Here is a 56,702-nt window from a genome sequence, read left to right on the forward strand (position 1 = left end):
TCTGGCTCTGGCTCTGGCTCTGGCTCTGGCTCTGGCTCTGGCTCTGGCTCTGGCTCTGGCTCTGGCTCTGGCTCTGGCTCTGGCTCTGGCTCTGGCTCTGGCTCTGGCTCTGGCTCTGGCTCTGGAAGCGGTTCTTCGATCTCAGGTGCTGCGTCAATCACCTCTTCTTCGCCGCCATCCTCGACAATCGCATCCAGCCCCTCTTCGAGCTTGGAAGAGGATTTGAACAGTTTGGATTTGAGTTTGTTGAAGAATGACATCGCGCACCCCGGAAAACCTTCCCCAATCACCTAGTCCACAAGTGCCCCGGATGGAAGGCCACAATCGCCAACTTCGCGTTGCCTGACACGGGTTTGGCGTTATATCTGACCGGATGCAGGACGACAGCCCCCAGAATCACGACCTGACCGCCCGGATCGAGGCGCATGTGCTGACCACGCCGGATCGGGTCAGTAGTTTGGACCTGTCAGGGCAGAAGATCTGGATCAAGCGCGTGGAGCACCACAAACCGATCCGCCGCCTGCAAAAGGGCAACGCGTCTGCGGCGTTTGAACGCGAACGGCAGGCGTTGCACATTCTTGGCGTACACGGGCAGCCGGTGCCACAGATCGTGGCCGAAGGGCGCGACTGGTTTGCCATCGGTGATTGCGGCGTTCCCATCAGCAGGCTCTTGCGCGATCAGACCCTGACCGCCGAGGAGCGGATCGCGATCTTTGCAAAGGCAGGTGTCGCGCTGGCAGATTTGCACCGGGCGGGGTTCAGCCACGGGCGGCCCAATCTGAAAGACATCTGCTGGGATGGCGCGGTGATCCGGTTTCTGGACTTCGAACGTTTCGCCGAACATCGCAATACCCCCAAGGGCCACATGCAGGACCTGTTGATGTTTGTTTTCAACGCGCATGCCCTGGCCAGAAAACCAACACCGGAACTGGCTGCAGCCATAGACGCTTATCGATCTGCGGCCCCAACAGATGTTTGGCGTAGTGCCGTTGATTGGTGCCAAAGATGGCGATGGATCATTCGCCTGACGGCGCCTGTACGGTTGTTGAGCAATACGCGGGAATTTCAAGCAATCCCAATGACTTTCCAGTATTTTCTGTCACGGGACTGACCCGCGACTGGCGCGGAGCTGCAAATTCTGCCACTCTGTTCCCATGTACCGGATTGTCAGTTTGCTGATCCTGATCGCCACCCCGTCGCTTGCCAGTGATCCGATGTCGGGCGCGGCGTTTGACCGCCTGACCCGAGGCAAAACCTATTTCTATGGTGACGGGCAAACCGCCTATGGGGCGGAACAGTACCTGTCAGACCGCCGGGTGATCTGGTCTTGGCTGGATGGCACCTGTCAGTTTGGCCGCTGGTACGAAACCGAACCTGGGATGATCTGTTTCATCTATGAACAGGAGCCAGAACCGCAATGCTGGCAGTTCCGGCAGGAAGGCGACCGGTTGTCAGCAGAATTCCTGAACCAACCGGATCAAGCCCCGCTCTATGAACTGAATCAAAACCACGCGCCGCTGGAATGTTCCGGGCCGAAAATCGGGGTCTGACGGCGCAGGCTTGTCAGTTTCTGCCTGCCGCACCTCTTCCTTTCGCCGCAAATACCTCGGGGTGAATTGGCCCGGCCTGCCGGGTCAAGAGGGGCAGCGCCCTGATTTCAAAACAGACTGCCCTGATCGGGGGGCGGTGTTGTTTTCTTCTGTGACCGCGCCCTAGAAGGACCCCCGGCCTGTACCCGACCATCCTGAAATTCAATTTCCAATGACGGGGCCTTTGCTGCTGCGGATTTAGAGGTGATCAATGTCTCACCCGAACGTACCACTGCGTAGCCCCTACGTAATGTTTCCCGATAGCCCAATGTCTGACGCATCCGTTCCAGTCCAGTCAACCTTTGATCCCACAGACGGATCTGGGTTTGTGCGGCTTTGGACAATCGGTTCAAGACCTGTGACATATCCTGTGACCGTTTACCCAAATCGCGGGCCAATGCATCGGGCCGCAGACGAGCCGAAAGATCGCGAAGCTGATCTCTGGAACGGCTGGCATGTCGCGACAGGGCAACCGGTCGCAGACCCGCGGATGCCTGAGCCAGATCATTGCGTTTTTTCTGGGCCATCAAGCTTAACGCCCGGGGCAGACGCTCGCCCCAGCGATCCAACCGAACCTCGGCCTCTTGCACCAGACGTTCGGGGTTTGGCAGGGCGCGGGCCAGATCGCGCAGACGTTGGCGGCGCAAACTGACGGCTTGTTCGGCGGCGCGGATCAGGCGGGCCTCTTGCTCACCCACCCAGGCCAACAGCTCCATCCGAACCGGCACGGCATGTTCCGCCGCCGCAGTCGGTGTCGGAGCGCGAAGGTCAGAGACAAAATCGATCAAGGTTGTATCGGTTTCATGCCCAACGGCAGAAATCAGTGGGATATCCGAGGCCGCAACCGCACGGGCGACAATCTCTTCGTTAAAGCCCCACAAATCCTCGATCGATCCACCGCCGCGCGCCACGATTAACAGATCAGGCCTGGGCATGGCGCCCCCCGGCGCCAGTTGATTGAACCCTTCAATCGCGCGGGCGACCTCTGGTGCACAGGCCGCGCCTTGCACGGCCACGGGCCAGATCAGCACCTTACGCGGGAAACGATCCCGCAGGCGATGCAGGATATCGCGGATCACCGCACCAGAAGGCGAGGTGATCACGCCGATGACCTCTGGTAAAAACGGGATCGGTTGCTTACGGGCGGGGTCAAACAGCCCCTCTGCCGCCAGCGCTTTCTTGCGTTTTTCCAACATGGCCATCAGCGCGCCCTCACCCGCGATGGCAACATCATCCACATTCAGATTATATTTTGATTGCGCCCCAAAAGTGGTGAGCTTGCCGGTGACGACAACCTCCATCCCCTCTTCCGGTACCACAGACAGTTGACCCACCTGCCCCTTCCACGTCGTACAGGCCAGAACGTTTCGGTCATCCTTGATGTCATAGTAAAGATGCCCGGACCGCGCCTTGAAAACACGCCCGACCTCACCACGCACTCGCACGCGGCCAAAGGATCCCTCAATCGTTTTCTTCACCGCGCCTGAAATTTCGGAAACGGTAAATTCAGGGGCGTTTTCACCGGGGGTGGGATCATCCAGCAGGTCGGACATTTTGCTTCCTTGTCATGTGCTGCCTTGCACCTTAGAACGCCGATCAACAAAGGCCAAGGAGACATCCATGAACATCCTCATTCTGGGCAGCGGCGGGCGTGAACATGCGTTGGCCTGGGCGGTCAAGCAAAACCCGAAATGCGACCGTCTGATTTGCGCGCCCGGCAATGCCGGGATGGCCGCGATCGCTGAATGCGCGACGCTGGATATCATGAACGGCGGCGCGGTGGCCGAATTTGCCTTGGAAAACAGCGTGGATTTCGTGATCGTCGGACCAGAGGCACCCTTGGCCGCGGGTATCGCGGACCGCCTGCGCGATGCGAATATTCTGTGTTTCGGGCCCTCTGCGGCGGCGGCAGAACTTGAAGCCTCCAAATCCTTTACCAAGGCGATTTGTGATGCGTCGGGCGCCCCCACCGCCGCCTATGCCCGGTTTACCAAGGCTGACCCTGCGCGCGCCTATATCCGCGAACAGGGAGCCCCGATCGTGGTCAAGGCGGACGGTCTGGCCGCCGGTAAAGGTGTGATTGTGGCGATGGACGAAGACGAGGCGCTGGCCGCCATCGATGATATGTTCGGTGGCGAATTTGGCGATGCCGGGGCCGAAGTGGTGATCGAAGAGTTTCTGGAGGGTGAAGAGGCCTCTTTCTTCGTCCTGTGCGATGGCAAAACCGCCCTGCCCATCGGCACCGCACAAGACCACAAACGCGCCTTTGACAATGATGAGGGGCCCAATACCGGTGGCATGGGCGCCTATTCCCCGGCACCGGTGATGACGGATGCGATTGTACAGAAAACCATGGACGAAATTGTTAACCCGTCGATCGCGGAAATGGCGCGGCGCGGCACGCCATTTCAGGGGGTTCTCTTTGCCGGATTGATGATCAAGGACGGCCAGCCCAAGCTGATCGAATACAACGTCCGCTTTGGCGATCCGGAATGCCAGACGCTGATGATGCGGCTGGGGGCGCAGGCGCTGGATCTGCTGTTGGCCAGTGCCGAAGGCACACTGGATAAAGCACAGGTCAACTGGGCCGATGACCATGCCCTATCCGTGGTCATGGCCGCAAATGGTTATCCCGGAAGCTATGATAAAGGCAGCGTTATAAGGGGGTTAGATGCCCTGCCTGAGGACAGCAAGAACATGGTCTTTCACGCCGGCACCTCGGAAAAAGGCGGCCAGATTGTTGCGACCGGCGGCCGCGTCCTGAACGTCACCGCCCGGGGCGACAGCCTGCAAGAGGCGCATGACCGCGCCTATGCAATGGTCAGCCAGATCGATTGGCCAGAGGGCTTCTCCCGCTCAGACATCGGCTGGCGGGCGTTGAAATAAGTTTAGGTGTTGGCGGGATGAACCCCCACCCTACGCAGCCGCAAAATCGCAAAGGTTAACGACAAAATCAACATCGGTGTTGCGTCGGTATTTCGGCTGCCCTGCGTCGGTGGGCGTTTCAACGCACCGCTGACGTTAACCACTTGGGATAACAACTAGGTGCCGGGCTGAAGCCCGGCCTACGGACTCAATCCAACTTCCTTTCGCCAAAAATACCTTGGGGAGTTTGAGGGGCAAAGCCCCTCATTCCGCACGCAGTGCCAGAGGGAATGCGCCGCAGGCGCGCCGGTTGGTTAGCCTTGCTTGACTTCCAGTGCCTCGATCCGGGCCTTTAGCGCCTCGTTCTCTTCGCGCGCCTTTTGGGCCATGGCGCGGACCGCGTCGAACTCTTCACGGGTGACGAAATCGCGGTCGGCCATCCAGCGATCGATCCAGCCCTTCATCGCTGTATCCATTTCATCCTTGGCGCCTTGGGCGACGCCCATCGCGTTGGTCATCAGCTGGGAAATGTCGTCGAAAACCTTGTTGCGGCTCTGCATGGTGACCTCCGGTCGCGGCTATAGAAATATTCCGCCTATATGGGCGTTTCGGGCGCGATTCACAAGGTTGACTTCGCCCCCGCCCCGTCGCAGGTATCAGCCATGAATGGCATGATCCCCTTCCCTGATATCGGGCCAGATATCTTTTCGATTGATCTTGGGTTTATCACCCTGACGCTGCGCTGGTATGCGATGGCCTATATCGTCGGCATCCTGATCGGCTGGCGGATTGCTGTGCGGGCCTTGGCGAGCCCCGCGCTATGGCCCAATGATAATCCACCGATGACCAAGACACAGGTTGATGATTTCCTGACCTGGATCATCATCGGCATCGTGCTGGGCGGGCGGCTGGGCTATACGCTTTTTTACCAACCCGCCTATTACCTGCAAAACCCGGCAGAGATCCTGATGGTCTGGCAGGGCGGTATGGCCTTTCACGGCGGACTTTTGGGGGTTGCGCTGGTGGGCCTGTGGTTTTGCAGCCGATACAAACTGCGCGTCCTGTCTGTTGCCGACATGCTGGCCATTGCGACACCGCCGGGGCTGCTGTTGGGGCGGATCGCCAATTTCATCAATAACGAGCTATGGGGCCGCCCGACCGATATGCCGTGGGGTGTCGCCTTCCCCGGTCCGGCGGCGCAGGATTGCCCCGATGTTGTGGGCATTTGTGCCCGCCATCCATCGCAGCTGTATGAGGCCGGGCTGGAGGGTTTGATCCTTGGCGCTGCCCTGTTGGTCCTTGCCTTTGGGCGGGGTTGGCTCAAACGCCCGGGGCAAATCACCGGGCTCTTCATCGCGGGCTATGGGGTGTCGCGTTTCATTGTCGAGCTTTTCCGGCAGGCCGATGCGCAGTTCATCACCATCGGTAATCCGATGGGCTATATCGTACAGTTGGGCAGTACCGGCCTGTCAATGGGACAGCTGTTGTCATTGCCGATGATCCTGATTGGCCTTGGCCTGATCCTATGGGCCCGTCGGCGGGAACGGCAGCGCGCATGACAGCGCTCAGGGACAGGTTGGTGACGCGGATCGGGCGGACCGGTCCGATCTCTGTAGCTGATTACATGACCGAATGCCTGCTCCATCCGAACCTGGGCTATTACACCACCCGCGATCCGTTGGGGGTCAAGGGTGACTTTACCACAGCGCCAGAGATCAGCCAGATGTTTGGCGAATGTCTGGGGCTGGCGCTGGCACAGGCCTGGCTGGATCGCGGCGCGCCTGATGCCTTTGTCCTATGCGAACTGGGCCCCGGGCGCGGTACATTGATGGCGGATCTCCTGCGGGCAACACGGGCTGTGCCGGGATTTCACACAGCAATGCAACTGCATCTAGTTGAGGCCTCGGCTAAACTGACGGCGGCCCAGAAAAACAATCTGCAAGGCTATGCTCCCCACTGGCATGATACGATCGAAACTGTACCGGATGGCCCGCTGTTTCTGATCGCCAACGAATTTTTTGATGCTTTGCCGATCCGGCAATATGTTCGGGTGGGCGACTGCTGGCGCGAGCGTCAGATTGGCGTGGCGGATGGAAAGTTGAGTTTCGGTCTGGGCGGCCCGGTACAGCCGGATGCGCTGATGGACCGTCTGTCTGACACGACGGAGGGGCAGATGGTTGAACTCTGCCTGCCCGCGCAAGCGCTGACCGGTGAGATCGCCCGCCGCATCGCCACCCATGGCGGGGCTGCTGTGATCGTCGATTATGGCGATTGGCGTTCCATCGGGGACACATTGCAAGCGGTGCGCAATCACACACCTGATCCGGTGCTGGATCATCCGGGGGAGGCTGATCTGACCGCTCATGTGGATTTTCAGGCGTTGACGGATTGCGCGACCCAATTTGGCGCCAAATGTTCGGCCATGACCCCGCAAGGCGTTGTCTTGGAACGGCTGGGCATCACCGCGCGGGCGCAACAGCTCGCTGAAAAGTTACAGGCAGAGGCGCTTTCGTCACATATCGCGGCACATAGACGCTTGACGCATCCCGAAGAAATGGGAACGCTTTTCAAAGCCATTGCGATATACCGCGATGGCGATCCTTTACCCCCGGGGTTTGACGCATGACATTGGAAATTCTGACCTCTGACGATTTGGCCCCCTTGCGCCACGGGTTTTTCACCCGCAAGGGTGGGGCCTCCTCTGGTCTGTTTCGGGGGCTGAATTGCGGAACGGGGTCGTCTGACCAGTCTGACAGCGTGGCCATCAACCGCGCACGCGCGGCAGAGGCCATGGGCGTTTCACCCGCGGCATTGATCGCCGTTCATCAATGCCATAGCGCCGATGTGGTGACCGTCGATGCCCCCTTGTCCAAGCCCCTGCCCAAGGCCGATGCGATGGTCACGGCGACGCCGGGGCTGGTGCTGAGTATTCTGACGGCTGATTGCCAGCCGGTCCTTTTTGCCGACCCAGTGGCCCATGTCATCGGGGCCGCGCATGGGGGGTGGCGCGGGGCGCTGGCCGGGGTTTTGGAAAACACCGTCGATGCGATGATCAAATTGGGCGCCCAGCGTGATCGGATTAATGCGGTCATTGGCCCCTGTATCAGTCAGGCCGCTTACGAGGTCGGGCCGGAATTCATGGACGAGATTGTTGCCGACGATCCTGAGAGCACGCGTTTCTTTGCCGGTGGCAAGGGGGACCGTATCCAGTTTGACCTGCCCTCCTACGGGTTGGCCCGGCTGCGGGATGCGGGAATTGGCGGTGCTTCCTGGATTCACCATTGCACCTATCTGGACGAGGAACGGTTTTATTCCTATCGCCGGTCTGTGCATCGGAAAGAGGCCGACTACGGCCGATTGTTGTCTGCAATCAGACTATGACACCCTGGCCGGCTGACTGTTTCCGATTCTGGCACGTAGTGACACAATTCCGCCTCAAATTCATGAACATTCCAGAAACATCTGTGGATAGGTGAAATTTATTCATCTTAAATTTCCTTGCTCCTCAACGGGTTGGGCAATGGCCACTGATTGATCGCAAAAATTGGCGGATTTTTTCCGAAACGCCAAATCCTCGCCGTAATGCACTGCAATTCTTGTCTGGTCCGGCGCGGGACAGTTCAAAAACCGCCCCCGGACACCGGGCAGTATGAGGAGGCACAGGTGAAAAAACGTTGGCTGGAAAATATGATCAAGGCCGCTGCGGAAAAGGACGTTGCCCTTCCCTGGCAACGCGGTGCACTTCGCAGTGAATCGATCCCCAACCGACAGAGCGATACAGAGCAGAAATCCGTATCCGCCTGAACCGCCACAGGCACAAGAGCAGAATCAAATCGGGCCGCATGATGACCATGCGGCCCATTTTTTGCCACAGTCCGTGGAAATCGGGAAACAATGAACGGCGCGCGACCCGGGATTGTCCCTGCGTTAACTTTAAAGTCTCAAATTCTTTGACAATTTGAACTAAACACCACACGATTGCCTGACACGCTGCTTTTGGTGGGGGCCTTGCAGTTGTGGATCGAAAGGTTCGCATCCATGGCCTACACCCCGCCAAACCACCGTGGTGGTTTCCCCGTCCCGACGTTGCCGCATGCGCGCAAACCCGATTTGCCGCCAATGCGCCGCTACAGCGCGACCTATCTGACCCATGAGAACCAGATCGATGATCTGCAACGCGTCGGACCTGCTGTGCCGGAATTTGAAATCGGATTTTCCGCTTTCGCCCGCGGCACTTTGATCGCAACCGAAGAGGGCCAGATCGCCGTTGATGATCTGCTGCCCGGCGCCCGCGTCAAAACCGTCAACAACGGTACCCGCACCCTGCGTTGGATCGGATCGATGATGTATGTCCCCAAACCGGGACAGCGCGCAGATACCGCCAGCCTGACCCGCATTTATGCCGATAGTTTCGGCTTGGGACGTCCGATGCCCGATCTGCTGATCGGCCCCGGGGCGCGTTTGTTCCGAACCAGCCCTCAGGATCGTTGCGCAACCGGCACACCAACGCCAGCCTCTGAACTGGTCGATGGCGACAGCGTGATGCAGGTATCGCCGATTTCTCCGGTAGAGATTTACCACATCGCCTTTGACGCACCGCAGATCATCTGGGCCAATGGCATGGAATGCGAAGCGTTCCACCCCGAAACCATGATCAGCCCGCAATTCGGTGGCGAAATGCGCGCGCTGTTCATGTCGATGTTCCCGTATATCAGCCAGCCAGTGGTCAATCGCGGGATGTATCCCAACATGCGGCCGGGGATTTCGGCGGCTTAAGGTCTGACAATCAGTACCAAAAAACTGCAGTATCAAGGGCCAAATGAACGGCCCTTAATACGTTGCTTCGAGGCGGCTGTTGATCAACACTTCAGCAACAACCGCGTTGTTGGGCAGGCTTAGGGTATAGGCGACCGTTTCGGCGATCACCTCTGGATCAATTTTGAATTGACCCTTTGGTACTTCGTAGTCGGCGACCATGCGAGTATCCACCAGACCCGGGCAAATTGCGGTTGCTCTTACTCCGTCATCCCATCCCTCCTGTCGGGTCGCATGGGTCAACGAAAGTGCCGCGAATTTTGTCGCCGAGTACCCAAGCATCGTGGGATCAAGCAATCGCTTCCCCGCCATTGACACGATGTTTATCGCTCGCCCATGGCCACTGGCACGCAAGGATGGCATGACTGCCCGCATTAACCGAAGTGGCCCCATGAAGTTCACTTGCCACAATGTCTCATAGGCGTCATCGACCGTGTCTTCTAGGGAGGTTGCAATATCCACACCAGCATTCATCACGATGCCATCGACGCGGCCGAAACGTTCTTGGGTCTTGGCAACCCAGTCCTGTGCGGTCTGCATGTCGGTAGCGTCCCAAGATGCAACCAACGCATCATCCCCAAAGTCACCGACATTGATAGAAGCAGGATCACGCACGCCCAGGCTTAGTTTATAGCCACGCCGCGCCAACAATTTACCTGTTGCCAAACCAATGCCCCGGTTGGCGCCGGAAATCATGATCACGCGCCCTTCGGGTGTGAGCATTTGAGATTCTCCTCTTTGTGCGATTTAGGCGATCTCCTCGGTGACCATTGGCACAATGGCCGGAGTCTTAACGCGCCAATTCAATGAGGATTGACAACACGAACCCCGCAGCAGGTCAAGTACGGCAGACGACACAAAAATCCAGGCAATCTGCCACACCAGATGAAAACCACGAAGAAGCAGGTTTCCGGCAATAAACAACGATGAATGAGATCGGCTCAGGTGGCGAAAGTAATCTGGCGCATAACGCACCAGACCTTAGGCGGTCTGGTTCATCCGTTCTTCCAAAACGTCGAAGGGAACGCCGGGCACATCTTTGGCCCCGCGAATGACCAGCGAGGTTTTGACACTGGCCACATTATCCGCAGCGGTCAGTTCCCCGGTCAGAAAGCTTTGAAAGCTGGACAGATCCGGGGCCACGCATTTCAGGATGAAATCGACCTCGCCATTCAGCATGTGACATTCGCGAACCAACGGCCAATTCTGGCAGCGTTCCTCAAAGGCGACAAGGTCGGCTTCCGCCTGTGACACGAGGCCCACCATGGCAAAAACCTGCACCTCGAAATTCAAGGCGCGGGCATTCACATCCGCATGGTAGCCACGGATATAGCCCTGTTCTTCCAGTGACCGCACCCGGCGCAGACAGGGCGGTGCGGAAATCCCGACCCGCTTCGCCAGCTCGACATTGGTCATGCGCCCATCAGCCTGAAGCTCTGCAAGAATCATCCGGTCAATCTCGTCGAGTTTCATGCCAACCATGGGGCCTCCAGTGAAAGAATTTCATATTGTCCAACATTGCGTCCGTTGACGCAATTAAATTTCGTACAGGCGCAACTATCTTACATTATTGGGAAGGTGCAAGCATTTTTCTCGTCACCCTATTGCAGGGTCTTTTAACCCGGACAGTGCGGGTCTATATCCTCGGGGACCGTTTACGACAAGGGGGCCACGATGGCTGAGACACGACACACGAAGGTTCTGATCATTGGCTCGGGTCCGGCCGGATATACGGCAGGCGTTTATGCTAGCCGCGCGATGCTGGAACCCATTCTTGTGCAGGGGATCGAACCCGGCGGCCAGCTGACCACGACCACTGATGTCGAAAACTACCCCGGCTTTACCGAGGTGCAGGGCCCTGATCTGATGATCAAGATGCAGGAACACGCGGCCGCGATGGGCTGCGAGATTATCGGCGATATCATCACCAATCTTGACGTGTCAAAGCGCCCCTTCACCGCGACCGGCGATAGCGGCACAATCTATACCGCCGATGCCGTTATTCTGGCGACAGGCGCCCGGGCCAAATGGCTGGGCCTGCCGTCGGAAGATAAATTCAAGGGCTTTGGTGTGTCGGCCTGCGCCACCTGTGACGGCTTCTTTTACCGTGGACAGGAAATCGTGGTGATCGGTGGCGGCAATACCGCGGTCGAGGAAGCGCTTTTCCTGACCAACTTTGCCTCCAAGGTCACATTGATCCACCGCCGCGATGAGTTGCGGTCCGAAAAAATCCTGCAGGACCGTCTGTTCAAGAACCCCAAAATCGAAACCTTGTGGTTTCACACTTTGGAAGAAGTTGTCGGCACCGACATGCCACTGGGTGTCGAGGGTGTGCGCGTCAAAAACGTCAAGACTGGCGAGATCACGGAAATCCCGGCCAAGGGTGTTTTTGTGGCCATCGGCCACGCGCCTGCCAACGAACTGGTCAAGGATGTGCTGGAAACCCATATGGGCGGCTATGTGGTCACCAAACCGGATTCGACAGAAACCTCGATCCCCGGGGTTTTTGCCGCCGGTGACCTGACCGATCACAAATACCGTCAGGCTGTGACCTCTGCCGGGATGGGCTGTATGGCCGCGCTGGAGGCCGAGCGTTTTCTGGCCGAACAGGAAGATACCGCCGAGGCAGAACCCGAAGCGGCGACGGCCTGATCTGAGTTATCCTCGCATCCGGCTATTGTTCGGGTCAAAGGGCGGGCGTTCCAATACGCTCGCCTTTCGCTTTTGTCCTAATATTTCGATCTGCAACCCGTCCCGGGCGGCGCGATCGCGCAGATAGGCCAGTGCCAAGGTTTTGCCGGTGCGATGGCCGTATGCGGCGGAGGTCACGATCCCCACGCAGCGTTCCCCCTGATAGACGCCGTGGGCGTGGTAGGGATCGATATCGGTGGTCTCAGCCTCCAGCAGGACCATTTCCCACCGGTCATCAGCAGCCATCCGACAGGCCAGTACGTCACGGCCGACAAAATCGTGATCCATTTTGATCAGGTGCCCTGCCCCGGTTTCTGCGGGGGTGCGTTCCGTGGTGAAATCAGCACCCCATGCAGGGTAGCCTTTTTCCAGCCGCATCGCGTTCATTGCATAGGCCCCGAAGAGGCCCAGGCCGTGTGGCTTGCCAGCCTCTTCCAATGTCAAAAACAGGTTGCGCATCTGATGGGCGGCAACGTGCAGTTCCCACCCCAGCTCCCCCACATATGACACGCGCAGGGCGCGAACCGGAACGCCCGCCACGGTGATGTTGCGAACAGAGAGCCAAGTGCCCAGATCATCGTTGGTCAGGCTTTCAAGCACCGCGCGGGACTTTGGCCCCATCAGGCCCAGAATGACGTAATCTTCGGTGACACGGGTTATGGTGACGTCAAAGCCATCGGCGCGGGTGCGCAAGAGGTCATCATCCCGTTCCTCCGCCGCCGCGGCGGAGGTTAGATAGATGTGATCCTCAGCCAATACGGTGACGGTAAATTCAGATTCTGTGCCCCCCGCTGGGCTGAGCGCATGGGTCAGGCCGATGCGGCCCACCTTTGGCGCGCGGTTCGCGCCGATACTTTCGACAAAGGCACGGGCCTCAGGGCCGGCAATGTCGAACTTGGAGAAGACCGACATATCCGCCAGCCCGACAGCGGTGGTGACGGTTTGACATTCCCGGGCGACGGGATCAAACCAGTTGGAACGGCGGAAGCTTGGCACTGCGACTTCACCGGCATTGTCTGAGAACCAATTCGGACGTTCCCAGCCATGGGCGGCGCCCATGACGGCACCCCGCTCCACCATCAGGTCATGAATGGGCGACAGGCGTTTGCCCCGCGCGGCAGGGCGTTCCTCATGCGGGTAATGGACGCCGAATTGCAGGCCGAAACATTCAACGGCTTTTTTGACCCGGTAATCACGATCTGCCCAGGATCCGAACCGGCGGCTGTCCACGGCCAGCGCATCCATCGGCGGCGCGCCATGGGTCATCCAATGGGCCAGAAACCAGCCTGCGCCACCGCCCTCCATCACGCCCATCGACGACCCTGTTAACAACCACGCATTTGGCAGGCCATGGGCCGGGCCGATCAGGGGATTGGCATCTGGGGTAAAGGTGATTGGGCCATTCACGACGGACTTGATACCCCCGGTTTCCAGTGCTGGAATGCGGGTCATGGCCGCCATGATAATATCCTCAACCCGGTCCAGATCGGGGGGCATCAGATCGGCACCAAAATCAGACGGGCAGCCATCGATGGACCAAGGTTGTGCGTCTTTCTCGTAAGGCCCAAGGATCAGACCATCGCGTTCTTGGCGGACATACCAGCTTTCCTCTGGATCGCGGATCATCGGTAGTTCTGGCAAGCCCCGTTTGATACGGCCCGCCACGGCATCGACGGTGTCGGTGACCAGATATTGATGCAGCACCGGGACAGAGGGGATGTTCAGCCCCATCATATGGCCGACCTCCCACCCCCAGGTGCCGGCGGCATTGACGATGTGTTTGGCGCGGATGGTGGTTTTCTCGGTCTGCACGATCCAGACGTCATCCTCCCGCCGGACCGCATGCACCGGGTTATAGCGCAGGATCGTGGCGCCGTTTTCGCGCGCGACCTTGGCCATGGCATTGGTGGCAAGGGATGGGTCCACATGGCCATCATCGGGTTCATAGATGCCTCCCAAAAGGCCATCTGTCCGGGCCAGCGGATGCAGGCGCTCGACATCTTCTGGGGTTAATAGTTGCAGATCATAGCCTGTGAAATAACTGAGCCCCGCCACATGGGCAAATTCATCCATCCGGTCGGGGTTGGAGGTAATGCGCATCGCACCGCATGGGTGAAAACCGCAGGTATCGCCGGTTTCTGCGGGCAGGATATCGCGGTAAAGCCGCACGGATGTGGCGCGCAACTCCTGAATGGTTGGGTTATGGGCGAAATGCGTGCACAGCCCCGCCGCGTGCCAGGTGGAACCATGGGTCAGGTCGTTCTTTTCCGTCAGAACCACATCGGACCATCCGGCTTTGGTTAGGTGATACATCAGCGACACGCCCATCGCACCGCCCCCGATGATCAATACATTCGCGTCGGTCATGCACGCATCCTCGTGTTGTCAGGATCAAAGGGCGGGCGGATCAGGGCCTGCGCCGGATATTTTTTGCCCGCGATTTCAATCTCAAAATTTCGCTGGGCTGTCTGGCTGGACGTTTCGCCCAAGGCGATGTCGATCAGACCGAACGCGAGCGTTTTGCCGGTACGCGCACCCCGCGCGCCGGATGTCGTCAGGCCGATAACGCGACCATCCTCCCATATTGGTTCGTCATGCAGGATCAGCGGGTGATCTGGAAGATCGAACAGTGCCAGACGGCGGGTCAGGCCAGTTGCACGTTGTTTTAAAAGAGCTTCTTTGCCCAGAAAACCCTTGGACCAATCGATTGTGAACCCCAGACCGGCCTGAAGCGGAGAAATCTCTGGCCCCAGATCATGACCCCAATGTTTAAAGCCTTTTTCTATCCGGCAGGCATCCACCGCGTAATGGCCCAAGGGTCGCGCGCCCGCATCATACAGTGTGTCGAAGGCTGCAGCGGCATGAGGCTGGCTGATGTTCAATTCCCATCCTAACTCACCAACAAAACTGACCCGGTTGGCGCGGGCGGGGTGGCCTGCGACATGCACATCACGGGCTGTGGAGAATGGAAAATCATTCCAATCCGTATCGCCAAGGCTTTGCAATAAGGCACGCGAGCCTGCCCCCATCACCCCGATCACGGCCTCGCTTTCGGTGACATCAAAGATCGTCACGTCATGACCACGCGCGTGACGGCGCAGCCAGGCCATGTCTTTCACCCGGGTCGCAGCACCCGAGGTGATGCGAAAGTGATCCGGGGCCAGCCGGGTGATGGTGGTGTCAGCCTCTATCCCGCCTTTGGCGTTCAGAAGCGGGGTATAGACGGCCTGGCCGATCCGCACGTCCAGTTGGCTCGCGGCCAGATATTGCAACAGGGTCAGCGCATCCGGGCCCGTCACGTCGAATTTTCCGAACGGCGACAGGTCTATCAGGGCGGTGCCGGTCGCCATCTGTGCGGCCTCTCGCACCGCGATTGGATACCAGGGCTGATCGCCCGTGGAACAGGGCAGGTTCCGTTCGCTGTCCTGTGCTGCGTACCATAACCCGCGTTCCCAGCCTGCGGTCAGGCCGAACTCTGCCCCCGCTGCGGCCCAACGGTCATGCAACATGGATTTGCGCAGACCGCGCCCGGCCTTGGGCTGTTTGAACGGCCAGTGGAGCGCGAAGGCGTCAGAGACGGCCTCTTTCATGCGTGTTTCGATGTGATCAGCGGCAGCTGTCAGCGGATCGACGCGGGCGATGTCAACCTCCCACAAGTCGATTGGAGGTGCCTCATCGGCCATCCAGTCGGCCAGAACCCGGCCCACACCTGCCGAGGACATGACACCCACAGAATTCATCCCAGCGGCGACATAAAAGCCATCGACCTCTGGCGCTTGGCCGATCAGGGGGCGGGTATCATGGGTGAAGCTTTCCGGCCCGTTCATAAAATGCTGAATGCCGGTCTCTGCCAGCGCCGGGATCAGCGCCAGCGCGCCCTCCATAAAGGGCATGAACTGATCCCAATCCTCTGGCAGTTCCAGAAACGGGCGGTCGCCCTCCGGGCCAAATGCATCCCAGACTTTGGCATCGGGTTCAAACCCGCCGATGACCAGCTTGCCCGCATCACCCTTGACATAAAACCCGCGATCCAGATCGCGCAGCACCGGATAGGGATTGGGCAGGCCCGGCATCGGCTCAGAAACCACATACATATGTTCGACCGCTTGCAAGGGCAGCGCGACGCCTGCCGCATCCGCCAACCGTTTGGACCACGCCCCGGCACAAAGCGCCACCTGATCGGACAGCAATTCAGAGCCATCCGTCAGAGCGACGCCTTTGATGGTACCGTTTTCGACCAGCAGGCGATCCACCGGGGTTTTTTCACGGATCACCGTGCCCTTGGCGCGGGCTGCTTTGGCATAGGCCATGCACAGATCGACCGGGTTGACATTGGCGTCTTCCTCAACCCGCAAGGCACCGACCAGACCGTCAGGGTCCAGACCGGGTACATCGATCTGGTCCGAGGAAACGATACTGGGTGTCAGGCCGAAATGACGGCCCAAAGCGGCAATCCGGTGTAGCTCATCCATCCGCGCCGGGTGGCGGGCCAGCCAATAGCCGCCGGTCTGACGATAGCCGGTAGACGAGCCGGTTTCCTCCTCCAGTTTCGGAAATAATTCGCCCGCATACATCGCCAGCCGGGTCATGTTGGGGGTCGCACGCAACGGCCCAACGATACCTGCCGCGTGCCAACTAGTGCCAGAGGTCAGCTGGTTACGTTCCAGCACTGTCACCCGCGCCCGACCGGCCAGATGATACGCGAGGCTCAGCCCAATGGCACCGCCGCCAATGATGATGACCGACTTTGACATTTGTACCTTCTGCAACCTCGTCTGACGGAAGATTGACCCGCGCCCCTGAAAGTGCAAGGTAATCCCCACATGATAAGAACATCTAATACAGCATAGAAAAAGAAGTGAAGAAACGCAGCGGAGAGATCGAATTTAACCTGTTTCGCGCCATGGAAGTCTTCATGGCCGTGGCAGAAACCCGTCAGGTGACGGCGGCGGCGGCCACTTTGGGGATCACGCAATCGGCAGCATCACAACATTTGCGCAATCTGGAAACCGGGCTGGGCTGCACGCTACTGGATCGCTCAAAGCGCCCGATCAGTCTGACTTTGTCAGGTCAGATCCTTGCCCGCCGGGCCTTTCGCATTCTGAACGAAGTCGAAGATCTGAAATCCGACCTGCGCCACCTACAGTCCAAGACATTGCCGATCCTGCGTGTGGGGCTTTTGGCATCGATTGCCACGTCTTTGACGCCCGGGCTCTATGATTTTGTCGGGCAAGATCTGAACATCCCGGAACTGACGCTGTCGGCAGGGTTGGCCACGGACCACCATGCCGCCCTGAACGCGCGCAAGGTGGATGTGGTTGTGACATCAGAACCCATGTTCGACATGTCAGGTTTCAACAGCATTCCAATCTTGGAAGAGCCATTTTTCCTCGTCTTACCAGAGGGATATGATGGCCCATCGGATGACATTTTCGCCCTGTCGGAACGGCTGTCCCTGGCCCGGTTTAGCGCCGATGCCCCGGTGGGCCGCAAGGTCGATCAGCATTTGCAACGCTGCCGGATCGACCTGCCCCGCACGATGGAGGCGGATCGCGCATCGATGGTGGTTGCGGGTGTGGTGACGGAAAAATGCTTTGCCATCCTGACCCCCAGCCTGCTGATCGACGCGGTGGCCGAAGGCATGGCCCTGCGCATCGCGCCCCTGCCCTTTCCCAGTTTTCGCCGTTCGATCATGGCAGTAGCACGGGAAAACGAATTGGGCAATATCCCCGAACAGATCGCGGCGATCTCTGCCGGGCTATTGCGCGAACAGTTTGAAACCCGGTTCCCTGCACTGCCGGAACCTGTGATCTACCACCACTAATCAGAACTATTAGTAATTTCGATACTGTGTATCCGAACTTTCATTTCACCCCGACCTGATCCTAATCTTTACCGACGGCCTATGCGCCGGTTCAGGAAACGAGGACAGGATGGCCCGACGCTCTGGCCGCAAAGACAGGATGGCAACGCGCAAGGCCCTGCAGGGCCTGAGTGCGCCCTACACGTTGCGCCGGATCGGTCTGGTCAGCCTGATCGATGACGAGGCTGTCGATATCATTGAACGCAATGCCGACCGTATCCTCGATGAGATCGGTATGGAGTTTCGCGGCGATCCAGAAACGCTGGCCCTGTTCAAGGCCCACGGCGCGCGCGTTGACGGTGAACGGGTGCGTTTTGATCCCGGCTGGTGCAGGGAAAAGATAAAAACTGCACCGCGGGTCTTTACCCAACACGCCCGCAACCCGGCCCGATCCATCCAAATCGGCGGCAACGCGCAGGTTTATGCACCCAGTTTCGGCCCGCCCTTTGTTCATGACATGGATAACGGGCGCCGTTACGCGACGCTTGAGGACTTCAAGAACATCACCAAGATGCATCACCAATTGGGCGCGGTGAACCATTCCGGCGGCGTGGTAGTGGAACCGGTCGACGTCCCCGTCCCCTTGCGCCATCTGCACATGGCGCACACCCATCTGACCATGAATGATAAGCCGTTCATGGGCGCCGTCACCGCCCCCGAACGCGCTCGCGACACGATCGACATGTGCCGTCTGGCCATGGGGCGCGATTTTGTCGATCAGAACTGTGTGCTCTATTCCGTCGTGAACACCAACGCGCCGCTGGTTCTGGATGAAACCATGCTTTGGGCATTGAAAGAATACGCCCGCGCCGGGCAATGCACGGTGGTGTCGCCCTTTGTTCTGGGCGGCGCGATGTCGCCCGTTTCGGTCGCAGCCACGCTGGCGCAGGTCTTGGCAGAGGTGATGGCCTCTGTCGCGCTGATCCAATTGATCCGCCCCGGTGCGCCCGCGGCCTTTGGCACTTTTTTTTCGCCCATCAGCCTGAAAACCGGTGCGCCGACCTTTGGCACACCCGAAGGCACACAGTTTCAGATGTGCGCAAAGACGTTGGCGGATCGGTTGGGCCTGCCGTTTCATTCTGTCGGCGGGCTGACGGCATCGAAAGTACCGGACGCGCAGGCCGGATATGAATCACAGGCGCAATTGATGGGGGCGACATTGGCGGGGGTAAATTTCATCATCCACGCGACCGGCTGTCTGGAGGGGTTGTTGACCACCGGGTATGAAAAAATCGTCATGGATGCCGATCGCTGTTCGGCCATGCAACGGTTTACCCAAGGGGTCGATTTTTCTGAGGCCGCCCAGGCGATGGACGCGTTTTTCGAGGTCGAGCCCGGTGGGCATTTTCTGGGCGCGACCCATACGCGGGAAAACTTTGAATCCGCCTTCTGGATGGGTGAAATGTCGGACAACGGCACCTATGAACAATGGTCGGCCGAAGGGGCAGACTGGCAACATAAACGCGCGACCAAGCGCGTTAAACAACTAATTTCTGAATATGATCCCCCGGCCATCGACGAGGCCATCCGCGAAAGCCTGGATGATTTCGTCGCCCGCCGGACGAGAGAGCTAGAGGGTGACACCCAATGACCTTGCATACTGACTGGACCCTTCAAGATACAGCCCGACGTCGGGATAATTTCTATGCCGCGAGCCAGCGCAAATTCGTGCCGTTCAAAGACCCAATGGTCTTTAAAAAAGGCTCGATGCAATACTTGTGGGACGTAGAAGGTAAGAAATACACCGACCTTTTAGGGATGAACGTCTGCATTTCCGTGGGCCATAGCCACCCCAAGGTCGTTGCCGCGGCGATGGAGCAGGCGCAGGAACTGACGCATTGCACGACAATGTTCTATCACCCGGTTCCCGCCCATTTCGCCGAGGAACTGGCCGCCACCATGCCCAACCCCGATGGCGATATAGACTGGGTGGTGCATTTCACCAATTCCGGGTCCGAGGCTGTTGATCTGGCCCTGACCATGGCGCGGGAATATACCGGCAATCTGGATATTCTGGCGCTGCGTACCGCCTATCACGGGCCCACGGCGGCGGCGCAATCGGTGACGGGGATTTCCGGGTGGCGTCATCCGGGGATGCCCGGCAATGTGGCCTTTGTTGCTGAACCCAACCAGTATCGAGGGATCTTTGGTGAAAATGCCGGATCCGATCCGTATCTGGACGAGATTGAGCGCACCATTCACACCGCCACCACCGGACGCGTCGCCGGGATGATCATGGAAAGCGTGCAGGGCTATGGCGGGATCATCGAAATGCCCGTGGGCTACATGTCTGGTGCGGCGGAACGGGTCCGCGCCGCCGGGGGCTTGTTGATCGCTGATGAGGTCCAGGCAGGGTTTGGACGCACCGGCGATCATATGTGGGGTTTCGAACGTGATGGCGTGATCCCTGACATCGTGGTTTTGGCCAAAGGAATCGGCAATGGCTTTCCATTAGGCGCTGTGGTCGCGCGCAAACATATCGCATCCCCCATGGCCGATAAGTTCATGTTCCACACCTATGGGGCCAACCCGACCTCTTGCGCCGCCGGTCGCGCGGTATTGCAGGTGATCCGAGAGGACCGCGTGCAGGATAATGCCCGCCTTGTGGGGGCAGCACTTTTGAAACGTCTGCACGAACTGAAACGCCGTCACAGCGCCATTGGCGATGTGCGCGGTCGTGGGCTGATGCTGGCGATTGAGATGGTGAAGGATTACAAAACCAAGGAACCCGATCCGGTCACAACCGCCGCCGTGTTCGAGGCCACCCGCCAAAGCGGCGTGATCCTGTCAAAATCCGGGGCCTATCAATCCTGCCTACGCATGGTGCCGCCGCTGTGCCTGTCGATGGAAGACGTGGATCAGGTGTATGAGGGGCTCGATCAAGCCTTCACCAACGCGACCTGAGACCATCCGTTTTGAAATTCAGGGCGAAGCAGGCAGACGATCCACCGCTTCGCCCTGTTTTGCGATTTAATCCCAAATTTCCCTGAACTGCCGGGAAAGCAGACGTAATTGTGTCGCAGCTGCCGATTTGGGCTTTCATTTCGAACCGAAATATACGATATGTTCATTTGTGAACAAACATTACCCCACGTCGATACATGCCCGAGACCAAGCCAACCCTACAGGAAGAGGATCAGCTCTTCCGCCTGCTGCGCCAGATCGATCTGGCGCCAGAGGCGTCGCAACGTGCGACGGCCGGGGCACTGGGTATCTCGCTGGGTCACCTAAATGCCCAATTGCGCAACGCCGTGCAGGCCGGGTTCATCAATATTGGCAAACGCAGCAGCGGCGACAAACGCCAACGCTTTGCCTATTCCCTGACCACCAAAGGGGCCGCTGAAAAGCTGCGCCTGACCGACCAGTTTCTGGCCCGCAAATTCGAAGAATATGACGCTCTGCATGCAGAGCTGACCGGAACCACCAGCGGTTTTGCACCGCTCAAACACAGGACAAAACTCGTGCAGAACAATCTTGCCCCGATCCCCGAACTCTATGTCTCTTACGACTCTGCTCAAAAGCTGAAGGTTGAGGCCGCTGACCTGATCAGCCACGATCTGACCCCGCGCCAGATCTGCGATCTGGAACTGTTGATGAATGGCGGCTTTAACCCGCTGAAGGGGTTCTTGTCCGAGGCCGATTATGACAGCGTTGTTGATGGTATGCGTCTGGCCGATGGCACGCTGTGGCCAATGCCGATCAACTTGGATGTGTCCGAGACCTTTGCCGACAGTATCGAACTGGGCCAGGACATTGCACTGCGCGACCAAGAAGGCGTGATCCTTGCCACGATGACCGTCACCGACCGCTGGACCCCGAACAAATCGGTCGAGGCCGAAAAAGTGTTTGGCGCCGATGATCAGGCCCATCCGGCAGTGAATTACCTGCACAACGTCGCGGGCAAGGTCTATCTGGGTGGCCCTGTCACCGGCATCCAGCAACCCGTGCACTATGATTTCCGCGCCCGCCGCGACACGCCCAATGAACTTCGCGCCTATTTCCGCAAGGTGGGCTGGCGCAAGGTTGTGGCGTTTCAAACCCGCAACCCGCTGCACCGCGCGCATCAGGAACTCACCTTCCGCGCCGCGAAAGAGGCCCAAGCCAACCTGTTGATCCACCCGGTGGTCGGCATGACCAAACCGGGCGATGTCGATCACTTCACCCGCGTGCGTTGCTACGAGGCGGTGTTGGATCAATACCCGTCCTCCACCACCACGATGAGCCTGTTGAACCTGGCCATGCGCATGGGTGGCCCGCGCGAGGCCGTCTGGCACGGGCTGATCCGCAAGAACCACGGCTGCACCCATTTCATCGTTGGCCGCGACCATGCGGGCCCCGGCAAAAACAGCGCGGGCGAGGATTTTTACGGCCCCTATGACGCACAGGAACTGTTCCGCAAATACCAGGACGAGATCGGCATCGAAATGCTGGATTTCAAACACATGGTCTATGTGCAGGAACGCGCCCAGTATGAGCCGATGGATGAAATCACCGACAAGGACAGCGTCACCATCCTGAACATTTCCGGCACCGAGTTGCGCCGCCGCCTGCAAGAAGGTCTGGAAATCCCTGAATGGTTCAGCTTTCCGCAAGTTGTTTCCGAATTGCGCCGCACCCGCCCACCACGGGCCAAGCAGGGCTTTACGGTTTTCTTCACCGGCTTTTCCGGCTCCGGCAAATCAACCATCGCCAATGCGCTGATGGTCAAACTGATGGAAATGGGCGGGCGCCCGGTCACGCTTCTGGATGGCGACATCGTGCGGAAAAACCTCAGCTCTGAACTGGGTTTTTCCAAAGAACACCGCGATCTGAACATCCGCCGCATCGGTTATGTCGCGTCGGAGATTACCAAAAACGGCGGCATTGCCATCTGTGCCCCGATCGCTCCCTACGCCACAACCCGCCGGGCTGTCCGCCAGGATGTCGAGGAGTTTGGCGCCTTCATCGAAATTCACGTCGCCACCTCGATCGAGGAATGTGAACGCCGGGATCGCAAGGGGCTCTACAAACTCGCCCGTGAAGGCAAGATCAAGGAATTCACTGGCATTTCAGATCCTTACGATGTGCCCGAAAACCCGGAACTCAGCGTCGAAACCGAAAATGTCGATGTCGACAACTGCGCCCATCAGGTCATCCTGAAACTCGAAAGCATGGGATTGATTGCCGGATAAGCATCGCAAGAATCACAAAAGCCCCGCCAATCGCGGGGCTTTTTTCATTTTGGCACCCAACCCACCATTTCCTTTCGCCAAAAATACCTCGGGGTGAATTGGCCAAAGGCCAAGAGGGGCAGCGCCCCTGAAACCCACCAAAGACAACGTGGCGCAGCCACTCCGCCGGGTTAATGCGGCCTCACAGGTGCAAATCACCCGACATCAGCACACAGCCCCTGCCGCCGACTTTAACACCGGTCGGGGCGTCGCGCGGGCCCAGAACTTCGACCTGCGCCTGTCCTGGACGGCCCATCCAATGGCCTTGCTCGGCAATAAAAGACGGGCTGTCGATCAGATTGTGATGCCACAGATAGGCCGCCATGCAGCCAGTGGCCGACCCGGTAAACGGATCTTCTGGTCGGCTTGGCGGGGCCAATAACAGCCTCGAAAACGTATCGCCTGCATCGGTTTCACCGCCCAGCGTCACCAAGAAAGGCTCCATCAGATCCGCACGGCTGGTGCCACTGTCAGCGCGGAATGCATCCAGTTTTTCATAGTTCATCTGGGCGCGCCGAAGCGCCATTTTATCCCTCAGAATCGTAACGCAAAACGGGGTGCCCGTGGACACGACTTGAGGTGTCCCAACGATGTCAGACGCGTCCAATCCATATATATCCGAAATCACTTCCGGTTCGAACATATTGCCAAATATCGGGGTGGCCTGGGTCATGGTGATCACCGGGCCATGATCTGTGGCTGCGATTTCAATCGGCAGCACACCTGCGCCAACTTCCAGCGTGAAACTTGCCCGCCCGGACGACATATCCACCAGCCCGCGATGCAACAACGACGTTACCGTCGCAATGGTTGGATGCCCCGCCAACGGGATTTCTTTGTCGGCGAGGTAATAGCGTGCGCCAAAATCGGCATTGTCGGACGGAACCAGATAAGCGCATTCGGCTAGGGATGTTTCGCGCACCAGCGCGAGGCGCTGATCAATCGTCAATGCCTCTGCGTCGTGAACAACAACACAGCCGTTGCCACCAAAGGGCTGGGTGCTGAACGCATCAACCCAGTCGAACTTGTATCCCATTAATGGACCGACACAGGCGCGAAATCGTTTTGCCGGGCCAGGATAAAGGCCAGATCGCGGCTGCCGGCCAGGGCCAGTCGTTCGCCATCTTCGCTGCACAGCGCATAAACGCTTTCAGCACCCATGGCCTGTTCCTGCAATTCATCGGGCAAATCGGCCACGTCCACACGACGGACATAGACCTTACGTTCGCCCAGCAATTTGCCAAATTCGTAACGTGTTTCCATGCTCTGCCTCCTTATGCCTTGTTGATCCGGATGGTCTGCACGATCTTATCGGGCACCGCCCGTTTCAGATCCACATGCAACAATCCGTTTTCCATGCTTGCATCGCCAACCTCGACCCCTTCGGCCAGAACGAAGGCGCGTTGAAATTGACGCGCGGCGATACCACGGTGCAAAAACACCCGGCCATCGCTGTCATCGGTCTGACGACCCCGGATAACCAACTGCCGGTCCTCGACCGTGATTGACAGGTCGTCCTCGGCAAATCCGGCCACGGCCAGCGTGATGCGGAAACTGTTGTCGCTGGTCTGCTCGATATTGAAGGGCGGGTAGCCTTCGTTCCCGGATTTGGCAGTGCGTTCCACCAGCCGTTCCAGCTGATCAAATCCCAAAAGAAACGGGTGCGATCCAAGAGATAGCTTCGTCATCGGTGTGTCCTGTTTGCAGCGACGTATGCAAGGCCCCGCATCGGCGACCTTCCTGCCATTAATATGGGGGCAGGTTTCGATAGGTGCAAGCCATGAACATCATGATCACAGGGCTTTTCGCGCGGCGTGAAACGGGCTAGAATTCGCCCTGAGGCAAGGATCAGATATCATTCATGACCAATACCCCACCTGAAATGAACCACGAAGAGGTGCTTCGCGTTCGTCTGGAAGTGCTGAAAAGCGAACATCGCGATCTGGATGAGGCAATCCATGCGCTGCAGGAAAAGGCCACCAGCGATACGCTGACGCTAAAACGCCTGAAAAAACAAAAGCTTGCTCTGAAAGACAGGATACGGCTCATCGAAGATGAGCTTTTACCCGATATCATTGCGTAATCCGGGCGAATCCGTATAGTGCCGCTTCCTTGTGAGGGAGGCGTGAAATGGCCGAAATCAGGGTCGGAATTATCATGGGCAGCCAGTCGGATTGGCCCACCATGCGCGAGGCCGCAGCCATTCTGGATGAGCTGGGCGTGGCCTATGAGACGCGAATCGTCTCTGCCCACCGCACCCCTGACCGTCTGTGGGATTATGGCAAAACTGCTGCGGGCCGTGGATTGCAGGTGATTATCGCTGGCGCCGGCGGTGCTGCACATCTGCCCGGCATGATGGCGTCGAAAACCCGTGTGCCGGTCGTTGGCGTCCCGATCCAGACCAAGGCGCTGTCAGGTGTCGACAGCCTCTATTCCATCGTCCAGATGCCAAAGGGCTTCCCCGTCGCCACTATGGCCATTGGCAGCGCCGGTGGGGCCAATGCAGGCCTGATGGCTGCGCAGATATTGGCCCTGCAGGATGCAGAGCTGGCGGTACGTCTGGACGCGTGGCGCAACGACTTGTCGGCCTCCATCCCCGAGGTGCCAGGTGATGACTAACCCCCTGCCCACCGGGGCGACGATTGGAATATTGGGCGGTGGACAACTGGGCCGGATGCTGTCGGTTGCAGCATCGCGCTTGGGCTTCAAGACCCATATCTTTGAACCCGGTTCAAACCCGCCCGCAGGTCAGGTTGCCGATCAGGTAACCACAGCCGCCTATGAGGATGAGGCCGCACTGACCCGATTTGCCGACGGTGTTGATGTCATCACCTATGAATTTGAGAACATTCCGACATCCGCGCTGGATATGCTAGAGGCTCGCCGCCCGATCCGCCCGAACCGCAAAACGCTTGCCGTCAGTCAGGACCGGTTGACGGAAAAGACATTCCTGCGCGATCTGGGTCTGCAAACCGCGCCCTTCGCCGACATCACCGGTCCGGATGATATGGCCCGCGCCGTGGCAGAGATTGGCGTCCCTGCGATTCTAAAAACCCGCCGTTTTGGCTATGACGGCAAGGGGCAGGCACGGATCAGATCCGCAGATGATGCGGATCTGGCCTTGGCCGCGATGAACTGGGCACCGTCAATCTATGAGGGCTTTGTCGATTTCACCCACGAGATATCGGTCATCGGCGCGCGGGCGGTGGATGGCTCTGTCTCCTGTTTTGATCCGGGCGAAAATGTGCATCGCGACGGCATCCTGCACACCACCACCGTTCCGGCCCGGCTGAGCAATGCCCAGCGCACCGATGCGGTATTGCTGACCGGCAAAATCCTGAATGCACTGGATTATGTCGGTGTCATGGGGGTAGAGTTGTTCGTGACGCCCCAGGGCCTGATCGTCAATGAAATCGCCCCGCGTGTGCATAACTCAGGCCACTGGACACAAAATGGCTGCGCCATCGATCAGTTCGAACAACATATCCGCGCTGTCACCGGATGGCCTTTGGGCGATGGGCAGCGACATTCGGATGTGGTGATGGAAAACCTGATCGGGGATGACATGGACCGGGTGCCAGAGATTTCTGCAGAACCCACATCGGCACTGCATCTTTACGGCAAAGCCGAAACCAAGCCCGGGCGCAAAATGGGGCATGTGAACCGGATCACCGGCTAGAACTTAGTCGGCCAGTTCCCCTAACATCCTCTCTGTCGCCTCGGAGTAACGCATCCCTGGCCGGAAACGGCCAGTTTCCAGAAATTCCAGCGTCTGAGCAATCACCATCGGGTTGTTCATCATGAAGGTATGGGTCACCGCCAGAACGATGTGATCATTCATGCCGGGCACCCGGGTCGCTTCCACCGCGACCTTGCCATCGTCGGGCCCATCGATCAGCGCCGAATAGACCGGGTTTAATGACCGATCGCCAGCGATCACACCCAGTTCGAATTTTGGGCGTTCCAGACTGTTCGGGGTACTGTCGGGATCGGTGCCCAGTTCCAACCCTGCGGGGCCATTGATCCAGCGAAACGGTTCCAGCGTTTCAAAGGCATCGACCAGCTCTGATCCCTGATTGGGCGGTCCCATCATGACCACACGCCCCATGTTGTCCGGCCGATGTTCCGTCAACCAGGCGCGCAACAGTATCCCGCCCATGGAATGGGTTACGAAATGGGTGCGCTCTGCCCCGCAGGCCTTTACCGCCGGGGGGATGGCCTGTTCGACCAGATCGACAATCGGGGCCTTGGTCGACGGATAGCCCTGGTTGACGACTTTATAGCCGTTCAGTTCTAACGCTTCTGCCGCCATCGCCATCGACGCCGGATGGCGCGCCAGCCCATGCAAGAGCACGACACAATCGGCAAACGCCACACCGGGAGTCAAAAACATCAAAGTAAGAAGAACCATACGCATGTCCTGAATATAAGGCCCCCAACCGCGACTGTGTAGATCAACCCTTGCGCGACCCGACGTCACAAGGCAGGGTCAGGGCATGACTGACCCCTTTCCCCGTCTGGCGGCCCGTGCCCTGATCGTGCAAAATGATCGGCTTTTGATCGTCAATGCTTGGCCTGATGGCAAAAGCGATCTGTGGTGCGCCCCCGGCGGAGGTGTCGAGCGCGGACAATCCCTGCCCGACAATCTGATCCGCGAAGTCTATGAGGAAACCGGCCTAACTATACAGGTCGATGCCCCGGCACTTGTGAATGAATTTCACGATCCAAATGGCAGCTTTCATCAGGTCGATATTTATTTTCGGTGCCGGATCACCGGTGGGAAACTGAACAACGACTGGCGCGACCCCGAAGGCATCGTAACGCAACGACGCTGGGTGACGCGGGACGAATTGATGGGGCTCCGGTTTAAACCCGACAGCCTGCCCCGGGCCGCATGGCCCACCAGCCCGATCCCGATCTATGACCCTTTGGAACCGATCATCCGCTGACGCGCCGGCATGACGGAAATCGCAACACCGCCCAGGATCAGCAAGGCCGACAGGACAAAGCGCAGGGTCAGGGGCTCGGCCAGCAGGATCATACCCCCGGCAACGGCGACAATCGGGGCCGTCAACTGTGCCACCCCGGCGCGCATGGCCCCCAGTTCCGGCAAAACCGCATACCACAGCGCATAACCCAGACCAGAGGTCACCACCCCGGACAGCACCGCCAGACCAATACCAAATCCCCCGGCCGAGGTGACATCAGGAAGCGCCAGCAAAGCCAACACGCAAAAGGGGGTCGCCATGGCGAAATTCATCGCTGTCGCCGCCAATGGATTTTTGACGCCACGGCCGTTCAGGGAATAAACGCCCCAGCCCAAAGCAGCCGCAGCCATCAGGAACGCACCCAGAGGATCAACAACACCCACCTCTGACGGCCACATCAGCCAGACCAACCCGGCAAAGGCGACCACGGCCCCGACCCAGCGGTTGGCGCTGGCAGATTCCCGGCTGATCAAGCCGCCGGCAAACATGGTGATCTGAACACCGCCGAACAGGATCAGCGCACCGATCCCGGTGGGCAAGGTGGCATAAGCAAAGGAAAAGCCGAGGATATACAAAAGCAAACTGCCCGCCCCCAGCCAACTGACGCGCGCAAACTGGCGATCCCGCAGGTACACCATCAGCGACAGGGCCACGGCGCCCGAAAACAGCCGGATCGCCGCAAAGGCCGACGGGCCGATATAGTCGCCCTCCAGCGCTACGCGGTTGAGAATGGAGTTCGAGCCAAAGGCGAACATCGCCAGCGCGGTCAACAGCAACAGACGCATATTTCGCCTTTCTTACTTCTGATCAGGCGAGCTGATCCTTTACCAACGGCCCAACCCGGCCAAAATCCATCTGGCCGGTATATTTGGACTTTAAAATGCCCATCACCTTGCCCATGTCACGGATGGATTCCGCCCCGGCGTCGCTGATCGCTTTTTGGACCGCCGCACGGGTTTCATCATCGTTTAGCTGCCGTGGCAAAAACTCTTCGATGATCAAAATCTCTGATTGTTCCTGTTCGGCCAGTTCCAGGCGTCCACCCTCTTCATACGCGCGGGCGCTTTCCTGCCGTTGCTTGACCATCTTGCCCAGAATGCCAAGGATATCATCGTCAGAGACGATTTTGTCTTCTTCGCAGCCCCTGAGAGAGATTTCCCGATCCTTGATCGCGGCATTGATCAGCCGCAATGTCGACAGGCGGGCGCTGTCTTTGGCCTTCATCGCCTCTTTCAAGGCTGTGTTGATACGGCTTCGCATATCCATAGTGTTACCTCATCCCCAAGGCGTCACGATTGTTCAGAACTCTGACCATACGCGCTGCTCACGGATGTTACAAGCTTGCAACAATAGCTGATGTGCCGGGTCAATTTTCTTGTGTCAATTTCGGCGCAGCAATGCGCTCTGTCCTTGACGGCTGGGCACCCTGCGCATAGGGTCCCGCCGATTTGTACCCCGGAGAGTCGCCCCATGTCCGCTGCCAGTCCCGCTGTCGCTGCACCCGAAACTGCAACCCGGCCCACGGCCTGTCTGGCGCTTGCGGATGGTTCGATATTCTACGGGATGGGGTTTGGCGCAACCGGAACCGCACAGGCGGAACTGTGTTTCAACACTGCCATGACCGGCTATCAGGAGATCATGACCGACCCGTCCTATGCCGGGCAGATCGTGACCTTTACCTTCCCCCATATCGGCAATACCGGCGTCACCACCGAAGATGACGAAACCCGCGATCCGGTGGCCGCTGGCATGGTGGTAAAGTGGGACCCGACCACACCGTCCAACTGGCGCTCGGTTGAGGGGCTGTCAAAGTGGCTGGCCGCCCGGGGCCGGATCGGTATCGGGGGCATTGACACCCGCCGCCTGACCCGCGCCATCCGTAATCAAGGCGCCCCGCATGTGGCGATTTCCCATGATCCAGAGGGCAATTTCGATATCGGGGCACTGGTGGCAGAGGCGCGCGCCTTTACCGGGCTGGAAGGTCTGGATCTGGCCAAGGATGTGACCTGCGCACAAAGCTATCGCTGGGACGAAATGCGCTGGGCCTGGCCAGAGGGTTATACCCGTCAGGAAGCACCCAAACACAAGGTTGTCGCCATCGACTATGGCGCAAAACGCAACATCCTGCGCTGTCTGGCCTCTGCCGGGTGTGATGTGACCGTTCTGCCCGCCACGGCCACGGCAGAGGATATTCTGGTCCACAATCCCGATGGGTTGTTCCTGTCCAACGGCCCCGGCGATCCGGCGGCGACGGGCGCATATGCCGTACCGATGATCCAGACCATTTTAAGCGACACCGGCCTGCCGATCTTTGGCATTTGTCTGGGCCATCAAATGCTGGCACTGGCGTTGGGTGGCAAAACGATCAAGATGAACCACGGCCACCACGGCGCCAACCACCCGGTCAAGGATGTGGAAACGGGCAAGGTCGAGATTACGTCCATGAACCACGGTTTTGCGGTCGACAGCCAGACCCTGCCTAAGGGCGTGGTTGAAACCCATGTTTCACTGTTTGACGGGTCGAACTGCGGCATCCGCATGGCTAATCGTCCGGTCTTTTCCGTACAGCACCACCCAGAGGCCAGCCCAGGCCCGATGGATTCAATCTATCTGTTTGATCGTTTTACGTCGGCGATGGCGGAACGCGCCCTTTAACCCGCTGTTAACCATATTCCGATGAACTGACCCCGGATTTTCCGGGGTTTTTCATGTCTGCACGGACGCATCAGGGCACGATTTCAACTCGACGCACGCCGCGCCTGATCCACAGCGCCGATCGCCCGTTGTTGGGCCGGGTGCTGGTGGAACAAGGCGCGCTGAGTCGCGCGGACCTGAACCGCGCCCTGGTGTTGCGCGAACGTTATGACTGTTTGCTGACCGATATTCTGCTGAACCGCGGTTGGGTCACCAAGCCACAGCTGTCGCGCGCCTTGGCCACGCAATGGGGGTGCGCGCTGGCAGATTTTGACGCAACCCCGCCCGATCCAGCCCTGTTTTCGGTTCTGCCACCAGAGGTGTGGTTGCAATTGAACGCAGTGCCGTGGCGTGACGGGCCAGAGGGGATAGAGATCGCCACCGCCCGCCCCGATCAATTCGCCCAAGTTCGCGCCGCCCTGCCCAAAGGCATTGGCCCCATACGCATGGTTCTGGCCCAGAGGGAGGAGATACATGCCGCGATCCTGTCTCTGCCCTTGCCGACGCTGACCCGACAGGCCGAGGCCCGCGTGGCAGAAGAGGAAAGTTGCAGAAACTGGGACACCAACCGCTTTCGCCGTGGCCTATTGGTCGTTGTTGCATTTGCCGTCATCTTGGGCGTATTGGCCCCGAATATGCTGTTGACGGGAATCTGTCTGTGGGTGGCAATATCGTTGATCGGCACCACGTTGATGAAGTTAACTGCAGCGCTCTTTTCCCTGCGCCATGTCCGGTCGCATAGGCGCGCGCAGGAAAATCCTGATCCCTTGCCACCCGCGTTGCCAAGCGTGTCGATCCTTGTTCCGCTCTACCAGGAAAAGGAAATCGCCCGCCACCTGATCCGACGACTGCAGAACCTGACCTATCCCAAAGAGCTGTTGGATATCTGTCTGGTGATCGAGGCCGATGATCAGACGACACAGGATGTCATTGCCCAGACCGATCTGCCCCGATGGCTACGGGTGATCACGGTGCCAGAGGGGGGCGTGCGTACCAAACCCCGGGCGATGAATTTCGCACTGGATTTTTGCCGGGGTGAGATCATCGGGATTTATGATGCCGAGGACGCTCCCGACCCTGATCAGATCACCCGCGTTGTCAGCCGTTTTCACCAGCGCGGACCGCAAGTAGCCTGTTTGCAGGGAATTTTAGACTATTACAACTCTACCACCAATTGGATGGCGCAGTGTTTCACCATCGAATATGCCATGTGGTTTCGCGTGGTGTTGCCGGGGTTGCAACGGATGGGGCTGATCCTGCCCTTGGGGGGCACAACGCTGTTTGTCCGCAGACCTGCACTGGAAAAACTCGGGGGGTGGGATGCCCATAACGTGACCGAAGATGCCGATCTGGGCATCCGGCTGGCCCGTCATGGCTACCGCACTGAATTTATTGAAAGCGTGACTGAGGAGGAGGCCAATTGCCGTTTGTGGCCGTGGATCAGGCAACGGTCACGCTGGTTGAAGGGGTTCGCCATGACCTGGGCTGTGCATATGCGCGACCCTGGTGTGCTAATCCGGCAGGTTGGATGGTGGCGCTTTGTCGGGCTGCAATTACTGCTACCGTGCGCCCTAAGTCAGGTGCTGCTGGCCCCGCTTCTGTGGTCGCTTTGGCTGATCCCTCTGGGGATCGGGCACCCGATTGAGGCGTTACTGCCATCCTGGGCGCTGCTTTGGGTCGCGCTTTTGTTTATCGGGGCCGAAATCGTCACAATGTTGGTCAATCTGTTGGGCGTGGCGTCACCGAAACATCGACACTTGCGCCTATGGGTGCCGGTCATGCATTTTTACTTCCCGCTAGGGGCATTTGCGGCCTACAAGGCGCTTTACGAACTGCTGGACCGGCCCTTTTACTGGGACAAGACCGGCCACGGCGTGTTCACCCCCACCAAAACGGAAAGCGCCTTACCCTGACCTTACTTGGTCTGTTGGGCATCCAGTTTCAATCGGGTCTCAAATGCCTTGGAAATATGGGCCCGCAGCGCGTCAAATGCGGCGTCCCCTTCGCCATTTTCTATGGCTGTTACGATCGCATCATGTTCGGCCAATGCATCCTCGCCACGCCCATCAACCGCCAGCGAGGTCGAGGCCAGCAAGGCCATGGACCGGTGCACCAGATCCAGTTGTTGGACCAGATAGCGGTTATGGCTGGCCAGGTGAATTTGCTTGTGAAACCGCCGGTTGGCCCGCGACATGGCCTGTGGGTCGCCAATCAGGGCCTGATCGGTCTCCAACATTTCGCGCAGGACGGTGATCTCCTCTGGCGTTGCGTGGCGCGCGGCCAATCGGGCGGCCAGACCTTCCAGTTCGGCCCGAACCACGTAGAGCTCTGCCAACTGATTGTGATCCAATGAGGCCACGATCAGACTGCGCCCATCGCGGGTCAGCAAGGATTGCGTTTCCAGCCGTTGCAAGGCCTCGCGGATCGGGGTGCGCGAGACACCAAACTTTTCCGCCAGGTCACTTTCAACCAGACGATCACCCGGTTTGTAATCGCCATGATCAATGGCCTCCAGGATCAACTGATAGGCGTCCTTATTGGGTTGGCTGGCCTCTGTCATTCATGCACTCCTGTCCCGTTCGCGCGACACTAGGCGCTCCCCCCAATGCGATCAAGTCGCATTGCATCTGATCCATGACAGGAGTAGCGTCCGCGCCATGATAAGACAGCATTTCAATCATGTCGAAACCTGGGTTTTTGATTTGGACAACACGCTCTACCCGCCAGAGGTGGCCCTGTTTGACCAGATTGAAATACGCATGACCGCCTGGGTGATGGAGGCGCTGAATGTCGATCGGCAACAGGCTGATCACCTGCGCAGCCATTACTGGCGCACCCATGGCACCACACTGGCCGGGCTGATGCGCGAACATGACATCGATCCGCTGCCTTATCTGACCGATGTGCATGATATCGACTTTTCTGATCTGAGCCCCGATCCCGACCTGGCGGCCCGGATCAACGCCTTGCCCGGGCGGCGGATCGTGTACACCAATGGCTGCGAACCCTATGCCCGCCGTGTGCTACAGGCGCGTGGGCTGGAGGCCTGTTTTGACGCGGTTTACGGGGTCGAACATGCTGATTTCCACCCGAAACCAGACCGCGCCGCCTTTGACACGGTTTTTGGCAAGGATGGGCTGGACAGCACCCGCGCCGCCATGTTCGAGGATGACGCCCGCAATCTGGCCCAACCCCATGGCATGGGAATGCGCACCATTCATGTCGCGGCGGAGCTCGATCAGGATCACGCGGCCTTTATCCATCACCACACAAACGATTTGACCGCCTTTTTAGGCGCGTTGGCGGGCTGAAGGATCACAGCCAATGGCAGAACAGGTTGATATTCTGATTTCCGGCGGCGGGGTCGCTGGCTTGACCGCCGCAGCGGCCTTTGGCGCGGCAGGGTTTTCGGTGATCTGCACCGACCCGGCACCGCCCGTGACCGATGGCGCTGCCGCAGGGGCAGACTTGCGTACCACGGCGTTCTTGCAACCGGCACAAGCATTGCTGGAACAATGCGGTCTGTGGGCGCGGTTTGAACCCTATGCCGCGCCCCTGCAGATCATGCGGATCGTCGATGCCGGGGGCCGTGATCCCGAGCCCCGGATCATCAAGGATTTCAACGCCGCCGATATTTCCGACGCACCCTTTGGCTGGAACCTGCCCAATTGGCTGTTGCGCCGCGAAATCGTTGCCCATCTGGCAGACCTGCCCAATGTCGATTTCCGCCCCGGCACCGGCACTGCCCGGGTTCTGAGACGAGAGGCAGAGGCGCGGGTGGCCCTATCGGACGGGGTGCAGGTTTCTGCCCGTCTGCTGATCGCCGCAGACGGGCGCAATTCGCCGGTGCGCGCGGCGGTCGGAATTGATGCCAAAACCACGCGTTATGGGCAAAAGGCTCTGGCCTTTGCCGTCACGCATCCGAAACCGCACAACAATGTCTCGACCGAGGTGCACCGCTCCGGCGGGCCATTCACTCTGGTGCCCCTGCCCGATCACGACGGACAGAACTGTTCTGCCATTGTCTGGATGGAAACCGGGCCAGAGGTCATGCGCTTGGCAGATCTGCCCGAGGCCGAATTTGAGGCCGACATGAACCGCCGCTCCTGCGAAATTCTTGGCCCCCTGACACTGGCCAGCCGTCGGACCGTCTGGCCCATCATCAGCCAGATCGCGGATCGCATGTTTGCCCAGCGTACAGCCCTGATTGCCGAGGCCGCCCATGTCGTGCCACCCATCGGCGCGCAAGGTTTGAACATGAGCCTTGGCGATTTGCGGGTCCTGCTGGAACTGGCGACACAGGCACCCGACGATCTAGGATCCGAGAAAATGCTAACCACCTATCACCGCCGCCGCCATCCAGAGGTGCGCTTGCGTGTCACGGGCATCGATGCGCTGAACCGCGCTTCCATGGTGGGCGCACAGGGCCTGCGCAACATGCGGGCCGCGGCACTGGATGCGCTTTATTCTGTGGCCCCGGTGCGCAAAACGCTGATGAAGGCGGGTTTGGGTACAAAATAAGGGCGGCCCGTTGGACCGCCCCTGAAACTTCTTCGGTGAATCACCAAATCAGAATACTTGATCCAGCGCCTCCTCCAAGCGCGCAAGCGACGCATCGACATCGTAGAGTTTGTCGAGACCAAAGAGGCCAAGGCGGAAGCTCTTATACTCCGGTCCCTCATCGCACATCAGCGGCACGCCGGCGGCAATCTGCATGCCCAGCGCTGCGAATTTCTTGCCCGCCTGCACCTCTGGATCGCTGGTATAGGCCACAACCACACCCGGCGCAGCAAAGCCATCGGCAGCCACGGATTTGATCCCGCGCTTGGCCAGCGCCTCACGTACCCGGTTGCCCTGTTCCCATTGCGCATCGCGCAGCTTGTCAAAGCCGTAATCGCGGGTTTCCAGCATCGTATCGCGGAAGGCACGCAGTGCATCGGTGGGCATGGTGGCGTGATAGGCGTGACCGCCACCCTCGTAGGCCTCCATGATCGCCAGCCACTTGCCCAGATCGGCGGCAAAGCTGGTGGATTTCGCAGCCTTCACCGCGGCAACGGCCGTATCGTTCATCATCACCAGACCGGCGCAGGGTTGGGCCGACCAGCCCTTTTGCGGGGCAGAGATCAGAACATCGACACCGGTGGCTTTCATATCTACCCAAGCACAGCCCGATGCGATGCAATCCAGCACGAAGAGGCCACCATGGGCATGCACAGCATCGGCCACTTGACGGATATAGTCATCGGGCAGGATCATGCCCGACGCGGTTTCCACATGCGGGGCGAAAACAACATCCGGCTTTTCCGCCGCGATCCGGGCCACGACCTCGTCAATCGGGGCCGGGGCAAAGGGGGCATCCGGGGCATTGCCGGTGCGCCGCGCCATCATCACGGTTTCATCCGATGGGATCGCACCAAATTCGAAAATCTGGCTCCAACGGAAGGAGAAAAACCCGTTGCGGATGACCATCGCCTTTTTATCGGTTGCCAGTTGGCGGGCCACGGCCTCCATCCCATAAGTACCGCCGCCAGGGATCACAGCGACCGCGTCGGCGTTATAGACCTCTTTCAGCATCGAGGAGATATCGCGCATCACCCCCTGAAAGGCAGCGGACATGTGGTTCAGGGAGCGGTCGGTAAAGACCACTGAGAATTCCAGCAACCCATCTGGGTCGATATCAGGCAGCAAGGCGCTCATAGTTTCCTCCGACATAAAGTTTCGCAAGCCCTAACTCAGGCGACATGATTTGCCTAGGGCGGATCGCGGCATATCACCCCCAATCGGCGTTATCCTGAATGGCAGAGGCGACAGAAAGCGCCATTTCTGCGACAGCCGGTTCGGTAGTCTCTGCCAAGGCCAACCGTTCCATACGATCATAGAGCGCGCGGGAGGTATAAAAATTAAACGCCTCGGTGTTTCCGCCGCCCTCCCAAAAGGCGGTGATCCAGATATCTGGCCGCCCGATGCACCAGTCGGAATAAAACTGTAGACACAGCGCCTCGTCCGAATGGGCCGCGACCTGATCCATCAAATCGGCCACCCGCCAGCCTGCCAGCCCAAACATACAAATCATGTCATCCAGATAGGCTTTCCTCCCTTTGATCCACTGCGCCAGATACAGCCGCTGAAACCGATCCAGAACATCCCATTCCGCCGCTGACCATTGGTCGCGATCCCCGGTTGGAAACCGGTTCAGGCTGACCTCCAGACCAACATTGGCGGGGTCATCTTCGCCCACTGCCAGAACCTCCAGCACCCGGGGCAGCAGATAACCCCATAAGTGTTTCGATATCGGCGGCTCATAGGCCGCAAAGTACCAGTCTTGCATATAATGGAGTGGCATTTCATCAATCGGTGGGGTGAAAAAATCGAACTCGATCTCTGCATGCATACAACAGCCCTTGCACACCTCGGTATCCGTCGGTGTGTCGTATTGAAACACACGGTACGCATCCTGGATGATCTCATAGAATGAATTATCCGGTGTAACCTTGGCCTTCAGGGGTTTGGTGTATTTTCTAGGCATCACAATGGGTCGCTTAAATCTCTGGTCAGGTTACCACCAAATCCAGACAAATCCAGACAAAGCCGGTATTCCTTTCGCCCCAAAAAACCTCGGGGGTGAGCAGGCAACGCCTGCGAGGGGTCTGGCCCCCTTACCCCAACGGGCCCAACCGCCGCTCTTCGCTCAAGAGCACATTGGATTCCACATTACCCACACCGGGCAGCGTCATGATCCGGCGGCGCAGGACACGTTCGAAATCGGCAATGTCGCGGGCCACCACACGCACCCGGTAATCATAAAGCCCCAGAACATGATCGACGGTCTGCACCTCGGGAATGGCGGTGATCGCGCGCTCAAAGTCCTCCAGACTGACACGGCCCTTGGTGGCGAGTTTAATTCCCAGAAAGACCGTCACGCCAAAACCCAGCGCCTCTGCATTCAGATCAACCCGTCGCCCCGACAGAATACCGACGTCATACAGACGCTTTATCCGTCGCCAGGTGGCGGGTTGTGACAGGCTCAGCTGCCGCCCTAACGCCCCGGCACTTTGCGTGGCATCCTGTGACAGGGCACGAAGAATTTTCCAGTCGATGTCATCCAGATCGGTCACAGCGGCAGACCCCCGCTGGTCTTGATCTGTGCTACCTGCATCAGCGCCTCGATATCTGCGATATGGGGCAGGGTCAGGATTTTTGTGCGATACAGATCCTGATAATGCCCCATGTCGCGGGCCAGAACCGACAGGCGCACATCCACGCGACCGAGGAAGGTTTGAATTTCAATGACCTCAGGTATCTCGCGCGCCTGCTCGATAAACTCATCAAAGGCGCGGGCTTGGGTCTTGTCGAGCGTCACCCGCAAACTGACCTCGACCTTATAGCCCAGCGCCGCCCAGTCGATGACGGCCTGCACACCACCATACACCCCGCTACCGCGCATCCGCTCCAACCGCCGCGACAGGCGTGACGCCGTTAGTCCCAGTCGATCGGCCAAATCGGGGATGGCAAAATCAGGCTGCGCCTGTATCTGGCGTAAAATACGGCGATCAAGGTCATCTAACATGATTTACACATTATATTATCAATAGGCGAATTAAAACATCAATATTGGCAGAGTTTGTTGATGAAATAATCTCGAAAAACCCTGAAAAACTTATAGTCTTTGCCCAAATTCTCAGCAAAAGGACCGCCACCATGCGCGTTTATTATGATCGTGATTGCGATGTTAACCTGATCAAGGAAAAGAAAGTTGCCATTCTTGGCTATGGCTCCCAAGGCCACGCCCACGCGCTGAACCTGCGTGACTCTGGCGCCAAGAACGTGGTTGTTGCCCTGCGTGAAGGCTCTGCCTCTGCCAAGAAGGCCGAGGGCGAAGGCCTGCAGGTTATGGGCATTGCCGAAGCAGCAGCCTGGTGTGACGTGATCATGTTCACCATGCCCGATGAACTGCAAGCAGAGACCTACAAGAAATACGTCCATGACAATATCCGCGAAGGTGCCGCCATCGCATTCGCCCACGGTCTGAACGTGCATTTCGGCCTGATCGAGCCAAAAGAAGGCGTTGACGTGATCATGATGGCCCCCAAAGGCCCAGGCCACACCGTGCGCGGCGAATACACCAAAGGCGGCGGCGTGCCGTGCCTGGTTGCCGTTGACAAAGATGCGTCCGGCAAGGCGCTGGAAGTTGGCCTGTCCTATTGCTCCGCCATCGGCGGCGGACGTTCCGGCATCATCGAAACCAACTTCCGCGAAGAATGTGAAACCGACCTGTTCGGCGAGCAAGCTGTTCTGTGTGGCGGTCTGGTTGAACTGATCCGTTGCGGTTTCGAAACCTTGGTCGAAGCAGGTTACGCACCAGAAATGGCCTATTTCGAATGTCTGCACGAGGTCAAACTGATCGTGGACCTGATCTATGAAGGCGGCATTGCCAACATGGATTACTCGATCTCCAACACGGCTGAATACGGTCAGTATGTCACCGGCCCGCGCATCCTGAAATACGACGAAACCAAAGCCCGCATGAAGGCCGTTCTGGAAGACATCCAGCAAGGCAAGTTCGTGCGTGATTTCATGCTGGAAAATGCCGTTGGCCAGCCGACCATCAAAGCCTCCCGCCGTGCCAATGACGAGCACATGATTGAGGAAACCGGTGCCAAGCTGCGGGGCATGATGCCCTGGATTTCCGCCGGGAAAATGGTGGACAAAGAAAAGAACTAAGATCACAAGGAAGGGCGCCAGATCGGCGCCCTTCTTCTTTCAGAGGCCCCAAATGTCCGACGCCCCCGGCCTGAACAACTGGATCAAGCTGATCATGCTGGGCATGATCTGGGGCGGATCATTCATGTTTGTGACGATCGCGCTGGATGGGTTTGGTCCGATGACCATCGCGGCCAGCCGGATCACTCTGGGCGCGATATTGCTTTATCTGATCCTGCGCCTGCGCGGTGGGCATCTACCAAAAATACACAGCGAAAATGGCGGCAAAATCTGGGTTGCGGCGATCGCCATCGGATTATTCTCAAACGTTCTGCCATTTTCCCTGCTCAGCTGGGCGCAAACCTATGTCGCCTCTGGCTTTGCCGGGGTCTGCATGGCGGTTGTGCCGTTATTCGTCCTGCCGCTTGCGCATTTTCTGGTCCCGGGAGAGTCATTGAACCCGCGCAAGGCTTTGGGATTTATCGTGGGATTTATTGGGGTCGTCATCCTGATCGGTTTTGACGCGCTTTCCTCCCTGGGCAGCAATCTGGAACCCTATGCCCGGTTGGCCTGTATCGCTGCGGCGTCCTGCTATGCGATCAGTTCCATCGTCGCCCGCCTTTGCCCACAGGTTGATCTGGTTTCCTTGTCTGCAGCATCGTTGCTGGCTGGTTCTGCCATGATCGCGCCTTTTGCATTGTGGCAAGAGGGACTGCCGGACGCCCCGGAATTGTTGCCGCTGCTGTCGATCCTCTATCTGGGCGTTCTACCCACCGCCGTTTCCCAGTTGTTGCTGGTACAGGTTATTAAGTCTGCCGGTCCCAGCTTTATGTCACTGGTGAATTATCAGGTGCCAGTGTGGTCCGTTATCTTTGGCGCATTGCTGCTGAACGAAACCCTGCCACCGCAATTGGTAATTTCTCTCGCGATGATCCTCGCCGGGCTTGCACTCAGCAAGCGCCGTCGTCCGTCACAGCCTGTCCGATAATGCACAGGCCTGGTTCATCAGCGCACCATACGTGATGTTGTAACACTTTCCCGCCCTGCATAGCTGCAGCTGATGACTTACCACACATTGCCAGACAGGACCGGCCTGCCCTCGGACATGCAGGTTCTGCTTCGAGATTATCCGCGCGATGCATGGCCGGATCACCCGAACTTCGCCCGCTCTATCCAGAATTGGATGGGTGCCCATCAGATGTTTCGCCAATTGGCGGAAATGAACCAGACTGAAACAGAGCTTTACCTGCAAAACGCCCGCGACCCGCAGGAATTTGCCGGGCGATTGTCCTTTTATGGCGATCTTCTGGTGCGGAACTTGCATGGGCACCACACATGGGAAGATCGGGACTATTTCCCGGAACTGCAGGCGGCAGATCCGCGATTTTCGCATGGGTTGGACATGTTAGAAGGCGACCACCTGCAGATGGACGAAGTTCTGGATGGGTTTACCCGTCAGGCCAACCGGGTGGTGCAGCTGATCCAGCTGGATGAGGCACAAGCACGGGAAGAGGCCAGAAAACTACATGATGTCACCACCGACATTCGTGCCTTTCTGTCTCGCCACTTGGAGGATGAGGAGGATCTGATCGTTCCGATCCTGTTGCACCACAAGCTTCGCGGTTAGCCCCGCCTATGGGCGTCAACCCGCGCATTTATGCACAGACCAAGGCCCGCATTGCCAAATCCGGCACTGCGGGCCGATAATCATGCGCGTGTATATTGTAATGATGAAGGCCGGTTCCAATGCCCAGACAAATTCACCTAACCCTTGTCACGATTGCTGCCCTTCTGTGCACACCCGTAGTGGCCAAAGATGCAGCACTAATCATCAACAACTCAGAATATGAGACCCTGAAAGATTCCCGCAGCTTGCGACGCGACGACGCCCTTGTGCGGATGTTGCGCGATGCCGGATTTAACGTCACGGCGGGCCGCGATCAGTGGGCGGATGAACAGTTTGATCTGGTAGACGCATTTCGAAATGCCGCAGAAGACGCCGACCGTATCTTGATCCTGTTGCGCGGACATTTCGCCCATTCGGGTCACGAAACATGGCTGATCGGCAGCAATGGGGATGGGCTGAACGCGTTCAACATCGGGGCGCAGGCCCTGCCAGTTGGCGCGATCCTAGATATGGTGGGCGCCTTTCCCGGGGGCGCGGTCGTCCTTTTGGCCCCTTCTAATGATACACCGGGTGATCTGCCCAGATTGGCCCCGGGCCTTGGCATGCTCGACATTCCCCAAGGCGTCAGCATTGTCACCGGGCCCGCCGATCAGGTCGCGCGTCTGATCACAGGGCCGCTGTTGGAGCCGGGCCTGTCTGTGCGCAGCGCCGTTGATCAGGTTGGGCGCGAATTGGTCCTGTCCGGTTTTGCCCCTGATCGCATCCCATATATGCCGTCAGAGGGCGGGTCACTGGTGGATGAGGAAGCCGTGCATTGGCGCGTGGTTCGTTCCATGGGCAGCACCGAGGCTTATGAAAGCTATTTGCGTGCCTATCCGCGCGGTCGCTTTCAGGCAGAGGCAGAGCGCGAAATTCAGGATCTGCGCGACGCCCCATTGCGTGAGGCCGAAGCGGCTGAGCAGGCATTGGCGCTGGACCGCGAGGCGCGCAAGGAGATTCAGCGCAATCTGGCCTTGCTGGAATTTGATCCGCGCGGCATTGATGGCATCTTTGGCCGCGGCACCCGCGCCGCCATTACCCGCTGGCAATCGGCCAACGGGTATGAGGCAAACAGCTATCTTTCTCGCGAACAGATCACCCGTTTGGCGGCTGATGCCCGGACCCGCGCAGCGGAATTGGAAGAAGAGGCACGCCAACGTCGGTTGGAACAGGAACGCGAGGATCGCGATTACTGGCGCGCCACGGGGCAAAGCGGTGCAGAAACTGACCTGCGTGCCTATCTCGTCCGCTACCCGGATGGGCTCTATTCCGATATCGCGCGCGACCAGCTATCGGTGTTTGACGCCCAACGCCGGGCCGAGGCCGAGGCCGAAGAACGCGCCTATTGGGACGATATCGCCGAGGCAGACACCCCAACAGCCTATCGAGATTATCTGGAACGATACCCGGACGGCGCCTTCGTCGAGGCCGCAAATGGGCGCCTGCAAGAGCTCGAAGGGTCCGGAGTGTCTGAAGCGGAAATAGAGGCTGCGAAGCGAGAGGAAGAAACGGTCGCCCGCATCGGCGTTACCCGCGTTCTGGCCGAACGGCGACTGCGGGCGCTTGGCTTTGACCCGGGAGAGGCCGACGGGAAGCTGACGGATAAATCCCGCCAGGCGATCAGGCGCTTCCAACGGGAACAAGATCTGCCACCCACGGGGTATCTGACCCAGGACACGATGGTGCGGCTGTTGGTGAACTGACGATCAGGCCGATGATTTTTCGGCCACATGCGGGAAATCACCTGTGGCGATATAGGCCTTTTCCTCTGGGCTGGAAACGCGGCCATAGATCGGATTGCGATGCGGGTGGCGACCAAAGCGTTCGATCACCCCGCGCACGCGCTTGTTCTGTGCCCTGATCTCATCGCCCGCATAGTCAAGCGCCTCTGGCAGTTCTGAAATCAACTCTTCGCTGATCGTTTCAATCAGATCAAAGCGTTGCAGATGATCCGGCCCTTCGCAATGGCCCAACGCAATAATATAGAACAGCTTTTCCCACGATTTCAGCGCTGCGAAATGGCCATTGTTGATGCCTTCAATCACCAGCAGGTTGGCCTTGATATCCTGTGCAAAAGCACCCGGGGTATCGCGCCACAAGGACCGGGGAAATTGATCCAGAACGATCAACAGGGCCAGCCGCCCGCGCGGTGTATCCGCCCATTGGTCCAACAGCCCTTGGGCCGCTGCCTTGGTAAGCTCTGCGAAATGCGCGCAAATGTGGTCATCCACACCACCCTGCATCCGATGATTGATCCAGTCCCCAAATCGTTCCCGGTTTTCCCAAAACCCATCCTCCGGGAACCAGAAATCCAGAACTTCCTGTGGATCATAATCAGACATTCGGCCCCTCCCTTGCGCGGCAGAGTGGCCGAAGACGTATCTTACCACAAGATCGGTGTTAGGCGTCCCGCTGGGCAATCCAGTCGTGATCTGGATCATTCTTAAACCGCCATTTGCGCAGTGGGCCAGCCATGACGTTCAGATAATACATCTCGTATCCATAGGGTGCGCCGCAAGGGTGGTGGCCTTTGGGGACCAGCACCACATCGCCGTCTTTCACCGCCATGGTTTCATCCAACGCACCATCCTCGGTATACACCCGCTGAATGCCGAACCCTTGGCCCGGGTTTAGCCGGTGATAATAGGTTTCTTCCAGATAGGTCATGTTGGGAAAGTCATCTTCGTCATGACGATGGCTAGGATAGGACGACCAGTTGCCATCTGGCGTGAACACCTCTGTCACCAGCAGGCTGTCGGCCACATCGCGCCCTTCCATAGCGATATTGTTGATGTAGCGGGTGTTTTGCCCCTTTCCCCGCGGGGTCAGTTCGATTCCCTCAGGCCCTAAACGGGTGGCGGGATAGTTGCCCTTTCCGGGGGCAGAACAGACCGCCAGCACGCATTTTGTGGTGGCCGTTGCCGACCAGCTATTGTCATTCGGTACATAGGCACAATGCGGGGGCGATTTTTCAAACACGCTCATCCGGTCGCCCATTTCACCGAAATCCAGCGTGTCACAAGACAGCTGCGCCCTCCCCTCGACCAGCACCAGAATGACCTCCCGTTCACCGGTTGTCTCTGACACGGTTTCCCCCGCTTCCAAATGATAGAGGCCAAAGCCGACATAGGCCCAGTTCGGGCTTTGCGGGCCCCGGGCGGTATCCGGTCTGATATCGTGGACCTTTCCATGTGTCCCGACAGGTTGTCGCAATAAATCCGTCATCAATTCATCCTGTCTGTATGCAGTTTCTGGCGCAACACATCACGCCGCCCGACGGGCCGCCTGATCATCTAACGCAGCGTTCATCTGATCCACCGACATCCCTGACTGCAATCCGCCAAGGATCAGCCCCGCCTGTGATTGCGGGGCCAGCCCACCCACCGGCGGATCCCGATCCAAATTCGTAGGGAAGGAGTACCCTTCGGCACAGGCCCCGATGGTCGCATTGATTTCAGATGGTGTCATATCCTGACTGACAACCAGCAGTGCTTGATACAAAGCCTTGCACATGGTCAGCCGATCCACGCTTTCCATCGCCCGACCAAAGGCAGATGAGACCTGCAACAGGTTTGCCATCCGGTGAATGTCATCGCTTGTATTGGCCCCTGCCGCATGAAACAGAGCGGGGTTGAAAAAGACCGCATCGCCCTTGGCCAATGGCAGTTGAACGTAGGTCTGTTCAAAATAGGCACGGAAGTCGTCATGCCGCCACGCCACATAGCCGGGCCGGTAGAGCTGTGAGAACGGCAAGAGTTTTGTCGGGCCGCTTTCTATCGGCATATCAGTATGCGCCACTGCCCCTTGCAAGGTCAGGGCCGCGGACAGGTCATGCATATGCGCGGGATAGTCTTCGGCAATTTCTGCCGATTGGAACCCAAGATGATAGTCCCGATGCGCCTGCTGTGCCGCCCCGCCCGGACGTACCTGATTGATCTGCGCGGTCATCTGGTAATTCGGGCCCAACCACGCCTCACACACCGCAGCAATCGCCGTATTGCCGAAATAGCGGGCAAAAACGGCCGCGTCCTTCAGGCACAACTTTTGCAGGGAATTCCAGATCCGATCATTGGCCCCGGCCGTGGCAAAATGATCGGCCCCGCCACCTGATGCCTCGCGTTCTTCCGCGATGATTTGAGTGTAGATTTTCGAGGCTGCATCTATGGGCGTTGTATCGGTATAGGCTGATTTTAAAACCAACACCCCGGCCGATTGCCCCAGAACCCGGGCCCATTCCGTCAGGATCGCACGGCGTTCGTCGGGATCATCCAGTTTGGCGTGCAACGTTGGTATGTCATAGATCGGAATGTTCTTTTGCACATCTGCAGCAAATGGCACAGCACCCTGTGTCAGGCTTTGCGACGTCAACACCTTGAATTCATCCAGATCGCAGGATTCGTGATCAAAATACCCTATATATTCAAGTTGTTGATCCACCATGTGGTATCCTTCTTCGATGGAGGTTTTCTACACGCCGTGCGTTTGTATTTTTTAAATCATCCCAGCCCTATTTGGGCGGCCGAAGCCTTAAGTGATCGAAGACCCATTGTCTGGTATTTCAGCGGATTGTGTTGGACCGGATCTTGCTCTGCCTCGATCACGATCCAGCCGTCATAGTCGTGGCTCTTCAGGATTGACAACAATGGGTCGAAATCAATCCCGCCTTCGGGATCGCCCGGCACGGTAAATACGCCCGCGCGCACGCCGTCCATGAAGGTCAACCCATTGTCACGCACATTTCGCATCACATCGGGGCGTACGTTTTTGGCGTGAAAATGCACCACGCGATCGGCATATTTTTGCAGCATCGGGGCGGGGTCTTGCCCGTTCGATCCAAAATAGTAATGCCCACTGTCAAACAGCATCTTTGTTGCCGGGCCGGTCGCCGCCATGAAGGCATCGATTTCGTCAGGCGTTTCGACGACGGTGCCAACATGGTGATGAAACGCCAGCGTGATCCCCTGATCCGCGCAGTATGTGGCGATCTCTTCCACTTTTGCGCCAAGATCAGCCATCTCCGCAGGCGACAATACCGCCTTATCATTCACGGGCACATCCAGACCTTGGACAGAATTCGAGGTCTCGCAGGCAATGCACACCTTGCATCCATTGTGTTTCAGCTTGTCCAACTGCGGCTGGATCGCAGCCTTTTCATGCTCGACCGAGTTCACAAGCAGGTTCAGCGAATGCCAGCCAGAAATGTATTTCAGCCCATAGCCCGCCAGAAGGGCGCGCAAGGCCTCTGGATCATCCTGCGGCCAGCGATGACCGTTTTCGATCCCGTCAAAACCGATATCACGTGTCTCGCTCAGGATCTGTTCGGTCGGGATATGGGCGCCCAGGGTCTGATCATCGTCATTGGCCCAGGCGATGGGATTGGCACCATACAAAATCATTTGTCGTTACGTTCCTTCAATGCAGCCTCGTATGCGGCACGTTTTTCGCGCACCTCGGCGCGCTCTGACACCTCGGGTACGGCGACCTCCCACCAACTGCCGCCGGCTTCGGTCGATGGGTAGGGGTCTGTGTCAACGACGATCACCTCAACACCTTTGCCGGTGCGATTTGCCAAGGCTGTTTCCAGCTCTGCAATAGTGGAAACTTTCTGCGACTTCGCCCCCATCGATTCAGAGTGTTTGACGAAATCAATGGCCGAGGCCTGTTCATGCACCGCATGATCCAGAAGATTGTTAAATTCCGCCCCGCCCGTGCCCATCTGCAACCGGTTGATACAGCCAAACCCGCGATTGTCTGTCACGATAATGGTGAAATCGATCCCCATCATCACCGCCGTGGCCAGTTCGGAATTGGCCATCATATAGGTGCCATCGCCGGTGAAACAGATCACATCGCGGTCGGGCTGGGCCATCTTGATGCCCATGGCGCCTGCGATTTCATACCCCATGCAGGAAAACCCATATTCCATGTGATAGGCGCCGGGGCCGGAGGCCTTCCACAGTTTGTGCAACTCGCCGGGCATGGTGCCCGCAGCACACATCACCACGGTTTTGTCTGTCGCCGCGCGCTGCACGGCCCCGACCACCTGCATATCAGTGGGCAAGGCGTTGCCCTCTCCCGGGGTTGTTGTCACGGCATCGACTGCGGCGTACCAGTCGGGCTTTAGATCTGCATTGATCGCATGGCCGCGATACCCCTCCAAACCCGCATTCAGGGCCTTCAACCCTTCGCGCGCATCGGCCACCAGTGACAAGGCGCCGTGTTTGATACTGTCATAGGGCTGGATGTTCAGGGCCACGATCTGTCGATCAGGATGCTTGAACAGTGACCACGACCCGGTGGTAAAGTCCTGAAAACGCGTCCCAATTCCGATCACAATATCTGCGTCACCGCAGAGCGCATTGGCGCTGCTGGATCCTGTCACGCCGACTGGGCCATAAGCCATCGGGTGATCCCATGCCAGTGCCCCCTTGCCAGCCTGCGTTTCGACCACCGGAATGTTATGGGTGCTGGCAAATTCTGCCAGCTGATCGCAGGCGTCCGAATAGAGCACCCCGCCGCCCGCCACGATCACTGGGTTTTTCGCAGCTTTAATCGCCGCCAATACCCGTGCCAGTTCACCCGTATCCGGGGCCGGACGGCGTGTGATCCAGGTGCGCGGCTCAAACAGGCTGGCAGGATAATCATAAGCCTCCGCCTGCGTATCCTGACAGAAGGCCAGCGTCACCGGCCCACAATCCGCCGGGTCGGTCAGGGTGCGAAAGGCCCGCGGCAAAGCGGTGATCAGATGTTCGGGCCGCGATATCCTGTCAAAATACCGGCTGACCGGGCGGAATGTGTCATTGGCACTGATGGTGCCATCGGCAAAAACTTCGGGTTGTTGCAAAACCGGGTCAGGTCCGCGACTGGCGAAGACATCACCGGGGATCAGTAAAACCGGCAACCGGTTCACATGGGCCAATGCCGCTGCGGTGACCATATTGGTGGCCCCGGGACCGATAGAGGATGTCACCGCCATCGCCCGTTTGCGCCGCATCTGTTTGGCATAGGCAATCGCACAATGGGCCATGGTTTGTTCATTGTGGCCGCGATAGGTGGGCAGGCGGTCCTTGGCATGCCACAGCGCCTCCCCCAGCCCGGCGACATTGCCGTGCCCGAAAATTGCCCAGACCCCTTCGATGATCCGGTCGCCATCTTCGTTGAACTGGTTCTCAATAAAACGCACCGACGCCTGTGCGGCGGTCAATCGTATGGTTTTCTCAGCACTCATCATTCACCCCCAGATATCTCTGACATTTGCACTGTCCGCCCTTCGGCCACAGATTTCAACGCCGCCTCAGCCAAGGCCAGCGCCTGCAACCCGTCCGCGCCTGTCGGAGAAATCTTTGCCCCGTCCCGGATGGCCGCGACAAAGGCACTGACCTCTGCGGCATAGGCCTCTGTATAACGGGTCATGAAAAAATCGTGCAGGGGCGGGCGGGTATAACCTTGCGCATTTGCCACCTCGATCGAAACCGGTCGCTGATTTTCCGCGGCAATCATGCCGTCTGAACCGTGCACCTCGATCCGTTGGTCATAGCCATAGGTGGCCCGGCGTGAATTCAGGATCGTACATTGCTTGCCGCTGGCGGTGGTCAGCATCACGGTGGCAGTGTCAAAGTCATTGTGTTCCGCGACCTTTGGATCAACCAGCACAGATGCGGTGGCCTGAACTGTTGCGATCTCTTCCCCCAACAAAAACCGGGCCATGTCAAAGTCATGGATCGTCATATCCCGAAAGATCCCACCAGATACATCGATATAGTCAAATGGCGGCAGCCCGGGATCACGAGAGGTAATGGTGATTTGTTCAACAGCACCAATCTGGCCCTGGGCAATTGCATCGCGGACTGCTGCAAAATGCGGGTCAAAGCGACGATTGAACCCCAGCATCAGCCGGGCATCTGTCTGTTGAACCATGGACAAGCAGGATTTTACCCGCATCATATCCAGATCAATCGGTTTTTCGCAAAAGATCGCCTTACCCGCCCGGGCAAAACGTTCGATCAGATCGGCATGGGTGTTGGTCGGTGTGCAAATGATCACCGCGTCAACTTCATCCGATGCCTCGACATGGTTAAGGTCGCGGATGGTACAGTCATATTGATCGGCAATCCCCTGTGCGGCCGCGTCAAATGCATCGGTGACTGACACCAACTCTGCATCAGGATTGGCGACGATTGCAGCGGCGTGCACCTTCCCGATCCGCCCTGCCCCTAACAAAGCCATTCTGATCTTGGTCATTTCGATCCCCAAATATTTGCAACCGCCCAGACATTCCAATGCCTCCGTATTCAGGCACAGTGTCTTATCCTTGGTGGCAGACAGAAGGGGAGGTATTCAATCTGAATTCTTAAGCAATCACATCAACCCTGATGCAATCCAACGGGGAATCATGATGTAATTACATCAAACTACAGAGACTCTGGAACATACAGCTCCGGTTGCAGGAAAATCTGACGGTTTTCACTGCGCCCCGTCGTCTCTGCCGCCTTCATCATTAATTGCACCGCCGCATCACACAGGGCAGAGACAGGTGTGTTGTTGATCACAGAGACATACCCATCCTGCAAAGCCCGGCCGGACACATCTGTCAGCTCATTCACCACCATGGCCACATCACCCGGGGCTCGGGCTTCTCGCAAGGCCTCAATCGCACCCTCCATGCCGCCACCGGCGACAAATATACCGCGCAGATCGCTGTGGCGCTGCAACAGATCCAGAGTCGCCTCATATGTCACATTACGGGTTTCCAGGTTCACCAGTGTTTCCAACAGTTCAAACTCGGGTGCTTGTTCGCGAAAATAGCTCCGGAATCCAGTTTCCCGCAGTTCGTGACCGTGCCAGCGGCTGCCCCCGACAAAGACTGCAACCTTGCCTGTGGAGCGGGCCAGGTTGCAAATCGCCCATCCCGCCATACGCCCAATCTTCATATTATTCAGGCCGATATAGCTGTTGCGCACGCCTTGCGCAAAATCGTTCATCAGGGCAAAGACGGGCACCCCTCGATCCGCCAAAGTACTGACCGCGCGCGTCGTTTCATGATGATTGACCGTGGTCGCCGCAACCACGTGATTGCGCCGCCCCAATTCCATCAACAAACGCGCTTGTTCCTCTGGGTCCTGAGACCGGGCAAAGACAATCTCTGCCCGCCCCCGCGCGTTGGGATATGCGTTGACACTGACTTCGAACACCCGGGCGAGACGCTGATAAAATTCCTGATTTTCCTTTTGCAAAAGCAATCCCAACCGTCGCTCTGGCAGGTCTGATCTCAACCGCTCCCGGATCAGGGCGGCGGCGTGATATCCCACCTTTTCGGCGGCGCCATAGACCTTTTGTGCCGTGGCGGCCTGCACATTACCGCGCCCGTTTAGAACCCGGTCAACGGTCGCGGTTCCAACCCCGGCAGTGCGGGCAATATCTGCGATTGTGGCACGGTGGGCCATGGGGCACCCAATGATCTGATGATGTAATTCACATCATCCTCCACGATGGATGGCAATGTCAATCCAGCTGTCTGAACTGTTCGGTTATCCGCCAACCATATAGGGCATCAGTACAATTTCCTGATCTTCGCGCACCGGGGTGAACCACGCATCGCGATAGATCACCCCATCTACGGCAAAGGACACGCCGCGCTTGATCTGCGGGGCAAGTCCAGGGTGTCGGGCGGCCAAGCCGTCTAACACCTCTTTCAGATTGCGCGCCTCAAGCTCTACCATCTCGTCACCACCCGCGAGCGAGCGCAAAGAACCCCAGAGCTTGACCCGAACCATTAGCCCTTGATCGCCTTCAGAACCTTGGGCGGCGACATCGGCAGTTCGAAAAGTCGCTTGCCAATCGCCCGCGACACGGCGTTTGACAGGGCCGCCAATGGTGGCACGATTGGGGTTTCGCCAACACCACGCACCCCGTAAGGGTGGCCTGGATTGGGAATTTCCAAGATGACCGTATCGATCATCGGCAGGTCAGAGGCGACAGGAACCCGGTAATCCAGGAAAATCGGGTTTTGCAGGCGCCCGTCCTTCCCATAGATATATTCCTCGTTCAGAGCCCAGCCGATCCCCTGAACCGCTCCGCCCTGCATCTGCCCCTCGACATAGTCGGGATGCACGGCTTTGCCCGCGTCCTGGAACACTGTGTAGCGCACAACTTTGGTGTATCCCGTTTCAGGGTCCACCTCTGCATCGGCGATATGGACACCAAAGCTGACACCGGCGCCATCAGCGTTGCATTCGAAATGCCCGGCAATCGGCCCGCCCGTGTTGTGGGAAATCGCAGCAACGTCCGCCAGCGCCATTGGATCATGCTGCCCGGCATTGGGGCCAGCCGGATGCACGGCACCGTCTTTCCACTCAACGGCCTCTTCCTCCAACCCCCAGATATTCGCAACCCGGCGGCACATTTCACGCTTGGCGGCGCGGGCGGCTTCTATCGTGGCCAGACCAACGGCAAAGGTTACCCGGCTGCCATCGGTGGTGTCGTTATAGCCCAGCGAATTGGTGTCGGTCACAACCGTGCGCACCTTTTCATATGGGATTTCCAACTCTTCCGCCGCCATCATCGAAATCGAGGCGCGGGAGCCGCCAATATCCGGGTTGCCCTCCGTGACACCCACGGTGCCATCGGTGTTCAGGTTCAGAGTGACACAGGTGTTGCCGCCAAAGTTGAACCAGAAACCACAGGAAATCCCCCGGCCCTGATTTTCACCCAAGGGGGCGGAATAATGCGGATGCTCTTTCGCGGCCTCCAGTGTGGCTACCAACCCGATATCGGGGAAGGTCGGCCCGTAAGAGGACAGCGTCCCAGCGCGGGCCGCGTTTTTCAGGCGCACATCCAGCGGATCAAGGCTCAGTTCTTGACACAACTCATCCACCACGCTTTCGACCGCATAAATCGCCATTGGTGCCCCGGGGGCGCGATAGGCGGCCTCTTTCGGGCGGTTGGTCATGACGCTCAAGCCATGGGTGCGCACGGCCTCCAGATCATAGGCGGCAAAGGCGGCTTGCGCGCCAAATTGCACAGTCCCATTTGGAAACGCCCCGGCCTGATAGCGCAATGTTGCATCCGCCGCAGTGATCCGGCCATCCTTGGTCATGCCGATTTTCACATCGGTGGCCGAAGATACGGTTGGTCCTGTGGCACGGAACACCTCTGACCGGGTCATGACCAGTTTCACCGGACGCCCGGATTTCTTGGCCAAGGCCAAAGCAACAGGTTCCGCCCATACGGTCGTCTTGCCACCAAATCCACCACCGATTTCAGAGGCGGTGACCCGCAACTGACTTGCCTCCATCCCCAAAATTTCGGCGCAAAGTTCACGAATATAAAACTGCCCCTGCGTGCACAGCCACAGCTCCCCCTTACCATCGGCATTCATCGACGCCAGACAGGCATGAGGTTCGATGTAACCCTGATGGGTCGCGGCGGTTTCAAAGCTGCGTTCGATAACGATGTCGGCCTTGGCAAAACCCGCGTCCAGATCGCCGTGACCAAATTCATAGAACCGGCACACGTTTTCAGAAAACCCGGCAGGGACATTTTCATCTGCGCGGCCAGACAGAACCACCGGGGCGTCGGGCGCCATTGCCGCGTCAACATCGGTGACATGAGGTAAAAGTTCGTATTCCACCTCGATCAGTTTGACAGCAGCTTTTGCCACCTCTGTCGTAGTGGCAGCCACGCCGGCAATGGCGTGACCGTCATAAAGCACCTTGTCACGTGCCAGCACATTGTCACGCACATCGCAGACGGACTCATCCTCGATCGCATCGGAAAAATCGGCATTGGTGACAATCGCCTTCACCCCGGGCAGAGCCTCTGCCTTGGAGGTATCGATACTGACAATACGGGCATGGGGATGTGGGCTGCGCAGGATTTGCGCATGCAACATGCCGGGGGCAAAGGCATCCGCGCCATAAAGCGCCTTGCCGGTGACCTTATCGATGCCTTCGGGGCGGCGTGGTCGGGTGCCTACGACCTTGAACTCTCGCTTCGGCTGATGATCAAGCGCCATGGGATTCACCTCTCATCTCTGCGGCCGCGTGCTGGACGGCTCTGATAATCTTGTCATATCCGGTGCAACGGCACAGATTGCCCGCCAGCCAATACCGAAGTTCCTCATCGGTCGGGTCTGGATTTTCATCCAGCAAAGCCTTGGCCGCCACCAAAATGCCGGGCGTACAGATCCCGCATTGCAGCGCGGCCTTGTCCAGAAACGCCTCTTGCAGCGGATGCAGGGCGTCGGCGTCTGCCATGCCCTCGATCGTGGTAATCTCTGCACCTTCTGTCTCGGCGCCCAGCACCAGGCAGGAACAGACCAGTCGGCCATTCATCGTTACGCTGCAGGCGCCGCAATCGCCGGTTCCGCAGCCCTCTTTGGCGCCGGTCAGGCCCAGACGGTTGCGCAAAACGTCCAGCAAGGTTTCCCCGGCGCCGCAGATAAATTCATGCGTGTCGCCGTTGATTGTTGTTGTCACTACATGTCTGCTCATGCTGCATCTCCTGCGCGCTGATAGGCGATCTTTGCCGCGCGTTTGGCCATGACCCCGGCCACCTGGGTGCGGAACTCTATCGTACCGCGTTTGTCATCAATTGGGTTGCACGCTGCCTCGCAGGCCGAGGCCAGCGCCGCAAGCGCTGTATCGTCCAACTTGCTGCCTATGATCGCGTCTGCCGCCTCTGGCACCAAAACCACGGTCGGGGCCACGGCACCCAGCGACACGCGCGCGACAGCGACTGTGCCATCGGCATCCAAAGTCAGGCTAACCCCGGCAGAAGCCACGGCGATATCCATTTCAGTTCTTGGGATGAAGCGCAGATAAGCATCGCCAGACCGTTCGGGGCGCGCAGGGAGAAAGACAGAGCTGATGAACTCGCCCTTGGCCAATGAATTGCGGCCCGGCCCAACGGGGATATCCATCACCGAACAATCGCGGGCACCCTCGGGGCCCTCGACCCGCACCACTGCATCGGCAGCCACCAAGGCCGGTACGCTGTCAGCGGCGGGGGAGCCATTACATAGGTTGCCCACCATGGTGCAGCGGCCCTGCACTTGGGTCGATCCGATCAGCTGTGTCGCCTCGACTACGCCAGGCCAGGCAGCGGCCAGACCAGCATGTTCGCTTAGCGCGGCCCCAGGGACAGTTGCGCCAACGCGCAGGCCACCGTTTTCTTCGGTGATTTCACCGATTCCGGGGATCGATTTGATATCCACCACCAAATCAGGTGACAGAATATCCGATTTCATCTGCACCAGCAGATCCGTTCCACCCGCCAAAACATACGCGCGGCCAGACGCATCAGCGAGCCGCTGCGACGCTTCTGCGGCGGTCGTAACTTGCACAAATTCCAAGATTATTCTCCTCGTTTTGCGGATCGTGACGGGATGATTCCCTCCGGCACGGCGCTCCACATTTTGGGCGCACTATTGCACTGGAAACTGAGTCGCTAAACCCCCAATTTTCGCACGATTCGACATCCGACTCGTGAAATGATGCACCCTGCCCCAGGTTTGGCGCATTCCATCAGGATTTGCCCGAATTGAGACACTGTTTGCGGCGGACAGATCGATTGTCGCCACAAACAAGTTCAATTTGACCCGAAACTGATACCAAAAGACAACTGGTTCCAAAGCACCTCATGCCTTAAATTTTAAGAGTAAGTTAAGTAAATGGTTCACAACGTAACAAGTACCCGTAACCAGTGCCCCGCGTATCGGACCATCTGATCGAGTGAATGTGTGTGAGTTGATCAGAACAGCCCCCAGCCGGAAACGGCGGGGGCTTTCCTTTTCCAACGCTTGCCAGATTTTCATAACTCCGCTATGGCCGCGACATGCTCGATCATCTTGACGATATCCATCCGCTGTTTCATGGCGCACCTTCGACGACAGAGTTCAAGAAGCTGCGCAAGCGCATCGTTCGCGAAGTGCGTGAGGCAATTGAACAATACGGGATGATCGAACGCGGTGCCCGGTGGCTGGTTTGCTTATCCGGCGGCAAAGACAGCTATACTTTGCTGGCCGTGCTCTATGAACTAAAATGGCGCGGGCTTTTGCCCATCGATCTGCTGGCCTGCAATCTGGATCAGGGTCAACCGGGGTTCCCGGCAACTGTTCTGCCCGAATTTCTGGAACGGATGCAGGTGCCGCACCGGATCGAATACCAAGATACCTATTCCATCGTTGTCGATAAGATCCCGCAGGGTCGCACCTATTGCGCGCTGTGTTCACGACTACGACGCGGCAACCTCTATCGCATTGCGCGGGAGGAAGGCTGCTCTGCCGTAGTCCTGGGCCATCACCGCGACGACATACTGGAAACGTTTTTCATGAACCTCTTTCACGGTGGTCGCTTGGCGACAATGCCACCGAAACTGGTGAATGAAGAGGGCGATCTGTTCGTCTATCGCCCGCTGGCCCATGTGGCAGAGGCCGATTGTGAAAAATTCGCCGCCGCCATGAACTACCCGATTATTCCTTGTGATCTGTGCGGGTCTCAGGACGGGTTGCAACGTCAGCAGGTCAAACAAATCTTGGACGGATGGGAAAAAAACTCTCCCGGTCGCCGTCAGGTTATGTTCCGCGCCCTGATGAATGCGCGCCCCAGTCATTTGCTCGACCCGAAACTCTTTGATTTCGCGGGTCTGCAACGTGGGTCTGACGCAGATTAAAGGCCGTCTTGATTAAGAATATGGTGACACTGTCCGCCTAACCTTCCCGAGTGATTAAATTTCCAGGGGCGGAGGCAGACAGAATGGCAAACCTTGCAATTCGCGGCAAAGAGCTTTTTGCCCTGATCACGTCACCCCCGCAGGTGTTCACCTTTCTGCCCGCGGCCTTTCTGGCGGCCTTCTGGTTGGGCGGGGAACCTATACTGATCCTTTTGGCCTTCGCGACCAGCCTGTTTGGCACGCTGAATTCCTATCCAGCAGTCGCCAAACGCAGATTGTATGAAATCGACCCGATGACCGGGCTGCAAAATCGGCAGTATCTTATCGATAAGACGTCAAAATATCTGAAATTGGCCCAGGCAGAACAGCTGAACACTGCAACCTTTCAGATTGAGGTTGAGGATTTTGATCGTCTTTGTGATCGTTTTGGACACGGAACCGCGGGTCAGGTCATGTCGCAATTGGCTGGGCGGTTTTCTGAACGATTGCGCGCAGGCGACATTCTGGCGCGGCTAGAGGGGCCGCGATTTGGCCTGACATTGTCGCCGGTATCAGAACTAGAGCTGGACAACCTTCTGCAGATATCGGCACGGCTTCAGACAGTTTTGGCAGAACCCTTCCAAATCGAGGGGGCATCGGCCTATCTGACCGCCAATATCGGGTTTTCGTCTATGAATCAGTCTGATGGACCCAACGAACCTGATCTGCTCGAAGCGTCAGAAAACGCACTGATCGTCGCCAAACGCCATGGTCGCGGCGCTGTGCGGGCCTTTTCACCCGATATGAACCGGTTGGTGTTTTCCCAACGCGGCCTGGCCAAAGAAATCGAAAAGGCGATGGATACCAATCAAATTCGCCCATGGTTTCAACCGCAAATCAGGCTGGCGGACGGGCAGGTAACCGGATTTGAAGCCCTGGCGCGATGGGATCACCCGGAACATGGCACAATCC

Annotated in this window: 55 protein-coding genes and 1 pseudogene (1 of these 56 running past the window's edge); 27 read left to right on the forward strand and 29 right to left on the reverse strand. The window is 58.2% G+C overall.

The genetic code is table 11. From position 1 onward, the window contains the following. Positions 1-260 (reverse strand): annotated as a pseudogene (locus AC2D8P_RS11540) (signal recognition particle-docking protein FtsY); the annotation flags it as partial. A 113-nt stretch (positions 261-373) separates the two neighbouring features. Between AC2D8P_RS11540 and AC2D8P_RS11545 the strand changes: the two are divergent. Next, entirely contained in the window at positions 374-1,111 is a 738-nt protein-coding gene (locus AC2D8P_RS11545) for a hypothetical protein (protein ID WP_484702859.1), read from the forward strand. 61 nt (positions 1,112-1,172) lie between these two features. Next, positions 1,173-1,550: a hypothetical protein gene (locus AC2D8P_RS11550; protein WP_484702860.1), complete on the forward strand. Its 378-nt coding sequence runs from the start codon at positions 1,173-1,175 to the stop codon at positions 1,548-1,550. A 107-nt stretch (positions 1,551-1,657) separates the two neighbouring features. Here the strand turns inward: AC2D8P_RS11550 and xseA are convergent, their stop codons facing one another. Further along, a complete protein-coding gene (xseA, locus tag AC2D8P_RS11555) occupies positions 1,658-3,142 on the reverse strand; it encodes an exodeoxyribonuclease VII large subunit (protein ID WP_484702861.1) in 1,485 nt (494 codons plus the stop codon). Positions 3,143-3,209: 67 nt separating this feature from the next. Here xseA and purD point away from each other — a divergent pair, with 67 nt between their 5' ends. Further along, positions 3,210-4,475 (forward strand): phosphoribosylamine--glycine ligase, encoded by a 1,266-nt coding sequence (gene purD, locus AC2D8P_RS11560; protein WP_484702863.1) that lies wholly within the window; start codon positions 3,210-3,212, stop codon positions 4,473-4,475. Between the two features lie 293 nt (positions 4,476-4,768). Here the strand turns inward: purD and AC2D8P_RS11565 are convergent, their stop codons facing one another. After that, a complete protein-coding gene (locus tag AC2D8P_RS11565; RefSeq protein ID WP_484702865.1) occupies positions 4,769-5,014 on the reverse strand; it encodes an accessory factor UbiK family protein in 246 nt (81 codons plus the stop codon). A gap of 102 nt (positions 5,015-5,116) precedes the next feature. On the opposite strand from AC2D8P_RS11565, the gene lgt reads away from it, so the two are divergent. From lgt to AC2D8P_RS11590, 5 genes are all read left to right on the forward strand, one after another. Further along, on the forward strand, positions 5,117-6,013 hold the full coding sequence (lgt, locus tag AC2D8P_RS11570; RefSeq protein ID WP_484702866.1) for a prolipoprotein diacylglyceryl transferase: 897 nt from the start codon (positions 5,117-5,119) through the stop codon (positions 6,011-6,013). After that, the gene (locus AC2D8P_RS11575) at positions 6,010-7,080 is read left to right on the forward strand and encodes a class I SAM-dependent methyltransferase (RefSeq protein ID WP_484702867.1); all 1,071 of its coding nucleotides are present in this window, start codon (positions 6,010-6,012) and stop codon (positions 7,078-7,080) included. The genes lgt and AC2D8P_RS11575 overlap by 4 nt, the downstream gene beginning before the upstream one ends. Further along, a complete protein-coding gene (gene pgeF / locus AC2D8P_RS11580; RefSeq protein WP_484702868.1) occupies positions 7,077-7,835 on the forward strand; it encodes a peptidoglycan editing factor PgeF in 759 nt (252 codons plus the stop codon). Before AC2D8P_RS11575 ends, pgeF begins: the two co-directional genes overlap by 4 nt. A 282-nt stretch (positions 7,836-8,117) precedes the next feature. Beyond that, positions 8,118-8,258 carry a hypothetical protein gene (locus AC2D8P_RS11585; protein ID WP_484702869.1) on the forward strand — a complete coding sequence of 47 codons (141 nt, stop codon included), beginning with the start codon at positions 8,118-8,120 and terminating at the stop codon, positions 8,256-8,258. A gap of 234 nt (positions 8,259-8,492) precedes the next feature. Further along, positions 8,493-9,230, forward strand: coding sequence for a Hint domain-containing protein (locus AC2D8P_RS11590; RefSeq protein WP_484702870.1), 738 nt, complete (start codon positions 8,493-8,495; stop codon positions 9,228-9,230). A 54-nt stretch (positions 9,231-9,284) separates the two neighbouring features. Here the strand turns inward: AC2D8P_RS11590 and AC2D8P_RS11595 are convergent, their stop codons facing one another. Together AC2D8P_RS11595 and AC2D8P_RS11600 are read right to left on the reverse strand one after the other, a co-directional pair. Then, a complete protein-coding gene (locus AC2D8P_RS11595; protein ID WP_484702872.1) occupies positions 9,285-9,992 on the reverse strand; it encodes an SDR family oxidoreductase in 708 nt (235 codons plus the stop codon). Positions 9,993-10,250: 258 nt separating this feature from the next. Further along, positions 10,251-10,751: an Lrp/AsnC family transcriptional regulator gene (locus tag AC2D8P_RS11600; protein ID WP_484702873.1), complete on the reverse strand. Its 501-nt coding sequence runs from the start codon at positions 10,749-10,751 to the stop codon at positions 10,251-10,253. Between the two features lie 192 nt (positions 10,752-10,943). Between AC2D8P_RS11600 and trxB the strand changes: the two genes are divergently transcribed. After that, a complete protein-coding gene (trxB, locus tag AC2D8P_RS11605; RefSeq protein ID WP_484702875.1) occupies positions 10,944-11,921 on the forward strand; it encodes a thioredoxin-disulfide reductase in 978 nt (325 codons plus the stop codon). Positions 11,922-11,927: 6 nt separating this feature from the next. Here trxB and AC2D8P_RS11610 read toward each other — a convergent pair whose 3' ends face one another. Beyond that, positions 11,928-14,327 (reverse strand): GcvT family protein, encoded by a 2,400-nt coding sequence (locus tag AC2D8P_RS11610; protein WP_484702876.1) that lies wholly within the window; start codon positions 14,325-14,327, stop codon positions 11,928-11,930. Next, positions 14,324-16,714: a GcvT family protein gene (locus AC2D8P_RS11615; RefSeq protein WP_484702877.1), complete on the reverse strand. Its 2,391-nt coding sequence runs from the start codon at positions 16,712-16,714 to the stop codon at positions 14,324-14,326. Before AC2D8P_RS11615 ends, AC2D8P_RS11610 begins: the two co-directional genes overlap by 4 nt. A 104-nt stretch (positions 16,715-16,818) precedes the next feature. Between AC2D8P_RS11615 and AC2D8P_RS11620 the strand changes: the two genes are divergently transcribed. The 4 genes from AC2D8P_RS11620 (at position 16,819) to AC2D8P_RS11635 (ending at position 22,994) form a co-directional block, all read left to right on the forward strand. Then, positions 16,819-17,784, forward strand: coding sequence for a LysR family transcriptional regulator (locus AC2D8P_RS11620; protein ID WP_484702879.1), 966 nt, complete (start codon positions 16,819-16,821; stop codon positions 17,782-17,784). A 109-nt stretch (positions 17,785-17,893) separates the two neighbouring features. Then, the gene (locus AC2D8P_RS11625; RefSeq protein WP_484702881.1) at positions 17,894-19,414 is read left to right on the forward strand and encodes a trimethylamine methyltransferase family protein; all 1,521 of its coding nucleotides are present in this window, start codon (positions 17,894-17,896) and stop codon (positions 19,412-19,414) included. Then, a complete protein-coding gene (locus AC2D8P_RS11630) occupies positions 19,411-20,727 on the forward strand; it encodes an aspartate aminotransferase family protein (protein ID WP_484702882.1) in 1,317 nt (438 codons plus the stop codon). The genes AC2D8P_RS11625 and AC2D8P_RS11630 overlap by 4 nt, the downstream gene beginning before the upstream one ends. 197 nt (positions 20,728-20,924) lie before the next feature. After that, the gene (locus tag AC2D8P_RS11635; protein WP_484702884.1) at positions 20,925-22,994 is read left to right on the forward strand and encodes a bifunctional sulfate adenylyltransferase/adenylylsulfate kinase; all 2,070 of its coding nucleotides are present in this window, start codon (positions 20,925-20,927) and stop codon (positions 22,992-22,994) included. A gap of 181 nt (positions 22,995-23,175) precedes the next feature. Here AC2D8P_RS11635 and AC2D8P_RS11640 read toward each other — a convergent pair whose 3' ends face one another. From AC2D8P_RS11640 to AC2D8P_RS11650, 3 genes are read right to left on the reverse strand one after another with little or no spacing between them, the layout of a single operon-like run. Further along, complete coding sequence (locus AC2D8P_RS11640; protein WP_484702886.1) at positions 23,176-24,069, reverse strand: PhzF family phenazine biosynthesis protein; 894 nt, start codon at positions 24,067-24,069, stop codon at positions 23,176-23,178. Beyond that, entirely contained in the window at positions 24,069-24,296 is a 228-nt protein-coding gene (locus AC2D8P_RS11645) for a DUF1150 family protein (RefSeq protein ID WP_484702888.1), read from the reverse strand. Before AC2D8P_RS11645 ends, AC2D8P_RS11640 begins: the two co-directional genes overlap by 1 nt. An 11-nt stretch (positions 24,297-24,307) precedes the next feature. After that, positions 24,308-24,721: an Hsp20 family protein gene (locus tag AC2D8P_RS11650; protein WP_484702890.1), complete on the reverse strand. Its 414-nt coding sequence runs from the start codon at positions 24,719-24,721 to the stop codon at positions 24,308-24,310. Between the two features lie 173 nt (positions 24,722-24,894). Between AC2D8P_RS11650 and AC2D8P_RS11655 the strand changes: the two genes are divergently transcribed. From AC2D8P_RS11655 to AC2D8P_RS11665, 3 genes are read left to right on the forward strand one after another with little or no spacing between them, the layout of a single operon-like run. Further along, positions 24,895-25,116: a YdcH family protein gene (locus AC2D8P_RS11655; RefSeq protein ID WP_484702891.1), complete on the forward strand. Its 222-nt coding sequence runs from the start codon at positions 24,895-24,897 to the stop codon at positions 25,114-25,116. Between the two features lie 47 nt (positions 25,117-25,163). Further along, positions 25,164-25,652 (forward strand): 5-(carboxyamino)imidazole ribonucleotide mutase, encoded by a 489-nt coding sequence (purE, locus tag AC2D8P_RS11660; RefSeq protein WP_484702892.1) that lies wholly within the window; start codon positions 25,164-25,166, stop codon positions 25,650-25,652. Continuing rightward, positions 25,645-26,712, forward strand: coding sequence for a 5-(carboxyamino)imidazole ribonucleotide synthase (locus AC2D8P_RS11665; RefSeq protein WP_484702894.1), 1,068 nt, complete (start codon positions 25,645-25,647; stop codon positions 26,710-26,712). The genes purE and AC2D8P_RS11665 overlap by 8 nt, the downstream gene beginning before the upstream one ends. A gap of 3 nt (positions 26,713-26,715) precedes the next feature. On the opposite strand, the gene AC2D8P_RS11670 is transcribed toward AC2D8P_RS11665, so the two are convergent. Further along, positions 26,716-27,450, reverse strand: coding sequence for an alpha/beta hydrolase (locus AC2D8P_RS11670; RefSeq protein ID WP_484702895.1), 735 nt, complete (start codon positions 27,448-27,450; stop codon positions 26,716-26,718). Between the two features lie 79 nt (positions 27,451-27,529). Here AC2D8P_RS11670 and AC2D8P_RS11675 point away from each other — a divergent pair, with 79 nt between their 5' ends. Beyond that, complete coding sequence (locus AC2D8P_RS11675) at positions 27,530-27,982, forward strand: NUDIX domain-containing protein (RefSeq protein ID WP_484702897.1); 453 nt, start codon at positions 27,530-27,532, stop codon at positions 27,980-27,982. Here the strand turns inward: AC2D8P_RS11675 and AC2D8P_RS11680 are convergent. Both AC2D8P_RS11680 and AC2D8P_RS11685 read right to left on the reverse strand, forming a co-directional pair. Then, positions 27,952-28,806 carry a DMT family transporter gene (locus AC2D8P_RS11680; RefSeq protein WP_484702898.1) on the reverse strand — a complete coding sequence of 285 codons (855 nt, stop codon included), beginning with the start codon at positions 28,804-28,806 and terminating at the stop codon, positions 27,952-27,954. The two genes, AC2D8P_RS11675 and AC2D8P_RS11680, sit on opposite strands and share 31 nt — an antisense overlap. Positions 28,807-28,828: 22 nt before the next feature. Further along, positions 28,829-29,287, reverse strand: coding sequence for a GatB/YqeY domain-containing protein (locus AC2D8P_RS11685; protein ID WP_484702899.1), 459 nt, complete (start codon positions 29,285-29,287; stop codon positions 28,829-28,831). 204 nt (positions 29,288-29,491) lie between these two features. On the opposite strand from AC2D8P_RS11685, the gene carA reads away from it, so the two are divergent. Next, the gene (gene carA, locus AC2D8P_RS11690) at positions 29,492-30,676 is read left to right on the forward strand and encodes a glutamine-hydrolyzing carbamoyl-phosphate synthase small subunit (RefSeq protein ID WP_484702901.1); all 1,185 of its coding nucleotides are present in this window, start codon (positions 29,492-29,494) and stop codon (positions 30,674-30,676) included. 53 nt (positions 30,677-30,729) lie between these two features. Further along, on the forward strand, positions 30,730-32,628 hold the full coding sequence (locus AC2D8P_RS11695; protein ID WP_484702902.1) for a glycosyltransferase: 1,899 nt from the start codon (positions 30,730-30,732) through the stop codon (positions 32,626-32,628). 2 nt (positions 32,629-32,630) lie between these two features. Here AC2D8P_RS11695 and AC2D8P_RS11700 read toward each other — a convergent pair whose 3' ends face one another. Continuing rightward, positions 32,631-33,275 (reverse strand): GntR family transcriptional regulator, encoded by a 645-nt coding sequence (locus tag AC2D8P_RS11700; RefSeq protein ID WP_484702903.1) that lies wholly within the window; start codon positions 33,273-33,275, stop codon positions 32,631-32,633. Positions 33,276-33,372: 97 nt separating this feature from the next. Here AC2D8P_RS11700 and AC2D8P_RS11705 point away from each other — a divergent pair, with 97 nt between their 5' ends. Together AC2D8P_RS11705 and AC2D8P_RS11710 are read left to right on the forward strand one after the other, a co-directional pair. After that, positions 33,373-34,026 carry a pyrimidine 5'-nucleotidase gene (locus AC2D8P_RS11705; RefSeq protein WP_484702904.1) on the forward strand — a complete coding sequence of 218 codons (654 nt, stop codon included), beginning with the start codon at positions 33,373-33,375 and terminating at the stop codon, positions 34,024-34,026. 13 nt (positions 34,027-34,039) lie between these two features. Continuing rightward, positions 34,040-35,236 carry a UbiH/UbiF family hydroxylase gene (locus tag AC2D8P_RS11710; RefSeq protein WP_484702905.1) on the forward strand — a complete coding sequence of 399 codons (1,197 nt, stop codon included), beginning with the start codon at positions 34,040-34,042 and terminating at the stop codon, positions 35,234-35,236. Positions 35,237-35,284: 48 nt separating this feature from the next. Here the strand turns inward: AC2D8P_RS11710 and AC2D8P_RS11715 are convergent, their stop codons facing one another. From AC2D8P_RS11715 to AC2D8P_RS11730, 4 genes are all read right to left on the reverse strand, one after another. Beyond that, entirely contained in the window at positions 35,285-36,412 is a 1,128-nt protein-coding gene (locus AC2D8P_RS11715) for an aminotransferase class V-fold PLP-dependent enzyme (RefSeq protein WP_484702906.1), read from the reverse strand. A 73-nt stretch (positions 36,413-36,485) separates the two neighbouring features. Next, a complete protein-coding gene (locus AC2D8P_RS11720) occupies positions 36,486-37,241 on the reverse strand; it encodes a hypothetical protein (RefSeq protein ID WP_484702907.1) in 756 nt (251 codons plus the stop codon). A 130-nt stretch (positions 37,242-37,371) separates the two neighbouring features. Then, the gene (locus AC2D8P_RS11725; protein ID WP_484702909.1) at positions 37,372-37,830 is read right to left on the reverse strand and encodes an Lrp/AsnC family transcriptional regulator; all 459 of its coding nucleotides are present in this window, start codon (positions 37,828-37,830) and stop codon (positions 37,372-37,374) included. Then, positions 37,827-38,282, reverse strand: a complete 456-nt coding sequence (locus AC2D8P_RS11730; protein ID WP_484702910.1) for an Lrp/AsnC family transcriptional regulator — start codon at positions 38,280-38,282, stop codon at positions 37,827-37,829. The genes AC2D8P_RS11725 and AC2D8P_RS11730 overlap by 4 nt, the downstream gene beginning before the upstream one ends. 131 nt (positions 38,283-38,413) lie before the next feature. Between AC2D8P_RS11730 and ilvC the strand changes: the two genes are divergently transcribed. The 4 genes from ilvC (at position 38,414) to AC2D8P_RS11750 (ending at position 42,784) form a co-directional block, all read left to right on the forward strand. Continuing rightward, positions 38,414-39,436 (forward strand): ketol-acid reductoisomerase, encoded by a 1,023-nt coding sequence (ilvC, locus tag AC2D8P_RS11735; protein WP_484702911.1) that lies wholly within the window; start codon positions 38,414-38,416, stop codon positions 39,434-39,436. Positions 39,437-39,488: 52 nt separating this feature from the next. Continuing rightward, on the forward strand, positions 39,489-40,403 hold the full coding sequence (locus AC2D8P_RS11740; protein ID WP_484702913.1) for a DMT family transporter: 915 nt from the start codon (positions 39,489-39,491) through the stop codon (positions 40,401-40,403). A gap of 72 nt (positions 40,404-40,475) precedes the next feature. Next, positions 40,476-41,042 (forward strand): hemerythrin domain-containing protein, encoded by a 567-nt coding sequence (locus AC2D8P_RS11745; RefSeq protein WP_484702915.1) that lies wholly within the window; start codon positions 40,476-40,478, stop codon positions 41,040-41,042. Positions 41,043-41,161: 119 nt separating this feature from the next. Continuing rightward, a complete protein-coding gene (locus tag AC2D8P_RS11750) occupies positions 41,162-42,784 on the forward strand; it encodes a peptidoglycan-binding domain-containing protein (protein WP_484702917.1) in 1,623 nt (540 codons plus the stop codon). Between the two features lie 3 nt (positions 42,785-42,787). Here AC2D8P_RS11750 and AC2D8P_RS11755 read toward each other — a convergent pair whose 3' ends face one another. The 11 genes from AC2D8P_RS11755 to AC2D8P_RS11805 form a co-directional block, all read right to left on the reverse strand. Next, complete coding sequence (locus AC2D8P_RS11755; protein WP_484702919.1) at positions 42,788-43,423, reverse strand: DUF924 family protein; 636 nt, start codon at positions 43,421-43,423, stop codon at positions 42,788-42,790. Between the two features lie 58 nt (positions 43,424-43,481). Then, on the reverse strand, positions 43,482-44,306 hold the full coding sequence (iolB, locus tag AC2D8P_RS11760; RefSeq protein ID WP_484702921.1) for a 5-deoxy-glucuronate isomerase: 825 nt from the start codon (positions 44,304-44,306) through the stop codon (positions 43,482-43,484). Between the two features lie 39 nt (positions 44,307-44,345). Further along, positions 44,346-45,521 carry a phytanoyl-CoA dioxygenase family protein gene (locus AC2D8P_RS11765; RefSeq protein ID WP_484702922.1) on the reverse strand — a complete coding sequence of 392 codons (1,176 nt, stop codon included), beginning with the start codon at positions 45,519-45,521 and terminating at the stop codon, positions 44,346-44,348. 56 nt (positions 45,522-45,577) lie between these two features. Next, positions 45,578-46,477, reverse strand: a complete 900-nt coding sequence (iolE, locus tag AC2D8P_RS11770) for a myo-inosose-2 dehydratase (RefSeq protein WP_484702923.1) — start codon at positions 46,475-46,477, stop codon at positions 45,578-45,580. Beyond that, on the reverse strand, positions 46,474-48,312 hold the full coding sequence (iolD, locus tag AC2D8P_RS11775) for a 3D-(3,5/4)-trihydroxycyclohexane-1,2-dione acylhydrolase (decyclizing) (RefSeq protein ID WP_484702924.1): 1,839 nt from the start codon (positions 48,310-48,312) through the stop codon (positions 46,474-46,476). Before iolD ends, iolE begins: the two co-directional genes overlap by 4 nt. After that, on the reverse strand, positions 48,309-49,322 hold the full coding sequence (iolG, locus tag AC2D8P_RS11780; protein ID WP_484702926.1) for an inositol 2-dehydrogenase: 1,014 nt from the start codon (positions 49,320-49,322) through the stop codon (positions 48,309-48,311). The genes iolD and iolG overlap by 4 nt, the downstream gene beginning before the upstream one ends. Before the next feature lie 170 nt (positions 49,323-49,492). Beyond that, the gene (locus AC2D8P_RS11785; protein ID WP_484702928.1) at positions 49,493-50,524 is read right to left on the reverse strand and encodes a LacI family DNA-binding transcriptional regulator; all 1,032 of its coding nucleotides are present in this window, start codon (positions 50,522-50,524) and stop codon (positions 49,493-49,495) included. An 84-nt stretch (positions 50,525-50,608) separates the two neighbouring features. Next, positions 50,609-50,854, reverse strand: a complete 246-nt coding sequence (locus tag AC2D8P_RS11790; protein WP_484702929.1) for a MoaD/ThiS family protein — start codon at positions 50,852-50,854, stop codon at positions 50,609-50,611. Beyond that, on the reverse strand, positions 50,854-53,094 hold the full coding sequence (locus AC2D8P_RS11795) for a xanthine dehydrogenase family protein molybdopterin-binding subunit (protein WP_484702930.1): 2,241 nt from the start codon (positions 53,092-53,094) through the stop codon (positions 50,854-50,856). The genes AC2D8P_RS11790 and AC2D8P_RS11795 overlap by 1 nt, the downstream gene beginning before the upstream one ends. Then, positions 53,084-53,572 (reverse strand): (2Fe-2S)-binding protein, encoded by a 489-nt coding sequence (locus AC2D8P_RS11800; RefSeq protein ID WP_484702931.1) that lies wholly within the window; start codon positions 53,570-53,572, stop codon positions 53,084-53,086. The genes AC2D8P_RS11795 and AC2D8P_RS11800 overlap by 11 nt, the downstream gene beginning before the upstream one ends. Further along, complete coding sequence (locus AC2D8P_RS11805) at positions 53,569-54,432, reverse strand: FAD binding domain-containing protein (RefSeq protein ID WP_484702933.1); 864 nt, start codon at positions 54,430-54,432, stop codon at positions 53,569-53,571. Before AC2D8P_RS11805 ends, AC2D8P_RS11800 begins: the two co-directional genes overlap by 4 nt. A 482-nt stretch (positions 54,433-54,914) precedes the next feature. Here AC2D8P_RS11805 and ttcA point away from each other — a divergent pair, with 482 nt between their 5' ends. Beyond that, entirely contained in the window at positions 54,915-55,751 is an 837-nt protein-coding gene (gene ttcA / locus AC2D8P_RS11810) for a tRNA 2-thiocytidine(32) synthetase TtcA (protein WP_484702934.1), read from the forward strand. Between the two features lie 83 nt (positions 55,752-55,834). Beyond that, a protein-coding gene (locus AC2D8P_RS11815) for a putative bifunctional diguanylate cyclase/phosphodiesterase (RefSeq protein WP_484702935.1) crosses the window boundary here: on the forward strand, positions 55,835-56,702 show its 5' portion. 671 nt of this gene lie beyond the right edge of the window; the window shows 868 of its 1,539 coding nt (coding positions 1-868); it begins with the start codon at positions 55,835-55,837; its stop codon lies off the right edge, out of view.

The sequence above is a fragment of the Roseovarius sp. YIN77 genome, from assembly GCF_057219155.1.

Excerpts from the sequence above, each read along its gene's own strand:
- AC2D8P_RS11545 (WP_484702859.1), top strand. The coding sequence starts at position 374 with ATGCAGGACGACAGCCCCCAGAATCACGACCTGACCGCCCGGATCGAG.
- xseA (WP_484702861.1), bottom strand. The coding sequence starts at position 3,142 with ATGTCCGACCTGCTGGATGATCCCACCCCCGGTGAAAACGCCCCTGAA.
- purD (WP_484702863.1), top strand. The coding sequence starts at position 3,210 with ATGAACATCCTCATTCTGGGCAGCGGCGGGCGTGAACATGCGTTGGCC.
- AC2D8P_RS11565 (WP_484702865.1), bottom strand. The coding sequence starts at position 5,014 with ATGCAGAGCCGCAACAAGGTTTTCGACGACATTTCCCAGCTGATGACC.
- lgt (WP_484702866.1), top strand. The coding sequence starts at position 5,117 with ATGAATGGCATGATCCCCTTCCCTGATATCGGGCCAGATATCTTTTCG.
- AC2D8P_RS11575 (WP_484702867.1), top strand. The coding sequence starts at position 6,010 with ATGACAGCGCTCAGGGACAGGTTGGTGACGCGGATCGGGCGGACCGGT.
- pgeF (WP_484702868.1), top strand. The coding sequence starts at position 7,077 with ATGACATTGGAAATTCTGACCTCTGACGATTTGGCCCCCTTGCGCCAC.
- AC2D8P_RS11590 (WP_484702870.1), top strand. The coding sequence starts at position 8,493 with ATGGCCTACACCCCGCCAAACCACCGTGGTGGTTTCCCCGTCCCGACG.
- AC2D8P_RS11595 (WP_484702872.1), bottom strand. The coding sequence starts at position 9,992 with ATGCTCACACCCGAAGGGCGCGTGATCATGATTTCCGGCGCCAACCGG.
- AC2D8P_RS11600 (WP_484702873.1), bottom strand. The coding sequence starts at position 10,751 with ATGGTTGGCATGAAACTCGACGAGATTGACCGGATGATTCTTGCAGAG.
- trxB (WP_484702875.1), top strand. The coding sequence starts at position 10,944 with ATGGCTGAGACACGACACACGAAGGTTCTGATCATTGGCTCGGGTCCG.
- AC2D8P_RS11610 (WP_484702876.1), bottom strand. The coding sequence starts at position 14,327 with ATGACCGACGCGAATGTATTGATCATCGGGGGCGGTGCGATGGGCGTG.
- AC2D8P_RS11615 (WP_484702877.1), bottom strand. The coding sequence starts at position 16,714 with ATGTCAAAGTCGGTCATCATCATTGGCGGCGGTGCCATTGGGCTGAGC.
- AC2D8P_RS11625 (WP_484702881.1), top strand. The coding sequence starts at position 17,894 with ATGGCCCGACGCTCTGGCCGCAAAGACAGGATGGCAACGCGCAAGGCC.
- AC2D8P_RS11630 (WP_484702882.1), top strand. The coding sequence starts at position 19,411 with ATGACCTTGCATACTGACTGGACCCTTCAAGATACAGCCCGACGTCGG.
- AC2D8P_RS11635 (WP_484702884.1), top strand. The coding sequence starts at position 20,925 with ATGCCCGAGACCAAGCCAACCCTACAGGAAGAGGATCAGCTCTTCCGC.
- AC2D8P_RS11640 (WP_484702886.1), bottom strand. The coding sequence starts at position 24,069 with ATGGGATACAAGTTCGACTGGGTTGATGCGTTCAGCACCCAGCCCTTT.
- AC2D8P_RS11645 (WP_484702888.1), bottom strand. The coding sequence starts at position 24,296 with ATGGAAACACGTTACGAATTTGGCAAATTGCTGGGCGAACGTAAGGTC.
- AC2D8P_RS11650 (WP_484702890.1), bottom strand. The coding sequence starts at position 24,721 with ATGACGAAGCTATCTCTTGGATCGCACCCGTTTCTTTTGGGATTTGAT.
- AC2D8P_RS11655 (WP_484702891.1), top strand. The coding sequence starts at position 24,895 with ATGACCAATACCCCACCTGAAATGAACCACGAAGAGGTGCTTCGCGTT.
- purE (WP_484702892.1), top strand. The coding sequence starts at position 25,164 with ATGGCCGAAATCAGGGTCGGAATTATCATGGGCAGCCAGTCGGATTGG.
- AC2D8P_RS11665 (WP_484702894.1), top strand. The coding sequence starts at position 25,645 with ATGACTAACCCCCTGCCCACCGGGGCGACGATTGGAATATTGGGCGGT.
- AC2D8P_RS11670 (WP_484702895.1), bottom strand. The coding sequence starts at position 27,450 with ATGCGTATGGTTCTTCTTACTTTGATGTTTTTGACTCCCGGTGTGGCG.
- AC2D8P_RS11675 (WP_484702897.1), top strand. The coding sequence starts at position 27,530 with ATGACTGACCCCTTTCCCCGTCTGGCGGCCCGTGCCCTGATCGTGCAA.
- AC2D8P_RS11680 (WP_484702898.1), bottom strand. The coding sequence starts at position 28,806 with ATGCGTCTGTTGCTGTTGACCGCGCTGGCGATGTTCGCCTTTGGCTCG.
- AC2D8P_RS11685 (WP_484702899.1), bottom strand. The coding sequence starts at position 29,287 with ATGGATATGCGAAGCCGTATCAACACAGCCTTGAAAGAGGCGATGAAG.
- carA (WP_484702901.1), top strand. The coding sequence starts at position 29,492 with ATGTCCGCTGCCAGTCCCGCTGTCGCTGCACCCGAAACTGCAACCCGG.
- AC2D8P_RS11695 (WP_484702902.1), top strand. The coding sequence starts at position 30,730 with ATGTCTGCACGGACGCATCAGGGCACGATTTCAACTCGACGCACGCCG.
- AC2D8P_RS11700 (WP_484702903.1), bottom strand. The coding sequence starts at position 33,275 with ATGACAGAGGCCAGCCAACCCAATAAGGACGCCTATCAGTTGATCCTG.
- AC2D8P_RS11705 (WP_484702904.1), top strand. The coding sequence starts at position 33,373 with ATGATAAGACAGCATTTCAATCATGTCGAAACCTGGGTTTTTGATTTG.
- AC2D8P_RS11710 (WP_484702905.1), top strand. The coding sequence starts at position 34,040 with ATGGCAGAACAGGTTGATATTCTGATTTCCGGCGGCGGGGTCGCTGGC.
- AC2D8P_RS11715 (WP_484702906.1), bottom strand. The coding sequence starts at position 36,412 with ATGAGCGCCTTGCTGCCTGATATCGACCCAGATGGGTTGCTGGAATTC.
- AC2D8P_RS11720 (WP_484702907.1), bottom strand. The coding sequence starts at position 37,241 with ATGCCTAGAAAATACACCAAACCCCTGAAGGCCAAGGTTACACCGGAT.
- AC2D8P_RS11730 (WP_484702910.1), bottom strand. The coding sequence starts at position 38,282 with ATGTTAGATGACCTTGATCGCCGTATTTTACGCCAGATACAGGCGCAG.
- ilvC (WP_484702911.1), top strand. The coding sequence starts at position 38,414 with ATGCGCGTTTATTATGATCGTGATTGCGATGTTAACCTGATCAAGGAA.
- AC2D8P_RS11740 (WP_484702913.1), top strand. The coding sequence starts at position 39,489 with ATGTCCGACGCCCCCGGCCTGAACAACTGGATCAAGCTGATCATGCTG.
- AC2D8P_RS11745 (WP_484702915.1), top strand. The coding sequence starts at position 40,476 with ATGACTTACCACACATTGCCAGACAGGACCGGCCTGCCCTCGGACATG.
- AC2D8P_RS11750 (WP_484702917.1), top strand. The coding sequence starts at position 41,162 with ATGCCCAGACAAATTCACCTAACCCTTGTCACGATTGCTGCCCTTCTG.
- AC2D8P_RS11755 (WP_484702919.1), bottom strand. The coding sequence starts at position 43,423 with ATGTCTGATTATGATCCACAGGAAGTTCTGGATTTCTGGTTCCCGGAG.
- iolB (WP_484702921.1), bottom strand. The coding sequence starts at position 44,306 with ATGACGGATTTATTGCGACAACCTGTCGGGACACATGGAAAGGTCCAC.
- AC2D8P_RS11765 (WP_484702922.1), bottom strand. The coding sequence starts at position 45,521 with ATGGTGGATCAACAACTTGAATATATAGGGTATTTTGATCACGAATCC.
- iolE (WP_484702923.1), bottom strand. The coding sequence starts at position 46,477 with ATGATTTTGTATGGTGCCAATCCCATCGCCTGGGCCAATGACGATGAT.
- iolD (WP_484702924.1), bottom strand. The coding sequence starts at position 48,312 with ATGATGAGTGCTGAGAAAACCATACGATTGACCGCCGCACAGGCGTCG.
- iolG (WP_484702926.1), bottom strand. The coding sequence starts at position 49,322 with ATGACCAAGATCAGAATGGCTTTGTTAGGGGCAGGGCGGATCGGGAAG.
- AC2D8P_RS11785 (WP_484702928.1), bottom strand. The coding sequence starts at position 50,524 with ATGGCCCACCGTGCCACAATCGCAGATATTGCCCGCACTGCCGGGGTT.
- AC2D8P_RS11790 (WP_484702929.1), bottom strand. The coding sequence starts at position 50,854 with ATGGTTCGGGTCAAGCTCTGGGGTTCTTTGCGCTCGCTCGCGGGTGGT.
- AC2D8P_RS11795 (WP_484702930.1), bottom strand. The coding sequence starts at position 53,094 with ATGGCGCTTGATCATCAGCCGAAGCGAGAGTTCAAGGTCGTAGGCACC.
- AC2D8P_RS11800 (WP_484702931.1), bottom strand. The coding sequence starts at position 53,572 with ATGAGCAGACATGTAGTGACAACAACAATCAACGGCGACACGCATGAA.
- ttcA (WP_484702934.1), top strand. The coding sequence starts at position 54,915 with ATGCTCGATCATCTTGACGATATCCATCCGCTGTTTCATGGCGCACCT.